This window comes from Candidatus Margulisiibacteriota bacterium (assembly GCA_041658645.1).
Lineage (GTDB): Bacteria > Margulisbacteria > WOR-1 > O2-12-FULL-45-9 > XYB2-FULL-48-7 > JBAZZV01.
The window spans coordinates 285,917-343,587 of record JBAZZV010000001.1 but is presented as its reverse complement, the minus strand read 5'-3'; the positions used below and the strand labels follow the sequence as shown (position 1 = coordinate 343,587).

The 57,671-nt window shown below is 52.3% G+C and carries 33 protein-coding genes and 1 other RNA gene (2 of these 34 running past the window's edge); 32 read left to right on the top strand and 2 right to left on the bottom strand.

The genetic code is table 11. The features are described from left to right. The 19 genes from WC903_01570 to WC903_01480 all read left to right on the top strand — a co-directional run. Positions 1-1,014 carry the 3' end of a hypothetical protein gene (locus WC903_01570; GenBank protein MFA5892646.1) on the top strand. It extends 1,113 nt beyond the left edge of the window, so the window shows 1,014 of its 2,127 coding nt (coding positions 1,114-2,127); its start codon lies off the left edge, out of view; it ends in the stop codon at positions 1,012-1,014. Then, complete coding sequence (locus WC903_01565; protein MFA5892645.1) at positions 1,002-2,828, top strand: protein kinase; 1,827 nt, start codon at positions 1,002-1,004, stop codon at positions 2,826-2,828. The genes WC903_01570 and WC903_01565 overlap by 13 nt, the downstream gene beginning before the upstream one ends. Positions 2,829-2,892: 64 nt before the next feature. Beyond that, the gene (locus tag WC903_01560; protein ID MFA5892644.1) at positions 2,893-4,149 is read left to right on the top strand and encodes a glutamate-5-semialdehyde dehydrogenase; all 1,257 of its coding nucleotides are present in this window, start codon (positions 2,893-2,895) and stop codon (positions 4,147-4,149) included. Beyond that, entirely contained in the window at positions 4,146-4,667 is a 522-nt protein-coding gene (gene nadD, locus WC903_01555) for a nicotinate-nucleotide adenylyltransferase (protein MFA5892643.1), read from the top strand. The genes WC903_01560 and nadD overlap by 4 nt, the downstream gene beginning before the upstream one ends. Before the next feature lie 133 nt (positions 4,668-4,800). Beyond that, on the top strand, positions 4,801-6,063 hold the full coding sequence (locus WC903_01550; GenBank protein MFA5892642.1) for a pitrilysin family protein: 1,263 nt from the start codon (positions 4,801-4,803) through the stop codon (positions 6,061-6,063). A gap of 126 nt (positions 6,064-6,189) precedes the next feature. Next, positions 6,190-6,642, top strand: a complete 453-nt coding sequence (gene dut, locus WC903_01545) for a dUTP diphosphatase (protein ID MFA5892641.1) — start codon at positions 6,190-6,192, stop codon at positions 6,640-6,642. Beyond that, the gene (gene dapB, locus WC903_01540; protein MFA5892640.1) at positions 6,639-7,295 is read left to right on the top strand and encodes a 4-hydroxy-tetrahydrodipicolinate reductase; all 657 of its coding nucleotides are present in this window, start codon (positions 6,639-6,641) and stop codon (positions 7,293-7,295) included. The genes dut and dapB overlap by 4 nt, the downstream gene beginning before the upstream one ends. A 173-nt stretch (positions 7,296-7,468) precedes the next feature. After that, positions 7,469-7,948 (top strand): SsrA-binding protein SmpB, encoded by a 480-nt coding sequence (smpB, locus tag WC903_01535; protein ID MFA5892639.1) that lies wholly within the window; start codon positions 7,469-7,471, stop codon positions 7,946-7,948. Continuing rightward, positions 7,929-8,111 (top strand): hypothetical protein, encoded by a 183-nt coding sequence (locus WC903_01530; GenBank protein MFA5892638.1) that lies wholly within the window; start codon positions 7,929-7,931, stop codon positions 8,109-8,111. The genes smpB and WC903_01530 overlap by 20 nt, the downstream gene beginning before the upstream one ends. Then, positions 8,108-8,569: a hypothetical protein gene (locus WC903_01525; protein MFA5892637.1), complete on the top strand. Its 462-nt coding sequence runs from the start codon at positions 8,108-8,110 to the stop codon at positions 8,567-8,569. Before WC903_01530 ends, WC903_01525 begins: the two co-directional genes overlap by 4 nt. A 161-nt stretch (positions 8,570-8,730) precedes the next feature. Continuing rightward, positions 8,731-9,157, top strand: a transfer-messenger RNA (tmRNA) gene (gene ssrA / locus WC903_01520). A gap of 172 nt (positions 9,158-9,329) precedes the next feature. Continuing rightward, on the top strand, positions 9,330-11,441 hold the full coding sequence (locus WC903_01515; GenBank protein ID MFA5892636.1) for a hypothetical protein: 2,112 nt from the start codon (positions 9,330-9,332) through the stop codon (positions 11,439-11,441). Positions 11,442-11,517: 76 nt separating this feature from the next. Next, the gene (locus tag WC903_01510; GenBank protein ID MFA5892635.1) at positions 11,518-13,563 is read left to right on the top strand and encodes a hypothetical protein; all 2,046 of its coding nucleotides are present in this window, start codon (positions 11,518-11,520) and stop codon (positions 13,561-13,563) included. 114 nt (positions 13,564-13,677) lie between these two features. Next, positions 13,678-15,945 carry a response regulator gene (locus WC903_01505; GenBank protein ID MFA5892634.1) on the top strand — a complete coding sequence of 756 codons (2,268 nt, stop codon included), beginning with the start codon at positions 13,678-13,680 and terminating at the stop codon, positions 15,943-15,945. Between the two features lies 1 nt (position 15,946). Further along, positions 15,947-16,498: a response regulator gene (locus tag WC903_01500; GenBank protein MFA5892633.1), complete on the top strand. Its 552-nt coding sequence runs from the start codon at positions 15,947-15,949 to the stop codon at positions 16,496-16,498. 62 nt (positions 16,499-16,560) lie between these two features. Then, entirely contained in the window at positions 16,561-18,501 is a 1,941-nt protein-coding gene (locus WC903_01495) for a HAMP domain-containing sensor histidine kinase (protein MFA5892632.1), read from the top strand. 324 nt (positions 18,502-18,825) lie between these two features. Continuing rightward, entirely contained in the window at positions 18,826-20,901 is a 2,076-nt protein-coding gene (locus tag WC903_01490) for a sugar phosphate nucleotidyltransferase (protein ID MFA5892631.1), read from the top strand. A 29-nt stretch (positions 20,902-20,930) separates the two neighbouring features. Continuing rightward, positions 20,931-23,033 (top strand): HAMP domain-containing sensor histidine kinase, encoded by a 2,103-nt coding sequence (locus WC903_01485; GenBank protein ID MFA5892630.1) that lies wholly within the window; start codon positions 20,931-20,933, stop codon positions 23,031-23,033. 55 nt (positions 23,034-23,088) lie between these two features. Continuing rightward, positions 23,089-24,384 (top strand): HD domain-containing protein, encoded by a 1,296-nt coding sequence (locus WC903_01480; GenBank protein MFA5892629.1) that lies wholly within the window; start codon positions 23,089-23,091, stop codon positions 24,382-24,384. Here WC903_01480 and WC903_01475 read toward each other — a convergent pair. Both WC903_01475 and WC903_01470 read right to left on the bottom strand, forming a co-directional pair. Further along, positions 24,364-25,668, bottom strand: coding sequence for an NDP-sugar synthase (locus tag WC903_01475; GenBank protein ID MFA5892628.1), 1,305 nt, complete (start codon positions 25,666-25,668; stop codon positions 24,364-24,366). The two genes, WC903_01480 and WC903_01475, sit on opposite strands and share 21 nt — an antisense overlap. Beyond that, on the bottom strand, positions 25,665-25,985 hold the full coding sequence (locus tag WC903_01470) for a hypothetical protein (protein MFA5892627.1): 321 nt from the start codon (positions 25,983-25,985) through the stop codon (positions 25,665-25,667). Before WC903_01470 ends, WC903_01475 begins: the two co-directional genes overlap by 4 nt. 43 nt (positions 25,986-26,028) lie before the next feature. Here WC903_01470 and WC903_01465 point away from each other — a divergent pair, with 43 nt between their 5' ends. From WC903_01465 to WC903_01405, 13 genes are all read left to right on the top strand, one after another. After that, positions 26,029-29,727 (top strand): hypothetical protein, encoded by a 3,699-nt coding sequence (locus WC903_01465; protein ID MFA5892626.1) that lies wholly within the window; start codon positions 26,029-26,031, stop codon positions 29,725-29,727. Between the two features lie 31 nt (positions 29,728-29,758). After that, positions 29,759-33,679, top strand: coding sequence for a hypothetical protein (locus WC903_01460; GenBank protein ID MFA5892625.1), 3,921 nt, complete (start codon positions 29,759-29,761; stop codon positions 33,677-33,679). Beyond that, a complete protein-coding gene (locus WC903_01455; GenBank protein MFA5892624.1) occupies positions 33,676-35,139 on the top strand; it encodes a hypothetical protein in 1,464 nt (487 codons plus the stop codon). Before WC903_01460 ends, WC903_01455 begins: the two co-directional genes overlap by 4 nt. A 45-nt stretch (positions 35,140-35,184) precedes the next feature. Then, a complete protein-coding gene (locus tag WC903_01450) occupies positions 35,185-38,898 on the top strand; it encodes a glycosyl hydrolase (protein ID MFA5892623.1) in 3,714 nt (1,237 codons plus the stop codon). Positions 38,899-39,038: 140 nt separating this feature from the next. Continuing rightward, complete coding sequence (locus tag WC903_01445; protein MFA5892622.1) at positions 39,039-39,737, top strand: hypothetical protein; 699 nt, start codon at positions 39,039-39,041, stop codon at positions 39,735-39,737. A 122-nt stretch (positions 39,738-39,859) separates the two neighbouring features. Beyond that, a complete protein-coding gene (locus tag WC903_01440) occupies positions 39,860-46,120 on the top strand; it encodes a glycosyl hydrolase family 8 (protein ID MFA5892621.1) in 6,261 nt (2,086 codons plus the stop codon). An 89-nt stretch (positions 46,121-46,209) separates the two neighbouring features. Then, entirely contained in the window at positions 46,210-47,208 is a 999-nt protein-coding gene (locus WC903_01435; protein MFA5892620.1) for a hypothetical protein, read from the top strand. A gap of 238 nt (positions 47,209-47,446) precedes the next feature. Next, the gene (locus WC903_01430) at positions 47,447-50,173 is read left to right on the top strand and encodes a hypothetical protein (GenBank protein ID MFA5892619.1); all 2,727 of its coding nucleotides are present in this window, start codon (positions 47,447-47,449) and stop codon (positions 50,171-50,173) included. A gap of 41 nt (positions 50,174-50,214) precedes the next feature. After that, complete coding sequence (locus tag WC903_01425; protein MFA5892618.1) at positions 50,215-51,180, top strand: hypothetical protein; 966 nt, start codon at positions 50,215-50,217, stop codon at positions 51,178-51,180. 57 nt (positions 51,181-51,237) lie between these two features. Then, positions 51,238-53,523 carry a protein kinase gene (locus WC903_01420; GenBank protein MFA5892617.1) on the top strand — a complete coding sequence of 762 codons (2,286 nt, stop codon included), beginning with the start codon at positions 51,238-51,240 and terminating at the stop codon, positions 53,521-53,523. Further along, positions 53,523-55,496 carry a protein phosphatase 2C domain-containing protein gene (locus WC903_01415; protein ID MFA5892616.1) on the top strand — a complete coding sequence of 658 codons (1,974 nt, stop codon included), beginning with the start codon at positions 53,523-53,525 and terminating at the stop codon, positions 55,494-55,496. Before WC903_01420 ends, WC903_01415 begins: the two co-directional genes overlap by 1 nt. A 3-nt stretch (positions 55,497-55,499) precedes the next feature. After that, positions 55,500-57,374, top strand: coding sequence for a protein phosphatase 2C domain-containing protein (locus tag WC903_01410; GenBank protein MFA5892615.1), 1,875 nt, complete (start codon positions 55,500-55,502; stop codon positions 57,372-57,374). A 14-nt stretch (positions 57,375-57,388) separates the two neighbouring features. Beyond that, positions 57,389-57,671, top strand: the beginning of a protein-coding gene (locus WC903_01405; protein ID MFA5892614.1) for a hypothetical protein. It continues 1,115 nt past the right edge of the window; 283 of the gene's 1,398 nt are visible here — the first part of the coding sequence; its start codon is at positions 57,389-57,391; the stop codon falls past the right edge of the window.

The window sequence follows — 57,671 nt, the reverse complement described above, 5'->3', positions numbered from 1 at the left end:
TTTCGCGCTTTGATTGGTGCCAAAAGATTAGAAGAGGAGGCCAGGGCTGCGCTTAGTTTCCTCGAAGTAAGCAGCGCGAGATTACCGTCACCAGCGACTCAGATGGCTTCTCAATCTCCCCTCCCATCCGCACCGGAACCATCCAAGCCTCGCTTTGACCTGAAAGTTCCGGAGACTGCAGACGAAGCTGTAAATTTACTACATAACGCTGTCTGGGCGTTGTGGTATAGAGCTCCTTCTGCCGAAGAAAAAGAAAAATTAAGAAATTGGGTTGTGGAAATATGTAAAAGATTCATGCCCGACGAGTACTTACCGGCAGACCACGATTCCACCTCGCCCCCTCCACAAGTAAAGAGTGCTCTTTCCGCCGAAAAAAAAGAACTATTAAGTAATTGGGTTGTGGAAATAATTACAAGATTAGCCATACCGGCAGACCGCGATTCCGCTCCACCCCCTCCACCAGTAGCTGGAACTCCCGCCCCGGTAGCGTCTAGTCATCCGCCTGCCGGCTTGGCCGTTATTCCCAAACATGAACTGAGACAGATCAGAGTGCTGGAAAACCCCGGGGCCACCCTCAGGCTTAAGCGCGACATTTTAAGAGGCATTGTCAACACTAACCCTAACGAACAAATTGTTTTCGGTGACGACGCCAAGCCGCTCCTTATCAAGGCCATTCTTCCTTTGGTTGCCGTCAAAGAATTAGAAGAAGATGCCCAAACTGCGCTCAAATTCCTGGGGGTGGACAGAGCAAAATCACTGCCACCGGCGGCTCAGGTAGTATCTCAGCCTCGCTTTGCCCTGAAAGTGCCGGAAACTGCAGTCGAAGCTTTGAATTTATTGCAAGCGGCTGTCGGGGAGCTGCGGCGTGGCGCCCCTTCTGCCGAAGAAAAAGAAGAATTAAGTAATTGGATTTCAAATATGTTAGATAAAGAAGCTATCAACAATGATCGCGCTGTCGCCGATGCAGCCGCTTTCTTAGCTCAAAAATTAAGGAATAATAAATGGCTAAAATAAGCGCCGCCAATATAACGCCCGAAATTATGCGCCGGTTCTTCGAAAAAAGGTTGCCGAAGGTCTCCTGCCAAAGAACCACGCGGAATTTGGATAAATATTTCCTGCGGCCGATCATGGACGGGAAAACTGATTGCGAACCAAAAGTTGTGAATTTGGCAACTCAAGCACTGTTAAGAATTGATATTCTCGAGCCAACAAAGCCGCTGGAAAGTACTGCCCGGACCGCACGAGTGTTAGAGACAGTCCGCCTAGATCTCATTGCCAACAGGGAAAACAGATATGAAATAGGCTCGAGAAAAAGGGCGCTTCTTCAGTTGGCAGAAGAAAAAGTTTACCAAAATCCGAAAGCTATCTGGGCTGCCCTGGAGCCCCTCAAGGAACACCCGGAGCTGGGATTACTCGCAAAAGCAGTTTTGGCTAAACTCAACCCATCATCAATAAGAGTGAAATCCGAATCAACTTTAGCGCCAACTGTTATTATGCCGATGCCAGAACAATCGGCGCGATCAACGCCAACCTCTTCTCAAGGCCCACTAAAAGAAGTATTCTCACCTCTTCCGGCTCCAAGCCTTGGAACCGGCACGGAAATTATGCCGGCAGCTTCTCTCCCACCGGAGGTGCTTTATCCACCGGAGGCAAATAAGCAAATTGTTGACTTACAAACCGCATTAGAACAAACGCAACGTGATCTGCAAGAAACGGGTGTTCAATTAAAAAAAATACAGTCACTGGCAACCAATTTTTACTTTGCCAATCAAGACCTCGCCACCCAGCTCCAGGGTTTGGAAGCTGAATCAATTTCATCTAATCAACATCTGCTTACCCAGATTAGTGAATTGGAAACCACTCTCTTACAACTATCTAAGCTAATAATCAAACCTGACGTTAGGCCGTCTTCTTTAACGCAACGGTATGTTTTTCTTAAAGAACTTGGCAGAGGCGGGATGGCGGTTGCTTCAGTCGTTTTTGATGTTGTGGACAAAAGGTTAGCGGTCCTCAAGGCTCCCCTTCCGGCTCATTTAGAAGAAGAAGGGATTATAAGGCGTTTTGAAGAGAGAGAAATACAAGCTATGGCAAATCTTTCTCCGTTAAGAGGGGTGGTGCATTTTATCGAAGCCCTCAATCTCGAGCATGTGCCTTATGAGAAAATGATCGGGACTCCTCTGGGAGAAAAAATCAAAGTCAAGATGCCTACTATCCCTTGCATATCGATGGAATATGTCTCATATCCTACTTTAGGAGAAGTGCTTAAGGATAACGGCAATAAACTTCCTACCGATCGCGCTTTAAAAATTGCCTTGGCCCTAGTTAAAATCCTTGAAGTGGTTCATAAAAATGGCATAATCCACCGAGACCTGAAGCCGGATAATATTTTTATTGTGCCTGATGAAAAAAAACCAGGAGAAGAAACAGTTAAGATAGCCGACTTTGGAATAGTCCAACTAACTGGAGTCAGTGGACCAAAGATAACCCAAGAGGGTTGGTCGATAGGCACTCCCGCCTATATGCCGCCTGAACAATGGAAAGGAGAAAAAGATATAGACGGAAGGGCCGATCAATATGCTGTAGGCGCAATCTTATATGAAATGCTTGCAGGAAAGCCTCCTTTTAGTGAGTGTGCAAACGAAAACTTCGCAATTTATGGTGCAAAGGTCTTAGCAGCTACAAGTGTAGAGGATATAAGAATGAAGGTAAATGTGTCGGACCAATTGGCAACCGTCTTAAACCATATGCTGGCAAAAGACAGAAATATGAGATATCCAACCTGTCAGGCATGTATTGCTGCGCTTGAAACACTTTTACCGCCCGCCTAAAACATAATTTATTCCGATCTTTCCCAAGCTGACAACCCCCGATCCATGGTGTTATAATAACCCCATCGTGAACAGTTCAGAAGTCGCCCAAAAAGGGAAACTCGCCAAAGCCGCCTCACGCCAACTGGCCATCACTCCGACCAAGGTTAAAAACTACGCTCTCGAGCGAATGGCCGAAGCGCTGGAGAAGAACGCCGCCGCCATCCTCGCCGCGAACTCGATCGACCTCGAAGCCGGAGAAAAGAAAGAGCTCTCGAGATCCCTCCTCGACCGCCTCTCGCTTGACGGCCAACGGATCCAAGGAATGATCGAGGGGCTGAACGCGGTCAAAGCGCTCCCCGACCCGATCGGCGAAATAATATCGGAATGGGCCCGGCCGAACGGCCTCAAGATCAGAAAGGTCCGCGTCCCCTTAGGCGTTATCGGCATTATTTATGAAGCGCGGCCGAACGTGACAGTCGATTCAGCGGCCCTGTGCTTGAAAGCCGGGAACGCTGTGATCCTGCGCGGCGGATCGGACGCCATCCGCTCGAACGTCGAGATCACCCGGGTCATCGTGGAGGCGGCGAGCGCCGCCGGCTTGCCGGAAGGTTGTCTCCAATTAATTGCCGACACTTCGCGTGCCAGCGCCCAGGAGCTGATGCGCGCCCGGGAATTTGTTGACGTCCTGATCCCGCGCGGCGGCCAGGGGTTGATCCGGACGGTCATCAAAGAATCGAGCATCCCGGTGATCGAGACCGGCGAAGGGAACTGCCACGCCTATGTAGAGAAGAGCGCCGATCTGAAGATGGCGACGGAGATAGTCGCCAACGCCAAGTGCGGCCGGCCTTCGGTCTGTAACGCCATTGAGACCGTGCTGATCGACCAAGAAATAGCGGCGGCATTTATACCGCCATTATTTAAAAAGCTGCGGCAGGCCGGTGTTGAATTGCGCGGCGACGCCGCGGTCAGAAAGATCGACGCGACAGTTAAATTGGCGGCCGAAGAAGATTGGTCGACCGAGTTCCTCTCGCTCATTCTGGCCGTTAAGGTCGTGGCCGGGACCGCTGACGCGATCGCCCACATCAACAAATACGGGACGAAACATTCGGAGACGATCGTGACTAAAGATAAAAAAGCGGCCGCGAAGTTCCAGTCTGAAGTTGACGCGGCGGCGGTCTACGTCAACGCCTCGACCCGCTTCACCGACGGCTTTGAGTTCGGCTTTGGCGCCGAGATCGGCATCTCCACCCAAAAGCTCCACGCCCGCGGGCCAATGGGATTAGCCGAGCTGACGTCTTATAAATATCTGGTCGACGGCAACGGCCAAGTCCGCGTATGAAACGGATCGGGATAATGGGCGGGACGTTTAATCCGATCCACAAGGGGCATTTAGCTTTGGCTAAAGCGGCCCAAAAAGAGTTCGCCCTCGATGAGATCATCTTCATCCCCTCCGGTAACCCGCCGCATAAAGCGGCCGCCGGTGTCATCGACAAAGAGCTCCGGCTGGAGATGGTCAAACTGGCGATCTGGGGAAAGAGGAAATATTCGGTCTCCCGGATCGAGCTCGATCGCCCCGGCTTTTCTTACGCCGTCGACACCTTCCGCGCGTTAAAGAAGAAGTACGGCTCCCGGGCGAAGTTATTTTTCATCATGGGGCTCGATTCGATCAACGAGCTCCTCGACTGGAAAAAACCGCTCGAGCTCTTTAAGCTGTGCAGTTTTATCGTCTTCCCCCGGCAGAAAGAAGATATTTCGTCGTCGCAGATCAGGACCAAGATCCGGGCCGGGCGACCAGTCGGCAGGGTCGTCCCGAAAAGAGTCGAAGCGTTCATTAAACAAAAGGGGCTATACAAATGAACTTCAAACCTCCAACCTCAAACATCCAAACAAACGGCAATCTCCAAATAATAAATACCAAAATAATTGGATTTTGTCTTTTATTTATTGCTATTTGTTTTGAAGTTGGAAGTTTGAGGTTGGAGGTTACCCCATGAACACCCTGCCTGATGTTAAGAAGGTCGTTTTGCCGAACGGCCTCCGGATCCTGACCGAAGAGATACCGACGATGCGCTCGGTCGCCATGGGGATCATGGTCGGCACCGGTTCGGGGAACGAGACCCACGGGGAAGCCGGCATCTCCCACTACATCGAGCACATGATGTTCAAGGGGACCAAAAAACGGTCGGCCTTCCAGATCGCCCACGCCCTCGACGCCGTCGGCGGCAAGATGAACGCCTACACCAGCAAAGAAGTGACCGTCTATTACGCCGTCGTCCTCGACCGCCACATCGACACCCAGATCGACGTCCTCTCCGACATGGTCTTGAACTCCCTCTTCGACCCCAAAGAAATGGAGACCGAAAAAGGGGTCATCCTCGAAGAGATCAAGATGTACGAGGATTCGCCCGACGAGCTGATCCACGACCTCTTCACCGAACAGATACTCCACGGCCACCCGCTCGGCCAGCCGACGATCGGCCTGGCGGAAACGGTCCGGGCGATCAAGCGGGACGACATCATTAAATATCTGGAACGCCGCTATTCGCCGCGCAACATGATCATTTCGCTGGCCGGAGATATCCCGAAAGACCTGATCGAACGCCTGACCCCGTATTTCGGGGAGGCCAAAGGGGAAGACATCCCCCAGACCCAACCCCAGCCGGTGGTCAAAGGGAGCCTGGCGTTGAAATATAAAAAGACCGAACAGACCCATCTCTGCCTCGGCACGCTCGGTCCCTCGCAGGTCGATGACGACCGTTACGCCTTTGCCATTTTGGAGAACATCCTCGGCGGGAGCATGAGCTCGCGCCTCTTCCAGGAGGTCCGGGAGAAACGGGGCCTCGCCTACGCCATCTATTCCACCTCCTCACCCTTCCGCGATCTCGGGCTGGCCTACGCCTACGCCGGCACCAGCAAAGAGAATATGGTCCAGGTGATCGACCTGATCATCGAGCAACTCGTCAATATCAAGCGGGAAGGCCTGACGGCCGGGGAAATCGAGCGGGGGAAAGAATTCTTGAAAGGGACGACGGTCCTTGGCCTGGAATCGACCGCTTCCCGGATGAGCTACATCGCCCGGAGCGAATTTTATCACGGCCGGAGCGTTTCGATCGACGAGATGTTCGAGAAAGTAGACCGGGTAACGAATGACGATATCGTCCGCCTGGCCAATAAGTATTTCCGGAGCGAGGACCTTACCCTGACCGTCATCGGCGACCTGGAAGAACTCCCGGTCAAAGAACTGCGCTGTTAAGGCTACTTCTCCGTCAACGACCCCTAACCCCTCTTCTCCCCTTCCCCCTTAATAAGGGGGAAGGGGATGGGGGATAGGGGTAAAGACACTAAGGGCACTAAGTTCACTAAGTGCTATAATATACCCATGGAACTGATCGTTAAGCTTAAAAGGCTCCCGCACGGCCAAGATCTACCTCAACCGGCCTATATGAGCCCGCACGCCGCCGGAATGGACCTCTATGCCGCCGTCAGCGGCCAGATAGTTATTCCGCCAGGCGGGTGGCAACTGGTCCCGACCGGCCTGGCGCTCGCCCTGCCAGAGGGCTACGAAGCCCAGGTCAGGCCGCGATCCGGTTTGGCCTTGAAGCAAGGCGTGTCGGTACTCAACACACCCGGTACAGTTGATGCCGACTATCGCGGCGAGGTCGGCGTAATTTTAATGAATCACAGTAAAGCAGAGCTGACAATCAAGCGCGGCGACCGGATCGCCCAGATGATCATCAATAAAATTGAACGGATCGAATTCGAGGAAGTGGCCGAGCTGCCGGAGACCGAGCGCGGCGCCGGCGGTTTCGGTTCAACAGGAGGTAAGTCATGATCAAAGTCATCGTCAATGGAGCTAAAGGAAAAATGGGGCTGGAGACGGTCAAGGCAGTTAAGGCCGAGGCTGACTTCGAGTTGGTGGCCGAATTAGACCTGGGCGATGACCTGGCCAAGACGATCAAAGAAAAAAAAGCTTCGGTCGTGGTCGACTTTACCCGCCCGCAAGTGGTCATGGAAAATATCCGGGCGATCCTCGCCGCCGGAGCGCACGGGGTCATCGGCACGACCGGCCTGACCGACGCCAATCTCCACGAGATCAAAATGCTCTGCGAAAAGTATAAAGTTAATTGCCTGGTCGCCCCGAACTTCGCCATCGGCGCGGTCTTGATGATGCGCTTCGCCAAAGAAGCGGTTAAATATATGCCAAAAGCCGAGATCATCGAGTACCATCATGAAAGCAAAGTCGACAAACCGTCCGGTACCGCCATCAAGACCGGACACCTCATGGGGAAAGAGGTCCCGATCCACTCGGTCCGCCTCCCCGGCCTCGTCGCCCACCAGGAAGTTATCTTCGGGGGGCTGGGGCAGACGCTCACTATCCGCCACGATTCCATCTCCCGCGACTCGTTCATGCCGGGGGTCGTCATGGCGATCCGCCAGATCAAAGACCTTCAGGGATTGGTCTACGGGCTTGAAAATCTGCTCTAAACTCACCCGATTATTACAGCCCTCACCCGCTAACGTTGAGGACTCTCACCCTCTCCCAGAGGGAGAGGGTACTGCGCTTAGCTGCTTTGCGAAACACCTTCTCCCCCTGGGAGAAGGTGCTAAAGCTTTGCTAGTCGGATGAGGGCTGTAATAACCTACAGTGGTGAGGGCTGATGTCTAGCACCTATTATAAAGTTGCCGCCGAGAACCGGAAAGCCCGCTTCGATTACACCATAATCGATGTCTATAAAGCCGGCCTGGTGCTGACCGGCAACGAGGTCAAGTCGATCCGCCGGGGGAACCTGAACCTCGCGGACAGTTTCGGCCGGGTCGAGCACAACGAGATCTGGCTCTACAATGTCCACGTCTCCCCTTACTCCTCCGCCGATCAGCGGCAGATCGATCCGCTCCGTCCCCGTAAGGTCTTGTTAGAAAAGTCAGTTTTGGTGAAATTGGTCGGTAAAGTGGCCGAAAAAGGATTGACACTCGTACCTCTTAAGGTATACTTTGATGGTAATTGGGCCAAGGTCGATCTGGCCTTAGCCAAAGCCAAAAAGAAGTACGAAAAACGTGATACCCTTAGACGTCGAACAGCTGAAAGAGAAATTGAGGAAGCTTTTAAAGGAAAAGGGCATGACCGAAAGAACAAATAAAACATACACCGCGGGTGACCTTTACAGCGAGGCGGCCAAACTGGTGCGCGGCGAAATGGCCGGGCTGAAGCAGAGGCCGCTCACCGAGGTTGAAGAGCAAAAATCTAAAGATCTCGCCAGGCTCATCTCCAAGCTGGTCTTGAAAGAGATGAAAATATCATGAGTATAAAAGGGCCGGGCGAGCGGCCGTTCATCCCGCAGATCACCCCCAAGGAGATCAAGCCGGAAAAGGGACCGGAAGAGAAGCTCACCCCCCAGCCGGCGGTCAAGGCGCCGGTCCAGCCGGGGATCGGCCGCGGACCGGAACTCGATGCCCACTCGATCGCTACCCGGATAGCCCTCCTCGCCACCGAAGCGAAAGAAAAAGAGCTGAAGTTCGAGGATATCATCGACCGGGTCATCGCCGAGACCGGGATGACCAACCCGCAGGGAGCCATGGAAGAGGCCAACCGCAAGGCCCAGAAAGCAATCGAGGATGAGATCATCGCCATCAAAGAGAACAAGGAATTGATGGAAGAGGCCGAGTCGTGGCAGGAGTTCGCCAAACTTTTAACCAACATGTCCGGGGAACAAATTGAAGGGTTCTTGGGGCTGATCAAGGAAACTATAAAAAGTTTCTAAAAACTTCAAACATCCAACTTCAAACTTCAAAACAAATGGCAAATACTAATTGATAAACACCAAATGTTTTGGTAATTGTTATTTATTCATTGCCTTTTGTTTGGATGTTTGAGGTTTGAAGTTGGAAGTTACTCATTCCGACGCCCCGTCGGAATGAGTTTGGGGCTGTAAGGGTTTTGACGGGGAGTTGTGGCCGCGCGAATTGCGAGCCGAGGGTGCTATAAGCCTCGTTAAACACGGTAGCCAACGTCACAAATGCAGACGTAAAACAAGCTTTGCAAGGCGTCAATTGGCTGGTTTCAAGAACAAGTTTCTTGGCCGCTAATGACAACGCTTTTGCACTCGCCTCTTAATTAAATAAGTGGCGCGTCTTCCGGATTTGCCGTTAGGTCCGGGTCAAGACGTTATTATGACGGATACTCGTCCGGCTCCTCCGGTTGGCCGGTCGGGGAAACAATAAAGCGGATAGCTTAGGAAATTCCTCGTTTCGGGTCAAATCTTAAGCGAACTAAATAATTGAAGCTACGCTCGTAGCGATTCTCGCGACTGCCTTTCCGGACGGGGGTTCGACTCCCCCCAGCTCCACCATTTTATTTCTCCCCCTACTCCCTCTCCGGTTGCCCCCGGCAACTTTTTATCCCCCGCTCATTAAACTATCTTTACAAAAAGTGAAATTATTTGTATTTACTGCTGATAACATATCGAACGGATTATATTTTGCCCCTATTACCATCGAGTAAGATTTAGAAAGGAAGATAATATGGTTAAAAGAATTTCCCTTAGGCCTGCGCCCTCGACCTCGTCAGCCCGAGCGCTCGATTTTGTTGATAGCTGGGTCAAGCAACAGCGGGGCCTCAAAAAAAATGACCCGGCCCATCGCGTTGGCATCGACGTCGGAATGGAGAGCGTCCGCGGAATTCATCCAGTCGAAATATTAAAACAACTTCATGGCGAAGAAGCGGCAACTACCCTGGAAGGGATGAGCCAGCTCGATCTTAACGGGGTTGTCCAAATCCTTGCCCGGGAAGATGAAAAACCGATCGGCGGCGCCGGCGGGCTCGGCATCATCGAAGAAACTATCGGTTGGACCGCGGCCAGGCACGGGCATCGGGATAAATACGGGCTCGTCAGTGTCGCCCCCTTACATATTGTAAGAAGAAGGCAATCCTTCGAGGGGAATAGGCAAGTCTCCGCGCAATACCGGGTCTCGCCAGAAAAGGACAGCAATTATCAATTGCTGGGAGAGCTCAGCACCGTTACCCTCAATGACAAAGAAGTCCCCGTCCAAACCTGGCTTTACACCGGTTTCAGGAACGGCGGAGAAGCCGCGCTCTCTTTGCGTCTCAGCGTCCCGGGCGTCACCGATATGCTCTATCCACCGTTTTATTCTCCCGAGAATCTGGCCCAGATGCAGGTTTTGGGCCAGGGGGGATTCCGCCTTTGCCAAAAACTGGGGTTGCTCGGGGTTGACAAGCCGATAGCCGATCTGGTGATCGGGCACGACGGCCATACCGCCTTCTTTAAGTTCAACCTCTTTTTGTATTTTCTCGAAAAATACGGCTCGAAAGAAACGGCTTTGAGAGCCACCAGAATGCTCTGCGCCGCCACTATCCACGCGCCGCAAAATGGCACCGTTCCCAGGACCACCGGCAACATGGTCATCAAACATTATTCAAAAGAACAGGAAGCTCTTTACGGGGCCTTTGGCTCACAGCCATTCAAACCGACGAACGGGATGTTCGCCGAAATTAATTTAAGCGGAGAGGTCGGGGTCGTCTCTCCTATTCATCTGATGGTAACTCAAGCCGAAGAAAAGGCAGCCAGGCGGGCGTTTGCCGGCTCCGCTCTGGCGCTCCTGCCTGAAGGGGTAAACGCCTCTGATCTGACCGAATTCCCGGATACGCTTGACGTCGAAAGTTGGCTGGGGATGGGGACCGCGCTGGTCCTTGATGAATTCGCTCCCGGCTGGCGCAGCAACCCGACCATGCTCGGTTCCAGAGAAATGATCGATGACCTCTGCTGCAATCTCGGTTTCCGGGAACAGTTGGTCCGCGCCTATGATCTACAGGAAGGGCATCTTCTTGGCTTGCTCAACGGGCGTTTTGAGCGGAAATTCGGCGTGGCCATTCCGGAGAACGCCCTAATTTTCGCTTCCCTGCGGCGCGCCACCGCTTATAAGATCGGCCTTATCTCCGCTTTCCTGAACCAGCACGAAACCATCGACCACATCGCGCAGAAACTTGGCCGTCCCGTTTTCTGGCTCTTTGGCGGGTTGGCCCATCAGGATGACACGCCATCGATCGACGCCCTGCAGAACCTGCTTTCTCAAATGGAAAGGATCAATGCCGCCGACCAAATGTTTAAAACCGATTTTCTAGTCGGCTACGGCTATGACCGGGCTCGCTTTATTTTCCCCGGCCTCTCCAGAAGAGGCTGCTGGGTCGGGACGACTAACCCGATCGAAAGCCGCTCCCAAGGCACGGAGGCTTTCGGGCCCAGTTATCTGAAAGCCGCCATGAACGGTGTTCATATCATGGGAACTTATGACGGCGGAGCCGGTTGTTTACGCGCTTATCCGACCGTCTTCAACTACGGCCCGGTCGCTTTTGCCGGCGACGTCAGTTTTCACAATGATATGTGGAACAATGAAAAAATCCGTGAACTGTCGCGTTTCCTGCTGGCCAATGGGTTTGTTGGCGCCTTTGAAAAAGTTGCCTCCCGCTTGGGCGAAGACATGGCGAGGTTTGAAGCCGGCCACGGGGTCCACGCCCCCGGCCTCGGCTCGAGGATCGAGTCAATGCTTAGGGCGATCGCCGGCTATAACGGCCGCGTCCTAATGAATAAATATCTTGAACAGACGGCTAGAAGTTGATCCGGCTCCAGCTCCACCCAAAAATCACTGAAATTTCCCCGGGATCTTGGCGATAAACTTATGGGGAAAGAAAAAAATGCCTACTGGAGAAATAAGGATTCCCGGCGGGGGAACGCACGAACTATACCGCAAAAAGATTTTAAAGGCCATCCAGCAGAAGTTGGGCGGCTATGCCTCGACTGAAACGGTCGCCAGAGAAATCGGACGCATTAACCGATATCCCGGATTAGATAATGAAAAACTAAACCGAACTCCCCAGATCAAACCCTACCGAACCGCCGCTCGAATGGTTCAAAACGAAGGCCGGGTCAAGGCAACAGAATACAAAGTTGCCAATGGGGAAGTCATGCTGGTGCATGCAGTCGGCGGCCTGGCGACGCGGCTGGGCATGGGGCCAAAATATTTGATCACACCGGAGGACTTGATCGAGAAAGAAGCCAGCGCCCACGGCAACTTCAAGGCCCTGCTTCGGCTATCACTCGGGGAAAGACATTTGCTGGCCCAGATGTTTGCCCTCTATCAGCTTGCAGTCAAACTAAAAATGAATCCTCTCACGGTTTTTGACAATCAGGTTGCGGCTGTCATCCCAAACGTTCATGACGAAGCGGATATTATTGAATCATTCAAGAAATTTAGCAATTTCGGCCTCGGCAAAGTCATCCTTTCTTCTTCTCATTTCTACCCCGGCATCGTCATTAATGATGGGAAGGCCGCCGAAAATCCGGATATTTTAGACCTCCATAATCACGGCGTGGTTTTAACCCAGTTAACCATGGAAAAAGAACTTTATGAACTTAACGCGAACGGGAAGAAGTCGCCCTTAAGTTCGCAGGCCTATCGTGAAGTGCTCGGCCGCCTGGCCGACCAGGTTGTCTGCAATATCGAAGATCTGGACTACCTCTCCACCCCTTTCGATTACTCCGGGATCGCCATCGCGCTTTCTGCCGCCGAAGAAGGCTATCAGATGATGATGGAGCTTGTGCGCCAGCGGCCCGATGATCCTCAACCGGGAGGCGTGGCAGTCACCGATCCCAATATTTCAAATTTGCTAAAGCCTCTCAATGGTAGAGACGTAGTGATCGAGAGTTTACAGCTTAATCTTCCAAAAAATTTCGGTGAAGTTATGAGCACATTCGCCTGGCTGAATCGCAGTGCCAACAATTTTATGAACCCGCTGGTCGCTCATGAAATGGTCAGAGATTACGGCTTGCCCTTCATCCCGGGAGTAAAAAAAGCGGCTGACGGCTCCCCCTATCTGGTGAATAATACACCTTTTGGTGACGCCAACAAATATTTACCTACATTTTATATTGGCCGGGAAGAGCCTATCTCCAACCTCAAAAAACCGGAACACATCATGGATGCCCTGCGGACCTTCAACCATCAAGATTCCTGGGAATTCAGGCAGTTTATCGCCCGTTACTTCGAAGCAACCGGTGTTGTTCTCCCGGACATGTCATTTGGCGCCGTTAGCAATCTGGCCCCCGGAACACCCATAACAATTGATGCCGTTATCCTCGGTCATCCCTGGTTCATGAGCCGAAACGAACGCCGGATCAAACAGGGCGATAAAACCGCGGCCAGAAACAAAGAAACCCTGGCGGCTCTGGGCAAAGTTTTTGTCACCGACGGCTCGCTGGTCTATCACGCCGAAGTAAAAGGCGACGCAGTTTATGTCGAACCTGTAAAAGAAACCAAGGCCGGAACCGCTCTCGAATATATCTCGAGGGCGGAAAACGGGCCGGTCATCGCGACCGATTTCAAAAAATCGGTCTTTCTGGAAGGCCGGGTCTGGACAAATTTTCGGCATGAAGGCGGTTTTCACTGCGTGCAGATCGCCAATCGCCTCAACGGCGAGCAGAAAGGCGAAATTCTCCTCTTAGTCGGACATTATGATGAAGAAGCGCCGTATGATAAAGCGGAACTGCTTAAACCAAAATTCGATCGGGCCCTTCAGCAAGTTTGCAATCTGGCCGAAGAGACCGGGGCCGAAGCACCCGAAGCCCAATTGGTGCTGGAGGAATTCAAAAAATTATCCTGGTCCTTTTTGTTTGAACACAGCGCTTCCCTGATCGCCGAGCGGATCATGGCCTCTATTAATTTTAATAAAGTCCCGGCCTAACGACCAAGGATGAATTTTCTTCTTCTTTTTCCGCCACAGTGAATCCTACGAATTTTTCAATAAAAGTGAAATTTCCCAAAATAGCCCACGAAAAGAGAGACAGGAGGAAACCATATGACTAAAGCCTGCGCCGCCCGCCCGCCAATGTTAGTCGGCCTGCTCGGTGGAGAAGCCACCCGGTGTCGTCCCGTGACCGCCGGCCGGCAAGACATAACACCCGAAAGCCAAAAGAAACCTGGCATAAGACTTGGAGGACAGACCTATAGCGGAAACCCAATCCCAAAACAACTTTTCCCCCTCGCGGGAACGGCACTCTGTTATCCCCTCTTTAGCCGGGTAATTACCGATTGCGGTGTTAGCGAAATCGCGCTGGCCGTTAAATATCGGGTCGGTGATATAAGACGATACTTCGACTCCAAAATAAATGGGATAAAATATTGGGACCACCAAAATATATCGGGAGAAAACCTGAACACCGCCGGTTGCGTTGTCAAAGGCTGGCAGGAAAGCTGCAAACCCCGCAACGACGCGCCTGACACTTTCCTCATCTTGTCCGGCGACATCCGGTCAGGCGCCAATGTCGCTCGTATGCTGGAACTTCACCGGGAACAGAATGCTCTCGTATCAATCGTTCTGGCTCCGGTTCCCTGGAACAAACTGGATCGGTTCGGCGTTTGTTTCAAGCAAGGCGCTTCTTTTAATGAAACGAAAGTCGGCAAACATGTGTTAAAGCGACAGGACCCCAATTCCGGCGGAAAATACGCCCCGATCACGCTTTTTGTGGAAAAAGCCCAACAAGAAAGTCTTCTTCCGTATCAAAGCAATCTGAATAACGCCTCAATCTATATTGTTTCCGCTAGATTGTTGAGCTTGATCGAAGACGATGTCGAAGTAGCAAAAAATATGAACCAATTGGATCCCGAACTTTTTAAAGGGAAAACCATTGCGACTGAAATGAAGAAATATAATCCCTACGGCCTGCACATCCCCAATCTTGAAGATGAGAATATCCCCTTCGATAAAAAACGCGGTAACTATGTAAATGATTATACTGATCCTTCCGGCAAACACTGGCGGCTGGGTGTTTTCTCAACCAGACTTCTAAAAGAGATAAAAGGAAAAGAGATAGGAGAAAAAGCCCGGCGCGCCGACGAGGCCAATGTAAAATTCCAGGACTGGGGCGGGCATATTTTCCCGGAAGTCGCCCAGCATCATCCGGAAATTTATAAAAGGACGGAGAAAACCGACCCGGCCGGCTTCTTTGGTTATGTGAGCAATCAGCTCTGGGCGGACGACGGCACCCGCCGGGCACTACTTGATGCCAACGGCGAGTTTTTGAAAGAGGCGGGAGGTTTTGACGGCCACCGCTTTGATTTTTGGCCGAGACCGGCATTTCGCCATGATGCTAACGGGAACAAGATCTGGTATGAAGAAGGTGTCACTGTCGAGGACGATCAATCGATCGTCGGCCCCGCCTATCTTGGCAGAGGAGTCGTTGTGAAAAGAGGGGCCAGAGTTGAAGGGTCCGTGGTTGGCGCCGGCTGGACCCTCCCCACCGGCACCGAAGTAATAGACTCCTGTTTAGCGCCGGACCGAACTTTGTTAGGGCTGGAACCGGAACAAATCGGCCTGCATTACGCGCTCTTAGGCGGCATGCGACTGGGACAGTCCCTGGTCGGCGGCGGGTTTGTCATGCGCGACGGCGCCTTGCACCTGATCGAAGACCACCATGGGAAATATGAGGATCAGGAATTATTTCGAGCGGGCGGCGGAGTTCGGAGCTTTATCGGTAAAATACTGGTTTCAAATGAAGAAGGGACATTCGTCGTACCGCTCGATCCCCCGGGAGAGCCAAAAAATAAGACAGCGATTCCCGAGTCAACCGAAGCAGTGCTGGCTAAATTGAGGGCCTTTTTGCAGGTTGAAGATAGAATTGCCGCGGGCCTCAAAGTCTCGAGCAATATCTTGATCGTTGACGATAATACAATTTTTCTTGATCTTATTAAAAGCGCCCTGGAAGAAGATGGGTGGCGGCAGATTGACACCGCTAAGAACGCAATCGAAGCAACAGAAAAATTAAAAACCCGCCGCTATGATTACGTTATTTTGGATTCGATCCTTTCCGCCAGAAATGGAAGAGACGCAACCGGCGGGATTAAATTGCTGAAATCCTTGATCACGAATCCTGACTCCCCGACAAATTTCGGCACTCCGGCCCTGCTCTGGAGCAGTCAAGCCAGCCTTGAAGCCTCGCGAGGGCTCACCCTCTTCGATGCCCCTCGCCTAGAAGACAGGAACATTCAAGTTAGGAAAAAAGAAGAGCTGCGCGAGACCGCCGCGCTCTCCCGCCTAATAATCGACGGCATCATAAAGAGCAAATAATATGTCAAAGCTATTTATCCCTGGCCAGCACAAACCTTTTAATGTTAGAGGAGGCCAGACAACTCGCAAGCCTGTTCCTGGCTCGCGAATCGCCAAACAATTAACAACAAAAATCATGAGAAATGCCTGGCTACTAATTGTTGATGACGATATATCTTTTCTTAACGCTATTAAAGAAAAATTAAGCCGTGAGGGTTGGAAGCAGATCGATACTGCCTCGGACGAAACTGAAGCAACAGATAAATTAAAAACCCACCGCTATGATTATGTTGTTTTGGATTCAGTCCTTTCCAAAAGAAATAAAGAGGACACAACAGGCGGGATTAAATTGTTGAAATCCTTAATTACGAATCCTGATTCCCCGACAAATTTCGGCACTCCGGCCCTGCTTTGGAGCAGCCAGCAAAGCACCGAGGCCGAACGGGGCTTGACAATTTTTGACGCTGCCAAGCTTAAAGAAGAATCTGTCCAGATCAGGAAGAAAGAAGAGCTGTGCGATGCTGCTGAACTCTCTCATTTGATCATTGACGGCATTTCAAGTAAAAAGACATGAGCTCTTCAAACCCGCCGCTAATGTCTCGCCCTCATCCGGGACGCAATACCCTGAGAGATATTTTGAGCCATTTGCCGATCGGGGCCGCCGCTATCAGACGCGGCGAGGTGTTTTATGCCAATCACGCTTTCCGCGCGATCTTTGGCCCGGCCAGGTTCATGGCCGAAACTCCCCTTGCCCAGGAAGTTGTTGCCTGCCCCACAAATTCCTCCACCTCAGGCACTATCCCCTTCCAAAGGGAAGAAAGAACAATTCACCTCAGCTACCTGATCCAGGGAATTGCCGAAGGCCTGAGTTTTTGCTTCGTCAGGGACACCACGCAGGAAGTCGATGAAATGGACCTCCTAAAAAGACAGATCTCTTTTCTGCTGCACGATCTGAAAAATCCCACGCTCAACCTGGAGTTGCTGGCCGGACAAGTCCAAAGAGGAAATTATGATTTCGGCCGGATATCGGAATATCTTACGGAAATTCATCGGGGCATCAATGACAGCTTAAAAGAAGCGCCGGAGGTACTCGGGCTAAGGACGCGGAGAGAATTTGACGTCGGAGAAATTAATCTCACCACCTTGCTGGAGAAAATCAGAACTTCCTTTGAACTGCGGCTAAATGAGGCCGGCGTTCGTCTGGAAATCGAGGGTACCTGTCCGCCAATTGAAGGGATGGCCGACGCGCTGGAAAGGGTTTTTACCTGCCTCATCGGCAATGCCGTTGACGCCGTCAAAACTGCCGGCCGGGAAGATGGCTTGATTTCCATTGGTCTTGAGGAAAACCCTGAACACATGGGAGTCAACATCTCCGTTAAAGACAACGGCTGCGGCATTCCTGCCAACAAAACCCATCTGGTCGGTCGCTACGGCTACACCTCCAAAGAAGATGGGAAAGGCTTCGGGCTGGCCAGCGCTCTCGACCGAATAGCCCGACATGGAGGCAAGCTCACTTTTGCGTCCCGAGAAGCGGAAGGGACAACCTTTTCCGTCTTTCTGCCGATAAAACAACCAAGATTTTCAGAAAGAGCTCCAAAGCCGGAAAAGATCCAGTTGGCCCGCGACCGGATCAGCGACCTGAAAAACACCGATCCGAAGCTCTATACTAAAATGGAGCCCGCGCTTGTGGAAGAATGCATCAAGGGCATGTCGGACAAACACATTGAGAAAAACACTGAGAAGGAATTGTTTGACGAAATTGTCTGGCAGATATTGCGGCTTTTTGAATTTATCGAAAATGGCGCGCCGCATGTGTCAGTTGCAAATTTCCAGGCCCGCGGCACCGAAATTGTTATCGCCGGCGATCGGGATTCCACCGGTGAGCAGCACTGCACCAAATTGATCAAACACGTTTTGGGAAAAATGGGGCATAAAAGAGCTGAAGTACAGGCAACCCGTAAAATAGAAAAAAATAACGCCGTCTGCGTTGTCTTTGAGATCAAACTGATCAACGGTAAAGTACCTGACGATCAAATAACCAGCCTGGAAAGCACAGTAGCCGCCGGCCTGACACAGCTCCCTTCGGCCGAAGAAACAAAAAGCCAAGCTCTCTTCCTGGACGCGGCCCAGCAAATCCTGCGTGAATTACATCAGCCGGGCAGTGTCTTTAGCTTCATTTTCAAACAGGCGCCGGGCAGAAGGACACCGCAACTGAGCGGTTTCAAAACGCGATTTTACGGCTCCTCGCTGCCGATTGATGAAGATCTGGTCCGGGGATATCTCTTTGAGTATTTAAAACCGATGGGGATCATTGCCGAATTTATCAACCGGTTGGGCCAAAGCCCCGAATTTTTCATCGTCCGGGAGGCAATCGATAATAACTTTCTCCAGGAACTCAATGCCGGCCACATGACTTTGGGGATCAAATACTTTCTCAATATCAATTCCGCCCTGGTCTATGCTTTCCGCGCACCCAGGACACTCGTTATTAACATCTTAGGGACATCTTCCTCGACACTTCCAGAACCGGCAAAAAATGAATTTCAGGCCGCGAATCGGACCTGGAGAAATCTATAACATCGCCGCGGCTGATTTTACGCGATTTTTTATACCAAATTTTCCTACAAGTTTTCTAATAATAGTGAAATTTCCCGGAATAGCCATCGATATAAAGATGGAGAAAAAATAGAAAGGAGAAAACTTTAAATGTCACCTATGAGAAAAGTTTCAGAAAGACCGATGTTGATTGGACTGGTTGGAGGTTTTGGTTCGCGTCTCTATCCGCTGACCGCGCCCCCCGAGACAACCCCAGAACAATTAGGGAAAGTAAAGCTGGGCCCACAAAGTAAGAGCCATAACCCTTTTTTGAAACCACTTACGGTGTTGGGCGGAATCCCACTCATGCATCCCTTATTTAAAAAAGCGATTACCGATTGCAATGTCCAGGATATTGCCATGGCCTTGATGGTTATGCCGAAAGATGTCAGAGATTATTATGGTCCAAATATGAGCCGCCTGCGCAACGGCACCGGCAGCAGCTTTTACTGGCAGCATCAGAGTGACACAGTTAACCTGAATACAGCCGGTTGTGTTGTCAGAGGTTGGCAGGCGGATATTAAAGGGAAGAGACGTTCCGATACTTTCATAATCTTGTCCGCGGATATCCGCTCGAATGCCAATATCGGCAAGATGATGGAAATGCATAAAAGAAAGAATGCTCTTATCACTATCGCCCTGGCTCCCGTCCCCTGGAAAGAAGTAGAAGCGGAACGCTTCGGCGTGGTCTTTCTGGAAGGAACATCCTTTGACGAAAAAGGGAGACAGCTCGCCGGTTCCGCCGGTGAATTCGCCAGGATTGTCCGTTTTCAAGAAAAAGATAAGCACGCTAAAAGCAATTTAAATAATGCATCCATTTACATCGTCAGCGAACGGCTTATGCGCTTGATCGAAGGCGATATCGAAGTAACTGGAAACAGGAACCAGCTTGACCCAAAAGCAAAAGCACGCTACGTTGAGTTGCGGGGAAAAAAGCACCGGGGAAAGGATTTCTCCAAAGAGGAACAAAAGGACTGGGATAGGATAAATCCTTATGAACTGCCGATCCCGGGAATCGATGGCGACGATAAACCCTTTGATCTTCAGAGAGGGAACTACGCGAATGACTGGACCGAAGGGGCCAGACATTTCCGGCTGGGTGTTTTTTCAAAAATTTTAACAGGTAAGGGGCTTCTGCCGGAGGAACAGGCCAACAAGAATTATCAGGATTGGGGGGGACATATCTTCCCCGAAGTCGCTTCCCATCACCCCGAAATCTACGAAAGCAAACGGCTTGGAGAACCAAGCGGCTTTTACGGTTACTTAACCCGCAGTCTCTGGGCAGATGACGGCACAAGAAGCGCTATTCTGCAGGCCAATATGGAGATGCTGGTACAGGAGGGCGGCCTGGTCGAGCGCGGCGCGCAGAAATTTGATTTTTCCTGGTGGCCAAAGCCGGAAAGAATTTCCCATGACTCAAACGGCAGACCTATCTGGCTGGGAGACAATGTAACCATCGAAGAAGGAGCGCAAATCTTTGGTCCGGCGTTTATCGGCAGCGGGGCTGTCATCAAAAGAGGTTCCGTCGTTGCGAATGCCATCGTTGGCGCCAAATGGGTAATTGATGGCGGACGTGTTTTCAGCTCTGTTCTGTGGCCGGACCGCTCCACTTTGGGCCTGGACGTTATAGACCCAAATCTGGAATATACCTTGAGAGGCATAAATCTTGAAAACTCGATGGTTGGCGGCGGCTTTCATCGCAACGGGCCTAGAAATGTGCTCTGTTTCGACACTAACGGCCGTTACGACGTACAGGTCGCTCTCGACAGTCATCGGGGGCTGATCACGCTAAAAAATCGGGTAGTAGTTCCGAATCCCCTCGGCACCATCGTCACCAAATTGGATCTTTCTGCCAAGGAGCCCGACATCAGCGTCCGGACCCCCGAGATAGAACAGCTTTCAACGGAAGCGATCAGGGAAAAAGCTATTTCCGCCATCAAAACCGGCGGTCATATTTTAGTCGTCGACGACGATTCTGATTTCCTGACACTCACTGTGGAAGAGTTAAAAAAGGCCGGCTGGCAAAATATTCACACGGCTGCTTCTCCGGCGGAAGCCGAAGCCACACTAAGCTCGAGAAGATTCGATTTTATTTTGCTGGATTCCATTCTCCGCCCCGAACTGCAGATCAATAATATTGAAGAAACGGATGGAGTGGCTCTCCTGAAAAAACAAAAGCAGGATCCGGGGAAAGCCCCAAATTATCAAACCCCGATCCTGATGTGGAGCAGTTTCGAAAGCATTGTAGCCTTAAAAGGGCTTAACACCTCCGAAGCCCTCAAATTCGGCGGACGCGAAGTTGATTGGAGAGAGAAAGAAGATAAAACAATAAAGGAACTTGGCTTGTCCGAATTTATTCTTCAGACAATCTTGAAAAGCTGATGCCAACTTACAATTCATGAGAGGAGAAAATGGTTGAACCTGCCGGCTTAAAAAAATCTACGCCACCGCCCAAACCGCTGAAAATCCGCGGCCGGGCGGGAGACCATCTTTCCGCCGGAATTGCTTTTTTAAGCTCTCAAGGCAGGGTCAAAAGCAGTAATTCCGCTTTCAGACAGCTTTTCGGCCCAAATCTTTCCCTGTGCCGCAACCAAAAATTTCTTGATATGCTCCAATTATCCGAAGCCGAATTGCTTCAGCTTCTCGCTTCAGCGACCCTAAAAAGAATTACGAAACGATCGTTGATCTCCGATCGCAGCGGGAATCCCGTTAATGTGGAATATAAACTGATTAGGGAACAAAAGGATCATATTTTCTTCGAAATAAGCATTATTTCTCAACCGCCTGAAAAGCTGTCCCTTACGGGCGAACAGCAGAGATTGATACGGGCGGGAGAAGGCGCCCTTCAGCTTACCCATGCTTTAAAAGGGACCAGCAACAGCTTTTCCCGGGCACTCTCGCTTCTGGGCGATCAACCGGACCCGGAAATGTTTGCCAAACTTTTTCCTGTCCTGCAGCGAACCAGCCAGCGATTGTCCACCATCATTAATGATTTACTTAGAATCGGCCGCAGCGGAGAAGTTGAGTTCAAAGAAATCAATCTGCTCCCTTTACTTGAGCAAATCAGAAGTTTTGAGGATATCGATCCAAGGCTCAAAAGGTTCGGTGTCGAACTTGAGATTTCGGGCAGCTGTTCGCCGATTGAAGGTGTGGGGATAGAATTGACGGAAGCGTTCGTCTGTTTGATTGATAATGCCATAGATGCGATCTTGGAAACTCATAGGCCGGACGGTAAAATTTCAATTGAGTTAAAAAACGAAGAGGCAGAAGCGGGAGAAGTAACGGTTGCTGTTCACGACAACGGTGTCGGTATTCTCCCCGAAAAATTGGCGGACATTTTTCGTCTGTTCTTTACCACCAAAAGGGAGGGCTCGGGCTTAGGATTATCCTTTGCGCAAAAGACCGTCGAAGAAACTCACGGCGGCAGGATCGACGTCGTTTCCCAAATCGGCCACGGGACAACTTTTGTCGTTCACCTCAAACAACAGCCGCCCAAAGATCGCTTAACGGGAAGATCTTCAGGGATGGCAGTCAAGATACGCGAAGTTCGTCAGCAGATTACAAAAGAAATCGGGGCTGATCCCGGGCTTGTCACTGAATGCTTGGATTCCATGAGCGATGAACACAAGCTGGAAAGTCCTGTGGAAAAGCTGGTAACGCAAATCGAATGGCAGATCAAACGGCTACAGGAATTTATTATGACCAATCTGCCCCATGTCTCGGTCAATAACTTTGCACGCCGGACCGAAATCGTCCTGGCCACAGAGAGCGTTTCAGCTATTAAGACACGCTGGATAGAATTGATTAATCACGAGCTGGCCAATCTCGGCATCGCGGCCCACTGCAATGTAGCCGCGACCCGAAAAATCAAAATGGGCGCCGCCGTCTGCCGTATCTTTGAGATTAGAAAACACCAATCGGAAAATTTAACTGAAGGGGAGAAAGACGCGCTCGAAGCAGCCCTCAAAGACAAACTCACCCCGCTTCCCACTTATGAGGAAATAAGCGAACAAAGCAAATTTTTTCCATCCGTTTTCAATACTCTGCTTAAACTGGATCATCAGGGGAATAAAGAAGGCAGTCTCGTCAGTTTGATCTTTACGCTTTCGGTAAACAGTAAAACCCCGCGACTGGTCGGAACAAAAGTGAAATTTCACCCATCCGATCCTGATATAGAAGGATTACTTTCAAGAAAATACGGCAAAAAATTACCGCCCGCACCCGAAATACTGGCTGGTTTCATGAGACAATTGAAAGGGCCCGAAGATATTTTCTCGAGAAATGAGCAGGTAACCTCCGAGCTTCTCGACGCTTTAGGTGCCGATCCACATATCAGAAAGCTTATCGGGCTGTACAATATTAATAGCGCTTTGATCTGCGCTTTCCAAACCGTTCAGGAGCATTATGTAATAAATATTCTGGGCTCTATTTTCCCGGGCACGATCCCCGGGGATATTGAAAAAGAATTTCTGGCCGCTAACCTGGCCTGGAAAACTGCTATCCATAAAAAATAGCCAGGTCTTCCGCATAAACCCTGAAATCCATCCATTTTTTTCTCGATAATAAGACATGAAACCGCTCGGCGCGCCACCGTGCACCTTAACCATCCAAAAAGATCATTTCCCGGTCAGGGCCGGCTATGACCTTGAGTCCCGCTTACCTGGGCTGCGTGAGGTTTGCCGACTGTTCCCGCCCGGGATATTGAACCGGCTCTGTTCCGCGCCGATCTCGACTTTTATCTGGCAGATCACCGACCGTTTCCCGAACCGCACGACGGTCCCCTTGTTCGAGGCACTGGAAGCTTATGTCGGGCCGATCGCCGGCGATAAGACTTTTTCCCGTCGGATGGACGCCGTCAGCCATACGCTCTGGCTGCTTCACTCATTGGACCGCCTCGCCGGATGCAAGACACTAGACGATGCCGTTCTTCTGTTCGGTGGTCGCGGCCTTAATGGCCTGGCGGACGCCTGCCCGGCGATCGTCGAGCTCGCAAGACTGTATAATTCGTTGAACAATAACGATAAAAGGCTCCTGGTGATCGCCACCCTGCTCCACGACATCGGCAAGGCGACCGGCAATCGGGAGCGCCATCCTCATGTCGGCCTCGAATTATTCCGACGCAGTCCGGCCCTGAAAGCAGCGGTCGCGGCAACTTTCTCTTCTTGCCAGATAACTAATAAAGAATCTCTCCTCCTGATCGATGCGGCCATCGGCGAACATGATCTGATCGGCGGCCTGGCGATCACCCGGGACCGGAATATTTATGAGTGCGCCGGCGCGATCCGGAACGCCACGGACCGCTCTGATCTTCGCGAAAAGTTGCTAGCCTTTCTCACTTTGGTCAACTTTGCCGATATTGACGCCCAGAGCGAACGCGGAATTTTCAACGGAGAGAAACTGGCTGCCTTCCGTGAAGCTTTCGTCAAGCTGCGGGGCTTTTTGCGGTCGCCGGGAGAAAAAAACGATCACATCTGGTGGGGCAAAGAAAGGTTCCTCGCCTGGACGGGTGGGGACACCCCCGGAGTTTCTCTTAAAGAAAAAGAGGAGTTGCTCGCAAAACTCTGCCCCGATGAGCCGGAGCGGGAACACCTCCTGTCGACCCTGGGAAAAATCAGTTTATTTGACGGCATGTACAATTTCGCCACGACTATCCACCACCCGGCTTCAACGGCTCACTTTCTCCGCTGGATCGCCGGCTTACAACCACAAACAGTGATCGTCGATGTCGCCTTGTTGACCGACCCGGAGATCGCGGCCAGGGTCGCAACCGCCGCCCAAGATGGTTCATTCGAGAAGGTTTTTAATGTCCTGACCGTTGAAACAGCAGGCCAAAAAACGATCAGGCTAAATCGGCTGGCGTATTAAGATCTGATTATCTGCCGCGAAAACGACCTGATCGCTAAGTTCACTCCCCGCTTCGATCTTACCGCCGGCCACAAGGCAATTATCCAGGACAACATTCGCGCCTACCACTACGCCTTGCCCGGCTTCACGGTCTTCGGGGAATAAAATTGAATTGCGTATCTTCGCTCCTTGTTCAACCCGCCCGCCATTCCCGATCACGACCTGCGGACCGATCTCTACCCCTGCCGCCAAACTTACATTGTTGCCGATGACCACCGGCGGTCGGATATTTTCCAGCGTGGAGGCAGAGATATTCACTCCCGCACCCAGCCAAACTCCCGGCCGCACCTCTTCTCCGGGCAGGTCGAGGTTCCCCTGGCCGGCCAGCGCCTCAAAATTGACCTCTCTTAAGTCACGCGGCGTGCCGATGTCCCGCCAAAAAAATTCCGGCGGGGCGATAAACGCCTTGAGCGGGTGGCGGTCCGGCAGCAGTCCCTTCTGGAAAAGATCGCGCGCAAAATCGGCAAAATGACAGTCAAAAGCCCGCGCGTAATGATCGAAGACTTTTGCCTTGAGGCCGAAGATCCCCACATTAGCCAGGTTGCCGATATGCGCCACGTAATCGTCGGCAGACGGTCTTTCAATAAAACCGGAGATCGGAAAAGCGCGCCAGTGCAGCTCGTGCAGCCTTTTACGATAAATCTCGACATATCGCTGACGCGTGCGGGTCAACGCCACCGCCTCTCCCGCGGCTCGATGGCATTCATAAACATAGCGCCCATAGGCCTGGATCAGCACCGGGTCGTTGATCTGCATCGTCCCGAACCTGTCGAACAATTTCTCCCATGGTGTTTCGCGCGCCACGATCACGCCCCAGGCGGGGGAACGCTTCAGCCACGCGTTAAGAAACGGCTTGATGATCTGTTTGTCCCAAACGATATCACCATTAAGGATCAGCAATCTCTCCTGGCGCCGCCCCAGGCTCCCCTGCTGTTCGAACCAGCGGTAAACCGTGTACGCCGAGCCCCAGCTCTCGATCCCCTGCTCGTCCATGTCAAAATAATCGATCGCCAAGCCGAGAGGCGAGGGGTCGCCGATCGCCCGGCGCACAGACTCGGCCTGATGTTTGACGACGACAGTCACCCGATCGATCCCGGCCGAGCGGAGCGCTTCAAGCTGGCGCCGCACTATCGGTATCCCCGCCACCGGCAAAGCCGGTTTGGCAATAATGGTTGACAATCCCCGCATTCTGGTCGCGTAACCAGCCGCGAGAATAACTGCGTGTATATTACCTGAATTGCTCATCTTCCACCCGTTTGATTATCAGCCAAGTTGGCCCTGAATTTCACTTTTTCCCGGCAAATAATCGGTGAAATTTTCCCCACTTTTTGCCGATATATATGTAGAAAGGAAGCGGTTAGCATGTCGGCAGAAATATACAACCAGAGAATTCTAGATAAAAGAATCAACACGCGGTTGCCGAACTTGGTTCCCATCCATAAAATAACCGCGCGAACGGAAGGGATACTGCCTCCCCGCTTCTCTCCAATAAACCCACGACAAATCACTTTTTGCGATCCGGCAAAGATAAGTAGTTTGGCCTCGATCAGCGAACCGCCCAAAGTTTCTGTGATTAAACCTCCCGTTCTAAAAGAGACTGCTTACGTGAGCCGCGCCAAAAAGATCGCTGTCGGCGTTGCCGCCGGCGCCGCGGCTTTGCTGACCTCAACCATCGCCCTGGCCGGCGGGCCCAATACTCTTTTGTTTTTGGCCCATAAAGATCTTGTCGGCTGGCTGGCGATCGCCGCCGGATTGATCTACACCGGCAGGCTCCTCTGGCGGGAACTGAAACCGGAAAATTATCAATCGCCCCAAAGCCAACTCAATGTCGGCAGTCCCACGCCCAAAAAATTGTTCAAGACCCTGGTCGCTCCTGCTTGGGCTAGTTTAATGGCTGTTGGGACCGCGATGAAATTCGCACCGGTGCTCGATGCTATCGTCACTCCTTTAGCTTCGCAATATCTGGGAATATCTCTGCCGCATATAGCTCTGCCGGTCTTTGGCCTGCCCGTTGCCGTCTCCTGGACGGCCTGCGCGCTGATCATAACCGTGGCTGCCGCCAAAACTACCATCGGGTCGGCGCTTGATCTCTACCGCGCTTACCGGCTTAAATATAAATTTGTCGGACGGGACATTCACCAATCAAAACTGGTCTCCAATCTGCTGACCAATGTCTCCCGCAACGGCGCCTGGGCGGCTTTGACCATTTTCACCGCCCATCTGGCCGAGATCTACGCCACCCAAACCCTGGCGCTGGCCCGCAATTATTTACACAATTTGATCTTCGGCCAGCAGCCGCTCGTCATGCTGGCCTGGGGAGCGGCGTTCGGCGCTTTTGCTCTCGGCCGCTACCTGCTGGTCGGCCGCCGGAAAGCGAATATGGACAGACAACTGCAAACTCTTGACCAAACGCAAATGGCTAAGATCTGGAACACCGTAAAAGTCGTTGGCGCCGCCGCGGCTATCGGCGCTACTGTTTTCCTGGCCGGCCCGGCTTTAACAGCCGGCAATCTGTTCGTTTTTGCCGTGGTGCTTGGTTTCACCCACAACTTTATCCATTCCAACCAGTCGCAGAAAACCGGCCTTCATCAGAAAGACAAAGTCCGGCCGGTCTTTGACTTGAAATCACTCTGGGAAAATGTCCGCAGTGTGGCCGGCGCGGTCAGAACCGTCTTTAAGCCCGGCGTCGACATGGTAGACCCACTTGTCTCTTCGTATATCATGGTTTTATTGACCCAGGGCGCTCACTGGGTGCTTAACGCCGTTTCCGGTTGTTACTCCGCCGCCGATTACAAAAAAGCGGTCCAGATGATCCTCAAACTGCTCAACCCCGAAGCCCAGAGGATGCGCAATATTTTAAAAAGCGGCTACGCTGACCTAAAGAAGGCCACAACCCCTGCAGAAGCCCGCGACGCTTTGGCCGCCGCGCTGGAAGAGACCGCCCGCTTTATGGACAGATCGGCCAACGGCGACCTGAAAAGCCGCTCCGGCCTCGCGTTCCTCAAAGACGGGATGTTCTGCACCGGTCTGCCGATCGATCGAGGTATTTTCCAGGGCTTGTTCAATCAGGAAACCGACAACCTCTGGCAGGCTTTGGTCGATGCCCGCTACGTTAACAAAGACCGGGTCCCCCTCGACGGCAAGAAGAAGGGGATTAAATTGACCGACACCATGGTCAAAGCTTTGTTTGAATCACTGACCGAGCTGGAAAAACTCTCCGAGCTGAAACAACCCTCCGATGATGAGAAGAAAATACTGGCCGAAAAAAGAAACGATGAATATCTCATGTCCGTTTTTGAATTTTACAAGACAGCCAAAGGATTAGAAGCCAAGAAAGCCGCTGACAAAAAGACCGATCCGCAGGAGTGGGGAAAAAATATTGCTCTAGCCGGCGTCGAGCTGATCACCAACCGTTTCCAGGCCCGTGGCGACCAGGACCTGCGCGTCCACGGCGAACACATTCGTTTTGCCGCCCGCGAATATGAAGAAACCGCCCGCCTGGTCCGGCGCATGGATGTTTCACGGGTCGATCTGGATTCACTTAAACAGAAATTTGCTCGGCGGCTCAACGCCCTTTATTGCCGGGCTTATACTCATGCCGACACCACCCCGGTCCGGTTTTACACCAACATCCTGCCCGACGGCTATAACGCCAAACAATTCGCCATCGACTTCTGTCAGCAGGTGATGGCTGATTTCGTCGGCGGCTTTGATCTGGCAGTTCTTTCTCCTAACGGGCAGGTCAAACTCTGGCTGGTGCCGATGAAAGTGGTCAAGGACTTTAAAAAAGATTATCGGGAAGTCATGGCGATCGAGAGCCGCGATACTGAGGGGGAAGACCTGCGCTTAGGCTGGTACAAGCGGGATGATCACGATATCGTCAACACCACTTTGAGCGATATTCACCACATTGATAACACCGCCCATTTTGATAAACACGGGCATGACATCAAAAAATATCCGACCGCCGAAGTCCTGACCCCGCCGAAGTTGGAAAATGATGAATTTTACGACGTCGTCTATCGGGACGGTGCACGTTTAAGAATTTTTGGTGACGGCCATCAAGAAGTTGTTGCCGGCAATCTTGATGGGAAGACCCCGCTCCTGATCCTGCCGGGCACCGAGCGGCACCAATATGTTGCCGCCAACACTACCGCGGTGTTTGATGAATCGATGATCGACACCGGGCTTTTGGCTACAATCAAGTCCGGAGATATCCCTCACCCGTGGGGCGGATCGCTGGTTAAAGACGCGGACATCGCTCCCCGCTGGCGCTTCATGTACCCGACCGAATATACCAGCGTCAGCGACGCCGACCAGATGGACATCAATGTCACCAACCTGCGGCTTTTCCACACCCGCGCCCTGCCGCACCTGCGGATCATGTACCGCCGACCGAGAAAAGAAAATGTTCCATATTCAGAAGCTATGGTCGACAGTCCTCACGATTCTCTCTTAGAAGTCGGCGTGGCCAATGTTTGGATGGTGCTGAAGGCCAAATTGACCGGCGGTCGCGAATTATATTTCCCGCTCAATATGAACAAAGAGAACGAACGGACGTTCGGCGGCGACCTCTGGAAATATATTGACGAGACCAAACCGCTAGAGATCGTAAAAAAGGCGACGGGTTACTTTCTGAAGATCACCCCCCGGGAGGCAGCCTTTAAGGATCCCGACTTCGTGGCCGCGACGGAAATAGAGATCAACGATCGAGGCACTTATCAGGTTATGAAAAACGGTGAATACAACAAGCGGGACTCTATCCTGGAAGTCCCTCTGCCGCTGGAAATGGTCGACCTGGCCGCCAAGAATATGTTCGAGGCAGGCAGTATCCACATCGATCCGATCCGCTACGGCGACGTCGGCGGGCCGGTGCCGGTGATGGACTATATTTTCCTCCGCCACAACGAAGCGGGCGACGTCACCGATAAGGCCCGAGAGCGGGTCCTGCCGCGGCGCCTGGCACAGTTGATCATCAACGGCACCTACTCTCTCTTGAGTGAGACCGAAATGGAACACGTTGAAACAGTCGACGATGTTCTGAACAGGGAAGACCTCCCCTACACGGACAAAAAAGGGCTCGTGCACCTGGCAATGACCGAAGAAGAATACCAGGCCTTCAAACCCTGGATCACGCCCTATCATGGCCAGCGCGGAGCACAGTGGAACCCCAAAGGCGAAGTCACGATGGAAGCCGCCCATTTCAACGCCATGTGCGAAGCGATCTATGATCAGATCTCCTACCGGCGCTTTATGCCGGATGACAGGTGCCGGACCTTCTGGGATCCGGCCGAGGTTAGCTAAAATGACAACTCATTATGAACCAATACACAGAATGAGCGTTTTTAATCCGCCGACGGTCAAGAACGCGGGAGCCAGACCGCTGCTTTACCACAACGGGGAGATCGCCCAACTCAACGTCATCAACTGGCACGGGCGCAGCTGGGCGTGCGATCCGCGTCAGCTGGGTTATAACGCTGCCACCGGCAATGAAGCTCATCTGCACGTAACCGGGATGGGTACTCCCAATCGCTTTTGGCATTCAATTCATGCCGATAAAAGAGGCGAAGGATGGGTCATGGGCCGGTTTAGCGGCCAGCCGGGCAATTCTAAGGGCAGGATAAAATGGACACCTTTGGAGACCAGCCAGGTTTCACCTCTTTTATGGGGAAAGGTTTCCTCTGCCGCTGCTTATCTTGGCCGGGAAGTCTGCCAGGAAAACATCGTCGCTTGCCGGGCTGACGGGCTGGATGTAGTCACCACCCACATTTCCGGCGATCAGGACCGGCGGCTCATTTCCATCAACCCCAATGACTGGGGAACGAAACATCCTGGTCGAAAAGCCATGATCGAACAACTCGACCAGATCGATCTGACGGAGATCAATTCGACCAGGCTTGAGGGCGATAAACTGATCCTAACTTCAAATATCTGCGGCAGCGACGGACAGCCCCTGACCCACACGATCGATATCAGCTGGGTGCCGACCGATGTCCGCAAGGCCATGTACAATCCAAAAGATCATGATGAAAAATATTCCGTCCGCATCATCGAACCCGATCCCCGGGAAGATTTTGAGTGCCGCGGGCGGGAACAGGTCGCGACTTTCTATAACGAAGTCAACGAACAGCTTGACCACGAGATCGTCCGCGTCACCCGCAGCAATGATTTTATCTTCTCCGTCAAGGTCGAGTTCAAACCCGGCCTGAACGATCCCAATCCTCGTGAGTCAGTCGAGCTGACCGCGGATTCGCCGGAAGCCATTGGCCGTCTGGAAAGCTTTAAAACCCTGCCGGAACACGTTCAAGCCGCGGTGATCAAGGCCTGCTGGAAAACTTTTGAAGTCGCTAACTTTAACTGGTCAAGGGTCGAGAAAGGCGGTTTGCGCCGCCGCCGGTTCATTCAATTCTACGAATACCGCACAAGCCGGGTCAGGGATGCCCTGAAAGGACAGGCACCGTTAAAAGACGGGGAATCGATCGTCGTCATGAAGGTCCGCTCCGCCGCGACGGTCGTTCATCTCGACGACGCCAACGGCCGGAAGAAAGGGGACGAAGAAGTCATCCCTCTGAACTTCGACCCGACCGAAGGCCACCCCGAGCAATATCGGCTGATGAATTTTGATCCGCGCCCCTTTGCCGCTTACAAAACCGGCTTTATGTCGCCGATCGATACCGCCATCGCTCCCCAGCATCTGATCGATCCATATGTTATGGGTAGCGAGATCATGGCGGCGATCTGGCCGAAGGTCGACCAGCTCGGCTTCTTCGGCCCTTTCATGCTGACCGCCATGGCTTTCCCCCATGGGAGCGAATTCACCGATTTCTTTAATAATCCCTGGTACGTCAGGGCTTTCAGCTCGACCTCGCACAGTATCTTTGACGCCAAGCGGGACGCCGGCCGCAGTTACTCGCTCCTCGGTGACCAGCTCTTTATGAAAAAAATGGTCGGCGCCGCCATGGTCACCGGGCCGAACACCGATTCCGCCAGCCCTGTCCGCGAAGGCCGCCTCTTCCCGGTCAGGATGCCGGGCCAGAAAATGTTTTTCATTAAAACCGCCATCCCCGGCTGGAACATCGAGGTCATCGAAGACGCTCTCTCTTCTTACATGTTCATGCGCATGTTCGGTCTGGCGACCGAAACGACCGTTTTAACCTTGAGCGCCGGCGGCGGACTGGACAACTACCAGCTGGCACTGATCGTCCAGCGCGGCCAGCGCTGGAATGCCGGTAAAAATATTTACCTTAAAGACGCCTGGGAAGGGATTTATGAGGACCTGTTCCGCGGACCAAACTTTTATTCGCCTAGCTCAATGTATCATCGTGCCGCCGATCTTGTTTTTCGCCGCAACGGCGCGGGCGAAGGAGCCGGCCTCGATACCATTGATGCCAGGAATGGTTTGGCGGCGGTCCGCTCGCAAAAAGCGGCTAAAGTCTCTGCGGCCAGTGGCCAGCAGGCGCCGGCCAAACTATCGATCAAACCGAATCAGCCGCTGGCAAAAATGTTTGAATACAACGAAGCCCGTGAATGGCTTAACGTCGGCACCTGGTATTTTGATTCCGGCGCCAAGCTGATCTCTTTCTCCATGGTGGCGATCTTTGCTTCGCTCATGTTCGCCCCTCTGCCGGTCGCCGGAGCGGTCTTTTTCTTCGCCTGTCTGGCCACCACGGTCTTCAGTTGGCCGTTCTGGGCGGTCCAGATGGCCAAAGTCGGCGTAGCGCCGAGGACCATTCTTTCGATGACGCCCAAACATCTCTTCTGGGGCAACATCTCGATGCACACCACCCTTAAGTCCGGCTGCGACATGGAGCGCCTCGGCGTCGGCCGCTTCCGGATCAGTGACCGCAATCTCGGCAACCGGATCCCGATGCGCGACAAACGGACCGCTTTTCTCGTCGGGATCGTCCTGCCGTCGGCGGCCGGCGCGGCTCTCATCGGCGGCGCTCTCGCGATATCTTTTGGTGTCAGCCTTGTCCCGCTGGCCATGGCCGCCCTGCCGATCCTGGCCGGCTGGCGCCTCTCCCGCTTCCTCGACCGGTGGACAAGCCGGCTCTGGTATAACGGCGACCAGAAGAGTTTCTGGCGAGCGGCGATTCGTTTTGCCGGCCGCAACGCCCCTCTGTTTGGCGGCGCGGCGGTTTCGCTCATCGTCCTGCCGCATTTTGCGGTCTTTGCCATCCCGCTGATCACCGCGGCCATGGCCGGCGGCTGGTCGCTCTTCATGGGTTACAACATTTTCAACGAATTTAGGATTTATCACAAAGAGCAGAAGGAAAATTATAGTCGGCCGGAACCGAATCCGACAGGAATTCCCCGCCATCAGGCCGATACCTGGCGGAATACCTTCAAGGAAATATTCGGCATCAAGCCGCCGCTTTTCGGCAAACAGGAATTCACCAGTAACAATGATATAAACGTCAGCCCCTATCGGCTGCGTGACGCCATTCAAGCCCAATTTCCCAAACTGCTTGATAATGTCCTGGTTAAAGACAGCGCCCTGGCCAAAGATTTTAAGAACAGAGAAACGGCGATCACGGCCGGCCTGCAACAAGCCGGTTATATTGATGCTAATGGTTTTCCGCTGATCGCGCTCGATCAGCCGCTGCCTGTTTTAGTAGATCTTATTATGAAAGATGCCAGACTTAATAGCTTGGTGGATAACAAAGGCAACCGGCTTCTGGCCACCGGCTCGGTCGCCAGAGCAAGTATTCCCGACGCAGATTTCCAATTCCTGCCACACCTATTTAATGACCCGACCGCGCCAACGCTTGTTTTTAAGCAGGCTATTGCCGATGAGGACATCTCCCGCTGTCCCATTTCTGACAAAACAAAAACCGCCTTAAAACAGGCCCACGAAAAAGACAAGAAGGCCATCGCTAAGATAATAAGAGATATCAAACAAAATGGAAAGAACCCCATGGGAATCATTAATTCCCTGATTTGCGGAGAAAAAAACAGAATTATTTATTTATATTCAGAATTTAAGTCCGGGACAAATCAACCGCCACGGCGGCTAAGAGGGTTGCTCCGTCGCGCCAAGATCGCCCGCCTGGCCAAGCTGACCGAAAACGAAATTCAGTCAATGCCGCGCGATAGCCGATTGGTCGGCAATCTGGACGCCCTGCAATATGACCGGGTCCAGGAGCTCAATCGGCTGATGATCGAAGAATATTTCCCGCAATTTGCTCCGCGCTGGAAATCAGGGCTCTTATTATTTATCGAAGCATTGGAATCAATAAGGAGGCGATTAGCATGACCGGCAAGATCGGAAGTTTAACTCGATTCGTGAAAAAATGGGCCTGGCCGATCGGTTTGTCCCTGGGCTTTGCCTACGGCGGCTACGCCTACTTTGCGCCGTCCAGCGATAAAAAACCGCCCAAGGAGCTTTGTGCGGAGAAAAATCTGGCGCCTCGCGATTTCCATCTCTGCGTCATCGATGAAAACCTGAAGATACACGAAGCCTTCCGCCAAAAGAGCGTTAGGGAAAATATCGTCAAGACCAATGCCGATCTGGGCCTGGTGGAAACCCCGACTCCCGAAGCCGGAAACGGCCCAGCCGCCACCGCACGGCACGGCCTGATCACCGCCTCCCGCCACGCTAATTCCCAAACCGACAACTGGCTGCTGCTCGAGGCGGCCCGCAAAGGAATTTATCTCTTTTATCTGACGGAAGAAGCCGCCTACCTGAAACAGGCGGAAACTCTCCTGAACGCCGCTCTGGCCAACAGGGATACCTCGGTCGGTTTTGACACTAACCCGGGCGCCTTTAAAAACCTTGGGGCCGAAACTATCTTCCCGGTCGAAGGTTATTTTGAGCTCAAACTAACCCGTCTGCAGATCCTCAATATCCTCGATCCGGGAGCGGCCGTCCTGCTGAGCCGGGAAATAGAAAAAGAACTCGCCGATCCCCGGGTGGTCGATGCCCAGCGTTCCAATTCGATCTCCGCCCAGGGTTATGTCAACCGGTTGCGACTGCTGAAAAGCGATCTGGCCTATTTCCAGCCCAATGCCGATCTCGATGCCGGCATCCGCGCCGCCGATGAGAGCCGCCTCTGGGCGGAGTCCGAAGGCGATCGACCGGTCCAATACCTTTTAGCTTATGGTTTAAACCGCAAAGACCTGCGCCACGATGCCCTGCAATCCGAGATCTTTGCCGCCCGCTTGCTGGTACTGAAAGAGTTGAAAAAACCGGCCGAAGCCCGCGATTTTAGCCCGGCGGTCAATAAATTCAGAGCTGTGATGGATTCAGCCGAAGCCACTCAAAAAAACGGCGGTTTCCTTGATCTCGGCCTCGATGCCTTTGTCAATCTGCTCCACATCGCGATAGTCGCTTCTCACTCACGCGCGGAAGCGGCCGCCAACTTCGATAAATTTGTCGACTGGAATAAGGTCAACGCCCTGCCTGATTTTAAAGAGTCGCTTGGTCTGTTGGTCAGGGATGAAAGTTTTTGCTCCAAATTATCCAATCGGACCGGTGAAACCTGCCCCGAACCAAAAGAAGTTATCAGCAATGTTTTCTTGTACTTTGGCTGGTCCGGCTTAGCGCTAAAAGACACCAAGCCGGTCGTCACCGAGATCAACCTGCTTGATCCGGCCATCAGCGATCCGGAAACAAGATTAGGCATCATTATCAAATGCCTGCAGTCGTCCGACGTCGATAAAAAGAAGCTTAACGATATCCAGGCCTGGTGGCTGGCGCCGGCAACTTCCCGGTGAAACTAATGATGATTTTTGACGATAGATATATGGAGGAAGGGTATCATGGTTGAATGCGGACCGATAAGACCAAACGGCATTTATCCGGGAGTTTTCCTGGGGGATAACGTCACTGTCTCCAGCTACACCCTCGGCGACTTCGCCCAAACTTCGGGGGCCAAAGTCAAGATCGATGCCAAATTCTCTGCCTTCGGGCAGGGTCTCAAATTCCCCATGGACGAGGCACTCAGCGCCGCTCGCAGCGGCACCGCCCTGTTCATCAAGCTTGAACCGTGGAACCCGGCAGAACCAAAGAATAATCCTTACAGCCTGCGCGATATCGCCGACAGAAAATATGACGCGCTGCTCACCGGTTTTGCCCGGCAGGTCAAGGCCTTCGGCCAGCCGATCCTCATTACTTTCGCCCACGAAATGAATCTAGTTGCTTATCCATGGGGCAAGGCCAATCCCGCCGAATATAAAGCCGCTTTCCACCATGTGCACGAACTCTTCCGGCAGGCCGGCGCCTGCAACGTCACCTGGGTCTTCAACCCCGATGCGCAAAGCAACGCCGAGGCCTATTATCCCGGCGATGACGTCGTCGATTGGATCGCGGTCGACGGCTACAGCGACATCGGCAAAAGACAGTCCTGTTCCGAGATCTTTGACCAGCGATTCACCGAGTATAAAAATAAACACCCGGACAAGACCCTGATGATCGGGGAATTCGGCTACAACAGTTATGCCCCGGACGAAAATCAGCGGAAGATCGAAGAAAAAGTCAATAAGCCGGCCTGGTTGAAAGAGTGCATCGATTATGTCGCCGACGGCGGCAAGATCAAAGCCTTTGTCTATTTCAACACGGACAAGATGGAGAACGGTCAAACAAAAAAATGGGCGGTCAAATCACCCGAAGCCAGGCATGCTTATCGCGAGGCAATGAAAGAGGCCGAAAGAAAGCACGAAGATATTTTCCGCGGCCGGATACTGACCCCCGCGCCGCTTGAAGAAACCAGGCGATCGTCTTCGGGCGCGGCCGATTTCGCCCTGGGCCGTTACGCGTCGGAGATGCGGCCCGTGTTCGACGAAAAAAAGATAAAAGCCGCGTTCCAGACGGGGGAACTTGATCTCCCTGCGGTCGAAGCCGCGCTCGCCGCGGTCATCGACCAGCTGGAGCGGGCGCCGGATGAAAAATTTAATCCGCTGACCGGAGATAGGAACGCTTTTGCCAGCCGCTTCCGGGACCTCGAAAGGATCGCCGACATCGATCGCAGCCAGAAGCATGAGCTGGTCCAATATTTCCGGCATCCCCGCGAATATTGGAACAATGCCATCGCCTTGCTCTCCGCTTACACGCAGGAAATAATGGAAACCGGCCAGACCTTTAAATTGTCGACGGTGCTGGAATGGTCGGCGCTCATCCTAGCCGAACTCGAAAACCTGGAAAGGCAGAATAAAACCGTCCCTAAAGCCATCTTAAACGAGAGCAGTGAAAGGGTCCTGCCGTCGGATTTCAACTGGGCGATGCTTTATTTTATCGAAGCCGAGACCCTCTCCCAATTGAAGAATCAAACCCCGGCGGATTATCAGCAAGGGATCGATTTAACCTTGACGGGACTTAAGAAAATATTCGAGTTTTCGGGCAAGAACCTCTATCCTTCCATGCCCGACTTTTTTATCGTTTCGAAGGGGGTCCTGGTCCTGGGCGACCTTTATTCCAAGCTGGCGAACCTCACCAAAAAAGAAGAATATTATGCCGCTGCTTTCCAGCTTTACCGGAGTGTTTCCAATATTGATGAAAAGCGGGGAATGAACCTGGAGATCGATCTGCCAGCCGGCCTCGACAGCCGCACCGCGACGAAAGTCGAGCCGTTCAAGGACAGAAAAGAAGATATTTTATTTGATCTCACCGGCCGGCACCTCAAGATCAGTACCAGTGCGGCGGGAGTTGAGCGGGCGCTGGAATTCAACATCGAGCGGGATTATATCGAAAGAGAAAAAAAAGAACAGGCAATATCCGGCTTTTACAATTATCAGAAAGGGATCGCCCTGCTCAAACAGGCGGGACTGGTCGTCGCCTGGCCGAGGATTAAAACTATCGAAGAAGCCGTCGAGCAGATCGGAAACGTCGAGATCGCGAAAAAAGAACTCACCACTGCCAATGAGAGGACCGGCAAGAACAAAAATGACCGGGAATTGATCTCCACCCTTAGCCAAAAATTCGACGCCACACTTAATTCGTGGGTCCCAGCCTACGGCTTCCCCCTGCCCGAATCTCTGTTCCTGCGCGCGTATAACGAAGCCTCGGTCAAGACGGACCGGATCAATTCTTCCTTTTTTCTGGAACTGGCCAAGCTGACCGAGGGGGAATTGATCCTTATGCTCGCCGACCAGATCAGCTCCCATCAGGAAAAAGAGGCGGACAGAAAGAAAAACGCCGAAATGGTCGATAAACTAAAACAACTGCCGGAAGTCAACGGCCGTTTTGAGGCCGCTCTCAAGGGCCTTGATTCGGACGAGACCAATAAGCAGCTAAGAAAATCAGAAGCCTTGATCAACACCGCCCGCGATCACTACTTTACCGGGATCAACCCTCGCTTCAAGTATCTCTATGTCTGGTCACAGGCCAAACTGGGCGAGATCGCGCTCCGGACCGCCGACTTCGTCTATATAGCGGACCAATATGGAGCAGTTCTGCCTACCCGACAGCATCTGCCCGAATCAACGCACATCACCGATGCGGCCCGACTGCTGGCCTGGTCGGATCGGATCGACAATATGTTTCCGGACAGCGGCATCCAAAAATCGGAATACATCGGCGTCAATTTCGATTATTGCCGCACCACCTTCATGCTGGCCGGCAAAGCGATGAAGAGCGCTAACGGCCGGTATAAAACCGTGGTTGAGCTAAACGATCTTGACCCCAATAAAACTATCAAGCTGGTCGATGAAATCATCGCCAATAATCTCGATGAGCTCTCCGACAGCGACCGGCAGTACTTTACTCTGCTCTTGAACCAGAAAAAAGCCGGCGCGCTGATCCAGCTGAAAGATAAAAAAGACGGAAAAATAAAGGTTAAACAAGCGCTGGAAATTTTGAGAACCAACGAACTGTTGATCGCGCCGCCCATCCCGCCACATATTTACGACAAGCTGGTTGACATCCACAAAGTCCTGGCCGGTCAAAAAGTGGAGCACTACGATAAAAATGAAAAAACGTTTAAAGAAAAAACCATGTCCTTCGCAGACATGCTGACGATCATCCAGCCGCTCAAGGTCTTTGTTGACAGATATACTACCGTCACAGCTAACGAAGACATAGTCAAGCTTGCTCCCTCGCTCAAGGCCGAGTTTGCTCCCTTGCTCAAGAACCGGCCGGCCGAGATGAAAGAGCTAAGTAAAAAGCTTGATGAATTAACAAAACTGATCAAGCAGAAAGACAAGACCGCCGCCGCCCAAGCCAAAGTGATCCTTGACCTAGTTGAAAAGATCGACGTCTCCCGCCGGTTCGAAAGCGAGATCAAACAAAAACAGATCTGGGATTTCCATTCCACGCGGGCCGAGCTGTATCATTTTCTGGCGGTGGCGAGAAGCATCAGCTCTGAAGTACTCCCGAAAGACCATGTGCTTTACGAATATGTCCAGAGTGCCTACCACCAATCACGGCGTTCCACCACTTCTTATGACCGCCTGATTCGCCCCTACTACATCTACGCGGATTTTGGCGACTTCACTGAAGACGAAGAATACACCATCCCCCCGCAATTAAATAATAAATAATAAATTGCCTGAAATTTCTCAAAATCAGAGCGGATATAGTTCCGGGTGAAATTGCCGCCCCCGGAGGTGAAGATTAAAAGATTCTTTCATAAAGAGCCAAGGCAAGTGTCAGCAAATTCATATTAAAAAGGAGAAACAAAATGGGATTACGATTAGAAGCTGTTAGATTTTCCAGATTCGCTAAAGCCGCGGGTTTTATCGGCTTGACCGCCTTGTCGGCCTGCAAAAAAGCCACCAGTGAAAGGACCGTGCAATCCGCCAGTCCAAGTGTTCCAACGGTCGCGGCGCCTCTGACCGCCTCCGCGGCACCGCTTGAAACGGCCGCCCCCGTTGCGACAGCCACAGCTCCCTCGGTGGGGGTGGCGGGCGTCAATATCAGCGAGGCGATAGTGAAAGCCGGCTCAAAACCGACCGGTTATAAAGGAGCCGAGGGCAAGGTCGTCATCGAAAATGGCGCGATCAAGACTACCGCCGATATCGAAGGCACCGATGCCGGCTTTTTTGTCTCGTTTCCGGCGGTCGACATCAAGGGGGCACAAAACCTCGAACTGTACACCAAGGCAAATATCTTTCAAAAACAGGGCTGGGACCATTATAGCTCGATCCAGCTCAAGGATGAGAATGGCAAGCGGTATATAGTTTTGGAACTCTGCCGTGAAGGCCAGTACGGCAATTGTGCCGGAAAACCGGTCACAAGCTCGGGCAGTGTCCGGCAGGGAACGACCCTGAAGATCAAACTCCCGGAAGGGCTCGACACTCTGGAGAGATTTGAAGTGGTGTTCATCGGCGACACGAAAGTCGCCGCCGGCGCCGTCTTCGAAAAGATCCTAGTTAAGTAAAAAGAAAGAAAGCGACCTAAATAAATGAGGGCCCTTTGTCTTGATTTGACGAGGGGCCCTTATTATTTCTGCCTGAAATTATCGCCAAAATCTGTCGATATATATACGGGAGAAATAATAGAATGACACCACCTGTCAATCCGACGAATATTAATAGGATCACGCTGGCGCCGCCTCCCGCCCCCAATGCGCCAGCCGCCGCCACAAATCAGCAGTTGGATGACCTCATCGCGCAAACCTGGGCTTACCTCAACGCGACCATGGTCGACAAAGAGACCGGCCGCCCGCTGGCCGAAATTGACGGCAAAGAAGATATTGACGGCGACAAGAACAAGCGCGAACGCTATACCTACTCCGAAACCGTCGGTTATGTCATGCTCGAGGCCGTGGCCGTGGGGGACGAAAAACGGCTCGAGAGAACCTGGCAGTGGGCCAAGACCAATCTCCAGCGCAACGGCAATTTAAAAGTTTTTGACTGGCAGGCCCAGCAATGGAAAACCTCCGCCGCCAACGATAATCTCTTCGCCTGGCGCGCCCTGCCGATCACCGCCAAAAAAGAGTCCGGTTGGGTCATTCTTGACTCCACCAGCCAGCGCAACGGCCTCGACGCCGCCCCGGACGCCGATGAGGATATCGCCGCCGCCCTGGTCTTTGCCTACAAAAGATGGGGCAAACAAGAATATCTGGACGCCGCCCTGCCGATCATCTACAGCATCTGGGACAAATACGTCAAAGAGATCAATGGGGAGCCGATCATTTTCGCCGGTGAAAAATTCAAACAGGTCAATGAGACCAACCCCAGTTATTTCCGTCCCTATTTTTACGAAAAGGTTTTCAGCGACGACGAAGTGGTCAATGCCCTCAACAATAACGCCCAGAAACCCAACTGGAAAGCCAACTGGAAAACGCGCTGGAGCGACCTGGCCAGATCGTCCCGGCGGATCATGCGGGACGCGGGCGACGCGAAACTGCGCGGCTATAACGGCGTCAAATTATATGACGGCACAAAAAACCTCCTGCCCGACTGGATCTCGCTCGACAACAAAGGGCAGATCGTGGACGGCCGCTGGCACCGCGATCGCGGCGGCCAGCAGTCCGGCTGGGAAGTTTCGCGCGGCTATTTGCACGCCGCGCAGGACTACCGCTGGACAGGCAACCAGGCCGCGGAAAAATACCTCAAAGATAACACCTGTAGTTCGGCGGACTTTGGCCCCCATTGCTTTTATCGAAAAGAACTTATTGAGGAAGGCGCGATCCAGGGCGGCTACAATCACGACGGATCGGAAATCGACCCGCTCAATCCCAGGATCCGCGAAGCCCGCAACCTTGACCGGGAGCAGTACTCGCTCTACGGGGCGCTGCTGCCCTACTTTTACTTCGGCGGCGATCAGGACGCCGCCCAGAAAGTCCTCGACCGCATCCTTAAATATTATAAAAAAGAAGGTTATTATCAGTATCCCCGCGATTATTACGGCAGTCACCTTGTCCTGCAGGGGCTGATCGCCGTCCGGGGGCTGTTGAAGATCCAGGGGAAAAACGAGCAACTGCCCGTCCTGCCCGGGCCAAAGATCAAAATTACCTTCGGCTCTAACGTCATTAACCCTTTCTCGCGCTCGGATGAATCACCCGACGACCTGGCCCAGCAAAACGAAGGGGCGATCGATTTCTTCCACGATCTGGCCAGCGGGCCGAACGGCCTCGGCATAATCAATCGCGTCGCTACGGTCAGGGCCAAGATCGGGGTCAGGCCAAGCGATAACGTTAAGGCCGCCCGGGCCGCCGACACCGTCTTTACTGGCTTCTTTAACGCTTGGCTCAAGCAGTCCGAGCTGGGCTATGTCTCGACCGTGCCCAGAAGCAAAGTGATCGAATACGCCCCCGAGATCAAAGACCGGCTGGGTGATTTTTTCAAAAACCCGAAGGACAGCGAACTGGAGTTCAAGCCCGACATCAGGGGCAAGATCGCCGGCGAAGTCAAGAACCTGAAACAGCGCCGGGCCCTCCTCGACATGCTCGGCCAGACCAACGAAGACATCGAAAAAGCGCTGTCGTTTATCGGCGCCGCCGCCCCGCAATATAAGGCCCAATTCGCTTTTATCCTGGCCTCCAATCCCCTGAAGTATGAAAAATATCTCCGGCTGATCGGAAAAAGCATGCAGGCCGACGTTAGCTCCGCTTTTGCCGGCGCGTTCCAGAAATATCAGAGCCACAAAAATCAAAAAGAATTGAGGTTCCAACTTTACCAGGTCGTCTCTAAATATTACGAGGACAAAAGCAAACCCACTCTTTATCACGCTCCCGATCCCCGCTTTGAGGGCGAAATGCTGCTCCAGCTCGGCATCAATTCAACGAACAAAAAAAATGCCCTGCGCTATTATGATCGGGCGATCAAAAAATTCGATCTGGTCCTGGCGAACCAGATAACCGATGACGCTAAATTAAAGAACTCGCTGGAGCTGAAAGGCAAGACTTACCGCAATTTGATCGAGAGCCAGCACCCCTATGACACCGACGAAATGTACGGCTTCTCCCAGGGGTTGTCCTACGCGCTCAAGGCCCAGGCCATCTTACTGCGGGCCGGGGAAGAAACCGATCCGCAAAAGATCACGCACGAGCTCGGCGAGGCCTTTGGTCTTATCACCCGGGCGGCCAACTTCATGGACATTGCCGGCAATCACAGCATCAGCGGCCTCTTTTTTCTCCAGCTCAAGCAGTTTGCCGCCGAAAGCCTCCTGCGCCATGCCTTTACCCTCAAGGACCTGGCAATGAAAAATACGAGCTTCGCGATCGCCGGCGCCAAAAACCAGGACTTTAAGACCCTGATCGGTTACGCGAACGGCCTGCTCGAAGACATCCTGACGTGGAACGAAAACTTTCACACTTCTGTTCTGTCTCAAAACCGGACCGTGGTGCTGGACAAAGACGCGCCGGTCTGGCTGCGCCAGATCAAGGCCTTTGCCGCCGTCTGGCGGTCCAAGTCCGAAATGTTCGAATCGGGCGAGATGCGCGAAGGCAAACGCCGCGATTATTCCTTCAGCCAGCTTAAAATGCTAAAAACCGCCGAGGTTCGCCTGCTCGAAGTGCTGCGTGAGAACGAAGCATACAAGAAGTCCCATAACGGCGCGGAGATCATCGATCTCGAGACCGTGGCCGACATTCGGGCGACGCTGGCGCAGAATCGGACCCGCCAGGCCTATATCTCAATGGATTTCAAGGCGGAAAAAACCATCAGCGTAACCCACGCCGGCGAAAAAGTCGAGCTCATCGGTTATCGAATCTTGCTGACCAAGGCGCAGGAAGAGATCGACAAGGTGCTTGAACCGCAAAGCCGCGCCAAACCCGAGATCCTGGCCGAAGCCCACGTCTGGGCCGCCAAGATCCGCCTGGCCGAGGCCGACAAGATCCTCAACCGCCAGAAAAGAGAAGAAGTGCTGGCCGGCGCCCAGAGAGAGATCAGCCAGGCCTTCGGCATTGAGGACGGCAAACCGTATTTAAGAGGCGCCTCTCTCTCCGCCGGCCTGCAGACCCTGGGCGACGCGCTGGCGGCGCAGAAGAAATTCAAGGACGCCGAAGCCGTCTATCGTCTCGCTCTGGGCGAAAAAGCCGACGCCCCGGCCGCCTGTTCATTCCTCCAGCCGCTGCTGCCGGTCCTGGACGAGCAGATGAAGACGGACTTGAAAAAGATCTTTGAAAAAAATTACTTCGCCCGCGCCGCGCTGGGCGATATCCTCAACTGGCAAGGCAGGTACGAAGAGGCGTTAAAAGAATACGATCCCCAAAAGATCCCGGCCAATGCCATCACTGCCAAGCAGGCCCAGCTCGGTACGATCGAATGCAAAATGCGCCTGAATGAGAGTTACACTCCCAAACAGATCGCCGATCTGGAGAAGAAAGTCACGGAGATAGTCGATGCGGAACCCCTCGCCTCTTCCCTGACCCTGCGCTCCATCGGGAGCTTGTTCGAGGCCTACCGAACCGATGAGGACCTGCAGGAAAAGATCATCTATATCGGCAACCGCCTGCTCGGCCTCTCAACGGCCACCGACCTCCCCGAAGCGGAACAGCTGCGGTTGAGGGCCATGTTCATTCCGTTAAGCAACGAGCGGAACGGGATGGAAGACAGGGCCAAAACCGAGATCTATCTCCGGGTCGGTGAAGTTTTGCTCTGGCAGCAGCGTTTCGAGGAAGCCCTCTCCTTTGTTGATATCGACAATTATAAAAAGCTCGAAGACAAACCGGAGCTAAAAACCGCTTTAAAAGACGTCCTGGCCAACAAAGCCGACCTGCGCGTCCTGCGCGGCCTGATCGAAGCCGAGGCCCGCATGCGCAATAGCCGAGCCGCCGGGCCTTTTCTCGATTTTGCCGAGGCGGAGAAACCGCTCCAGGTCGCGCTCGAGGAAAAAGATCCCGATCTGGCCGCCCGCATCGTCGGCGACAAGATCGAGGCCTATATGCTGGAGAAGAGCTGGCAGAAGGCGATTGAGGCCGCAACACCAAAAAATTGGGGCGTCTTGAAGGAACAATTCAACGCCATGTTTGAAAGTCGCACTCTTGGCTATCAAAAAACCATGTTCGAGCTCAACTTCAAATTAGTTGAAGCGCTTATCGGTGCTAAAGATTTTAACCGAGCCGTAAAAGAAATAATTAGGAAGGGAGATACTACTGAGGCTGGTGACGAACTTGGCATCATCAGCAAAACCGAAGAAATGAGAGTAAAATACCCCCATCTTTTTTCTCTCGCCGACCGTTTTTTAGCTCAAGCGAATATTTATCTTGGCAAGGCCTATTCTTACCGCTGGTCGGAGCAGGATTTTGAAAAATCTAATGACAGCTATAAGAATTCTCTCGATCTTGTTAAAAATGATCTTTCGAAAGCGGGAAGACTGCTCCTGGCCGAAACTCATCTCGGATTAGGAGAGATACACCGCTTTGGTCAGAGCATAAAAAACGGCCATAACGACTACGAAGCATCAAAAACCAATTATCGGCTGGCCCTGCAAATTCTTGCCGGCTCAATTCAACCTTCGTCCCTTGGCGCCGGGGTCTGGGGTACGCTGGTGGACGCAAAATATATAGATAATGACGGCATCGTTCAGCCCAAATCCGAAAATGGCGGCGAATCGCTTGGCCTCGATCTTTCGCTGAACGCCCCCGAAAGAAGCCGGGTTATTGGCCTCATTCGGCAGAGTAGGACCGTCCCCCGGAAATCGATCAAACGCCGAGAATTGATCACGGATGTTTATCATGGGTTTTCCCTGCTTGAACAAGCGGAGACCCATCCCGTTCCCGCTTATCAATATCTATTGAATGCCAGATATTATATGGGGCAGATATTGGTTCCTCCGGACGAAACAAAGGCGGCGGTCCCACGCACGTCAAACACGATTTTGACTCCAAATTTTACCGCTTCTTATGAGCATTTTGGCTTTGGAGTAGGATCAAATGGCTATGGTTCCAGCGGCACGGAAAACCGTTTCAGCGTTACCGGCCAACTCCCGGTTTACAAAGAACAATTAATTTTCTCATTCACCAACAATACAGATACCAGGAAAGATCGCTTCGGTGAATCGAGAACAAATGCATCGCGCATCGGGATATACTACAGGCCTGAATGGCTGGACAAGCTGGTCACAGTGGGGATTGACGCTAAAGCCCCCGGAATGAATAGAGAGTTATTTCAAACCGCACGCTCTCTCCCGGTAAATTTTCAAAATCCAAACATGATCTTCAGCGGTTCAGTTGCAACCAAGTGGTTGACCGCCTTTGGCGCGTACAATTGGAACTGGGAAAATCCTCTCCTTACTTCCCACTATGAAAAATTAATGTGGAACTTGGCTTCTTACCACATTTCGTGGCTCCAGGCGCAGGTGGGATTCGAAGGCGGTCAATATAATTTCACTGTTCTCGGCACTCCCCGGGAAAGAGCAAACATTGGCCTGGTGCTAAACTGGGACTATGATCTCGCCGAAGTAAAACCGCTCGGCGAAGGAGCTGAATTAAGGCATGGCACTTTCAAAGTTGGAGGAACGTTAGGCATCGGTCTCTGGCAAAGGGAATTTATTCCCGGAGCCACCTGCGAAGAAAAAGCGCACAATCCGGGCTTGACCGAAGCACAAACAGTTAACCGGTCAATTTTTAATATGTTTAATTCCAGCTCGAGCTGCAGCGCGGCCAAAGATCCTTATTACAACAAATACTCGACAAACGGCCCTGCCTGGGGCTCGATTCCTTTGTACCTAATGGGCCGGGTGGAATATAACGCTGGTCGAATCGGCGTCGTCCAGCTGTATGGGGGATTAAATTACCAGCAAACTCCCGAGTTTACCTACCAGGATTGGCGAGCAGGCGTGAATTTTAACCTGGCACAGTTCCTGGGCCTTTAACTCCAATTTTGAGTGAAATTTATTAAGGGGATTAACGACAATATAATGGCGATATGATTTTCTGATTTAACTAATTTTTAGGGGGGCTTATGATCGAACCGATAATAATAAACAATACTCCGTTAAAGTTCCGACCTTACTTAGAACATGCCGACAAAAACAATAATGGGTCAAATAGGTCGAACGGGAAAATTGATGCTGAAGAGGAAATTAATTCTGCAATATCGGAATATTGTTCAGACAATCCAAATAGTTGTAAAGAAATTGTTGAATTTTTTTCAAAAGAATCTAACTATCCGAGCCAATCTTTTGAGTCAAAACCCAAACAGTACCCAGCACAATTTAGATTGTCTCTTGCCCCTGTTATCGGGCTTGGTTTTCAACACTTTAATTACGCCTCTTTAGGGAGCACCCTGCATGTTCCTCCTCATCAAGATGATAAAGGGGCTGTAACAAACCCAATTGAAGTTGGCAGTAAAAACAATGGCATGCTCAAATTTGGTTTTGAGCTCACTTTAGACTTTTGGCAAATTGTTTTTCTCAATTATCAACTTGCCCTAGCAGAAGATAATCTTGGTGATTATGAAGAAGATGTAAAAGCTGGGCCGTACAACTATTATGGGGGTTATCCGCCTAAAAATCGTCAAAGGTACGCTTCGGGTGAAAATGCCTATACATTTATTTCGACGACGTCCAACAAAAACACTACTAAAGCTCATTACTTAACTCTTGGTTTTTACCCATTCTCGAATAGTCTGATCAAATTAAAACGGCCTAATTTCTCCCCCGATCTTGGAGGGTGGAGAGACGAATCAGGAGACTCACATTTATCAATCGATGCTGGGATTGCAATTAAACAAGTGCATGTTGTAAGAGGCTGGGATCGCTACGCTGCAGTAGAAATAATGGAAGATAAAAATGTCACCATATTTGGAGGAACCGTTGGCTTGCATTATCAAGGCTACTCAAGACAAGGATCTGGTCCAATTCAGCTAGGCGGAAAACTGGGCATTAGAGGAGCTTATTACCCAGGCGGAAGTTTTAATGTCGTTGCTGAACTTGGTTTTCCATTTGGCTTAACATTTTAAAAGATCTCTTGCAATAACCTATCCTCGCCTAGCAAAGCCATAACCTCGCTGATGCCTTTTTCTAACTCTTCCCCTCCAAACAATTTCTGGAAAGGGTGAAATTTATCATGAAATCTAACGATAATAACATGGAAGGGCTAAAAGAAAGAAAGGGTGAAAAATCATGAGAATTGAAGGAACATACAGTTATCCAGAATATAATCGGTGCGCGGATCCGGCCCAGGATCCTATTTGCCGGTTGCCTGAAAGGGAAGAACCCACCCCGGAACCCAAACCAGCAACTTTACCCAAGGAAAACATATTTGCCGGCAGCTTTTTAATCGGCTGTGCGCCGGTTTATGACAAATGTCTTAATGCCGATCAGGCAATTAAGCCATTACGTTTTGATTCCTCCGCGTTGAACGATAACGGGACTATTACGGCAGGAACGGATGTAACTTTTTTTATCGACATTGATCCCTGCCAGGACCCGAATAAACTTACCGCTACTCTTAATATTTCACCGGACAAACCAATGGCGGTTGGGGACGGGAAATTAACTCTTACCCTAAAAGCCGATCAGAGCTGGGGAAATAGCGTAACAGCTTCGATAATAGACGATCAAGGCAATAAGTTTATTCGGACAGTCTCCCTCCCATACATTGCGGCCCCCGGCTCAAGCACGACTTCCCAGGTTTCCATCAATATCGAATACAGCAACGACGGCGCTATTGCCTACCGTCCCGTTACCCTTTCCCCCAACTGGGGAAAAGGGATAGAGGCACCGAAAGGTGTTGAATATAAATGGACGGTCACCGGTCCGGACGGCGTGCATAATTCTGTCGGCCAAACCTTTACTTTCACGCCGCAGGCCAAAGGCAATTATACGGCTGTCCTGACCGTTAGTTCCAATGACGCGGAGGCAAGCCCGATCGTAACGCAGGCCAACCTGACGATCGGTTCGTTTGATCCCCCCTTTATCGAGATACTGAACCTACCCGGCGGCGGTTATGTTGACGAGGGCACGACTCTGCCGATCCCGATCTCCATTCAAAAAAACAACTGGCCGGGCGCCAGAAACCTTGGTAAGGAAGACCAATCTCCCCTCGCTTCCTGTCACGTCACGATCACCGGCACGACTGTCGGTGAAACGCCGATCTTTGACCAGGACGGCTTGGACTGCAACAATGTTTCGGCCAAACTCCCCACCCTGCCGCCGGGAACGACCGAAAAATCATACCTGATCAACGCCTCGATCAACTCGCCCCAATATGAACAGCCGGGAATCGCGGCGGCCAAACCGCTCTACATCAAGCCGGCCGCCGTCTCTTCCGCCTGTCAGCAAGATCCCAAACCGAAAATATTCGTCATCGAAGGGCCGACGCCGGGGACCGATTACGATATCGGATCGAACGTCCCCCTGCAATGGAAGCTCCACACCAAAAATTGCGACAACACCCTGTCCGGCCTCTCCGCTCTCTGCGACTTCAACCCGCTGGGCGCCGTCTCCGCCCAGAGCGACAATGACGGCATTATCACCATCGATAAAGCCCTCACCCAAAAGTTGAGCGGCAGTTTTCTCTGCACCGTTACCGGCAGCAATAACGAGACCGATTACGCGGTTATTTATCCGCCGTACTACAAATCCAGCCAGGCGTCGGAATGCCAGCAGGTCGGCGACAAACCTTTCGTCGGCGCCTTGAGCATCGATCCTTCTTCTCTCAACCCGATGGGACAGCTTGAATTCGGCCAGCCGGCAACGTTCAATTTGCCGAACACTACCGACTGCGACGCCGAGCCCTCAAACCTTGAAGTTACTTTATTCGCCGGGACGTCGCAGGTCAAGATGAATAAGATCGGGAACGTCTACACCGTCACGCTACCGGCCGATTACTGGGGCTCGCCCATCTACGCCGTCGTCAAGGACCTGGACAGGCAGACGGAAAGCGTCAGCCAGCTCTGGAATGTCCCGCCGGTGGTTAAAACCCTCTCCGCCTGCCAGAAGGATCACAAACCAAAGGTTTCCGTAGTTATTGGCCCGACCCCGGGCGTCGACTATGATATTAATTCAAATATTCCGGTGCAGTGGAGCCTCTATTCCAAGAATTGCGATGACACTTATAACAATATTTTGGCCATGTGCGATTTTGGTCCCCTCGGCATTGCGAACGGCAATTCCGACGCCAACGGCAGCGTTAATATCAGCAAAGTGCTTAATCAAAAGCTGGGCGGCAGTTTTGCCTGCACCGTCACCGGCAGTAACAGCGAAACGACAAACGTTACCATCTATCCGCCGTATTACGCCAATCCGATCGTTGCGCCGACCCAGTGCGCCCAGCAATACAACAAACCGACGGTCGGCTCGCTTAGCCTCAATCCTTCGAGCCTTAATCCAAAGGGACAGCTCGTTGCCGGCTCAACGGCGACGTTTGATCTGCCCAACACGACCGATTGCAACGGCGAACCCTCCAACCTGCAAACCACTTTATATGTCGGGCCATCGATCCTGACCATGGTGAAAAACGGCACTCTGTATTCGGCTTCCCTCCCCGTCGCCTACTGGGGAACACCGGTCTACGCCGAGGTGCTCGATTTAGATCGGTCCACCTCCGCCGTCAGCCAGCTCTGGTCACTGCCGCCGATCGTCGCGCCGGCGCTCACGGCCTGCGGCGCTGATCCTCTGCCAATCGTCTCTATTATCGAGGGACCCACCCCGGCCAGTAATTATGATATTTCTGGCGTATTGCCTGCCGTGTGGAAGCTCCATTCAAAAAATTGCGACGGCACTTTTTCCTCGCTTTCAGCGGTCGCCGACTTTAACCCCTTAACCCCCGCAACCGGGGTCTTGGACCCAACTACCGGCATAATCACTATTTCTAAAGTTCTAACTCAAAAATTGTCCGGCTACTTCCCGGTCACCGTCACCGGCAGCAACAACCAATCGCGCAGTGACATAAAAATCTATCCGCCGTATTACAAACCTTAAATAAAAAGTGAAATTTTTCAAAGGAGTGACAGATATACATTATGATGAAACTCGCTGAAGTCAATAAAAAATACGGGCCCGTCGGGCTCTACCGCGCCGCGCGCGAAGTCTATGGCGACGTCAAAAAAACCTTCATTGAAGGTAAGGCCGCCTATCGCCAATCGATCAAGCCCCGCCCGGCCGTTAATGCGCCGGTCCCGCGGCCACGCATAGAATCGACAAATGTGGAGGAACTGCTTCGTTCTTCTTCGTATCAGATGGCCTCTACCGGCGCCCCCGGCAGCCAGCCGGCCCAGAGCATGACATTCATTGCGCGGAATTCGATTGTTGGCGGGAAATTTGAAAACCTTCTAAAACGCCTTGACTCAAATTTTTTGAGCAAAATAAACCTTGCCGGCCTGGGCGCGGCGTTAGCGGCCCCCTTGCTTGCGCTTTACACCTACACGGTACCACTGCATTCGCTGGCGTCATTTTCCTGGTTGCTGCCGGCAACTTTAGTTACCGCGGGTGTTCCTCTTATTCTAAACCTGCTCCCTTTGGCCGCGGTCGCCATCTGGCGGGGCATAGCCGCGGCTAAAAAAAACTCCGCCGCCAAGGACCTCGTTAAAGCCGCGACCGACAACAACAACGCCGGTATATCGTCACTGGCGGTCCGCTTGCACGAGCTGGCTGGCAGTGACGCCGAAAGTAAGATCCGAGATTTTATGCGCCGGCGCCTGGACACGCACGCCGACTACCAATTGACCGAATTTTTGCAGAATTTAAATGACGCCGAAGCTTATATGGGCTCACCGGAGTGGGAGAAACCGCTTAGCGATGCCAATGCGCGCCGGGGGCAAAAAGATAAGATCAATGGATTTTTAGCCTCAATCCCTAACTTTGGCAAGACCTTTGAGGCGCTCAAAACGCGTCGAGCAGAGATCGATCGTTATGAAGAAGATTTAAAGGCCAGAGCAGCCGCGCAAAAACTGCAGGAAGAAGAAGATTTTCTCAAACAATTTATTTAAAGTTTAGATGAAATTTCTCAAAAAAATCTCCGAGGTACTATTACGATGGCAATAACTATGAAAAGCGCTAATGAGATCTATAGAAATTGGGCTCCGGGCAAGTTCTATCGCGCCCTGCAGGCCAACGGTGCCGGCGGCGGCCAGGACCTTAAGGCAAAAACCGCGGCCGAACTTGCTGTATTATTGACTGATGTTGAAAGGCGCAGAGCGAACGCCACCCCTGCCAACCTCGCCAAATTTGACGCGGTTAAAGCGCAAATTGTGCAGGCCCAAAAATTTGTCGTGGCCAGGAATTTTTACCAGGAAAAACAGAATATTAATTTTACGGACTTGTCCGAGTCCGACTATGTGAATAACCATCAGAGGTTCGACAGGCTTATCTCCGAGCATATTAATAATGTAGAAGCCGGCGAGCTGAAAACCAATCTCCAAAAACTCCAGGCCGGGGCAAAACAACAGGTGGAGGCCAGGCAATTTTATGACGAGTTTAAGGAACATTCCCACGATGACTTTGCGGCGCTCACCAATCCGGCGGCTTTCAGGACCAGGGCCGATTTGCAGATCGGCAAGGCTAAGGGCAATTTAAGGACCGAGATCGAACGGCTCAAGGCCAAAGCCGAAACCGCCAGGGCGGCCAAGGCATTCATTGACCAGTATAAAGGGTATTCCTACGATGACTTTGCCAAGCTTTCCGATCCGGCGGCTTTCAGGACCAAAGCGGAATCGCAGATCGGCAAAGTTGAGGGCAATTTAAAAACAGAGATCGAACGGCTCAAGGCCAAAGCCGAAACTGCCGATGCGGCCAAAGATTTCCACAAAAAATATCGCGGCGCTGATTTTGGCAAGCTCGACCTAGCCGGTTATTCCGAGTTCATAACCAATATTGACGAACAGATCGATAAAGTCGGCGGCAGCAACCTCGGGACCGACCTGACGGCCCTTAAAGCTAAAGCGGAAAAAGACAGAGCGGAAGCGGCCAAAAAGACGGTCGAAGCCAAGCGGCCGCCCAATGGCGGCCGGCGCCGGGCAGACCGGGGCTCCGATTCGCGGATCGACTTGAAAGACGAAGATATCGATGCTAGCGAGCCGGATATATATGTAGGCACCAGCAAAAAATACCATCGACAGGCCACCCCTTTAGGCGAGGGCGGCATCGGCAAGGTCTACGCGGCCGAAGAGCTTAGCTCTCGAGATATGGTCGCGATAAAGGAATTGCATTTCGGAAGCGACGCGGCCCTCACCGCCAGGTTGTTCAGGGAATTTGAAGCCACCAACCGGATCGAAAGCGAACATATAGTCAGAGGGCTGGATTCGGGAAAACGCCCCGACGGTGCGCCTTTTATTGTCATGGAACTCCTCACCGGCCGAGACCTGTCCGAAATAATCAAGGAGAAGGCGGCTCATAAGGTCTGCATGCTGGTCGATGAGCTGGTCCCGTATCTATTAGGCGTTATTGATGGGCTAAAAGCCGCGGCCGTCGAGGGGATTACTCATCGCGATATAAAACCCCAAAATATTTATATCGAAGAGAAATTTGACCGGCGGGCGCCTGCCAATAAAAGAGCGGTTATCCTTGATTTTGGCCTGGCCAAGATCATTGAAGACGGCAGTCGGGCCGAAGCAGGCAAAGATAAAGGTGGAACAAAAACCGGACAATTGATGGGGACCCTCGAATATATGGCTCCCGAGATTCCGATCCTCACGGGGCCAGAAAAGAACAAAATGCTGCCGGATGAGTTGTTACGTCGATATATTCTGGTGGATATCTATGCTTTAGGCATCCTTGCCTACAAATGCCTGATGAACAAGGTCCCTTTTTCGATAACTTCTCCAATTGAATATGGAAGTTTCGCCGGCGGGTTTATGAGCCATGACTTCCCGGCAATGGGCGACAATGTCCCGCCAATTTTTCAAAAAATAGCCGCAAAAATGATCGCTTTCGATCCCAAGGACCGCTACCAGGACTATGACGAACTGGAGCTCGACATTAACTATGCGATGTTTAAATTGAGACATGCAAAGTTTCAGTCTCGCGGGGTCCAGAGCCGAACCATTTTTTCTTCGATCGAAGAAATGGCTGCCCAGCCCCCCGTTACCGTCAGGCATCAGCCCGCCCCGGGTTTTAACCTGATTGATCCGATCGTGCCGACATCGGCGGACCAGGCCATAGAACTATTACAGGGGGCCGTCCGGACCGTCCGCGGCACCAGCCCAACTGACGAGCAAAAGACGAAATTAAATCAATGGATCTTAAATATATTGGAAAATGAATCTTTGGCTGCTGATGATGATATCACTCGCATGGCCAATATACTGATCAACAAATTAAAAGGGAGCAAATAATGGCAAAGATCGGCCAAACAAATATCACCCCTGAGATCATGCGTCGTTTTGTAACGGACAAGAGAGCAAAACTTCTCAACGCATCAAACCGGACAACGCTCGATCGTCTGGCGAAAAATTTTCTTCAGCCGATCGCCGATGAAAAAACCGATTGCGGCCGGGAAGTCGTCAAGCTGGCGACCAGAGCACTTGTAAAAATAAACTTGCTCGAACCGAATCTGCCGGCCGAAAATCCCAACCAGCTCAAATGGCAGATCGTAACCGGCCCGAAAAACGCGTTTGCGGAGATCGCCCGTTTCACCGATCGCGGCGTTTACAGCGCCTCCGATATCGGCCAAAGGGATAAACAGGATGACTCTTTTGCCGCCGTCATTTTACCCGACGGCCGGATTCGCCTCACGGGCGCCGACGGCATGGGCGGCCACGCCGACGGTTACGTTGCCTCGCGCCTGGCGGTTTTAGCCGTTGACGGCAAAAAAGATATCCAAACAGCCGTAGTCAAAGCGCATGAAGAGATCGATCGGTCCGCCGGTCAAGCAACCGGGGAGCGGAAAATGGGGACAACCATCGCCGTGGTGGAGATCGATCCGCGAACCGGAAAAGTGAATGGCGCTTATATCGGCGACAGCCGGGTTTACTTGTTAAGAGGAAATGGCGGCTTCTTCCTGCTGACCATGCCCCACACCAGGATACTTGACCGGGAAACATTGACCCCCATCCTGGCTGACACTAAATATTATTTTTTCCACACCCTTTATCCCGAATTGAAAGGGAACAAAGAAAAGACAGAAGAAAAGGCGCGCGAACTAAGGGGTTTGCTGGCCGCCGTTCAGCCGCTGTCTGAAAGGGAAATAATTTTGATCGATGAATTGACCGGACGGGCGCAAAAAAACGCCCCCGGCTTGAACTGTCATCATCCTAAATATATTTTAGGCCACACTCTGCCCGACGGCGATCTGGTCCCGGGGTTTGCGGCGCAGTTAGAAAAAGACGACGTCCTTTTAGTCGTTTCCGACGGGATGAGCCTTTCTCCCGAAGAGGTAAGAAAAGAATTTGAGCCTGGCCGCGCTCTGCCCGAAACCGTCAAAGCCCTGATCGAAGCGAGTAAAAATAAGAACGGCGAAGGCTCCGACAATGTTACCGTTCTGGCTTTTAAGCAGCCCGCGCCGGTTGAAGTAAAAGCCGCCTCCGTTTACGAAGAACTGGAGCCGGAAAGCATCAACCTTTCCGATCTAGCCCTTTTGAAGACCATGGATAAGGACACGAAAACCAGAGGGGCTATCCTGACCGCCCTGCTGGCCAATGACCTGGCCAAAAATGAGCTGGTCGGGGCCATTGCCGATTCCAGCGTCATACTCGACGATCTCCCGCTCAACGCGATCATTGCCGCTTACAATACTATTCTTAATGCCAGAGAAACCCCCGTCCGCAATCAGGCCCTGATCAACTTAAAGGTCACTTATTACACCAGGGTGCCCGACCAGTTCGAGATAGTCCTTGATAATATCATCAGCGGAGATCAGGCCGCCTGCACCGAATATTTTGAAGGCGATGACCGGAAAATAATCATGGCCTTTGCGGGTGACGCCGGGCATCCCCTGCAGCCAAAAGCGCTAGACGCTCTTGATATATTGAACGCCTTCGCCCTGCATGAACGAAAAACTATGATATATGAAAGAAAGCCGCTGCCGCATTTTGAACTGGAGGAAGAGGAATCGGAGGGGTCCGGCCGGCCGGCTACGCTTCCCCCGGCGCCGCAACCGCTCCCACCAGCGAAAGCGGTTTCAGAGCTCCAAGCCGTTGAAGATCGGCTGGACGAAGGAACGCCATTAAGTCTCGCTGATCTGCTGGCCCTCAATGATCGCCTCGACCGCGCTTTAAGCCAGGCCGCCGGAGACGAGCGAGTCGGGCTTAAAGCCGCTTTTCTGTTCAACATCGTCGGCATTCGGCTAAAGGAACAATTAGGGGAATGATCGATGACTGAACCGATAAAAAAACCATTAACTTCGGCGCAACGATTTAGCCGTTTATGCCAGTCGGTCCCCAAAGTTCACAGTCAAAGAGCCCTGGCCCATCTTAGTGGCACAGTCGTGCGGATGCTTGAGCGCATGACCGGGACAAGCCTATCGGTGTTGGAACAAAATAAAGACCACCTGATAAACGGCAAAAAAGATTTATTTGATATTTGGCAAACGGTTAGAGGCCAGATTGAAAAAGCCGCGCTGGACCTGCTTCCCGAGAACCCCTCGATCCTCGGTAACAGCACCCTGGCCAAAGGAGAGATCAGGCGGTTTGCCGCTCATGGCGTCTTTGGCGTGATCGATCAAGCGGTGAGACCCGCGCAAGAAGATGTCATCGGCACAGCCTTTACCAAAGACGGCAGTCTCCTGCTCGTCGGCGCCGATGGTATCGGCGGCCAGCCTGACGGCGCGCGCGCCGCGCGCCTGGCCGTGGAAGCGGTGCTGGACAAGGACTATCAAGACCTGTCCCTGGGGGACCAGATCGCCGCCGCCCGGGACAAGCTAAACATAGCCAACGCCGGAAAAAAGCCGGAAGATATGATGGGCACGACCCTGGCCGCAGCCAGGATCAACCCGGCGAGGGACCAGGTCGCCGTTTCCCATGTTGGCGACAGCCGGGTTTACATTGTCAGGGCGGAAGGCACGATTCTGCTTCTCACCCTGCCGCGGATCAACCTTTTATCGGCCGAAAAGCTAATGGCCCTGGCTAAACAAAAACACAATTTAGAACTGATCTACAAAGACCTGAACCCCAGCGAAATAAAAAGGAGAAAAGATCAGCTGATCGAGCTTAGCTTTGCCGATTCGCCTTTTAGCGAAGAGCAGGTCCGGTTTATCGACGACCTGATCTCGCGGGTGCAGAATAACATGGGACACCTCAAGCACGATCTTAATCATCTTCAATTTTCTCTGGGGAACCCAGGGCTGGTCCCCGTGCGGGAAGAGTCCTACGATCTGCGTCCGGGAGATACGGTCCTGATAGCGACCGACGGGATGACCCTCTCCCCGGCTGAGATCAGAGCTATCTTTGGTTTAGGTCTTTCGCTTGAGGCAACGATCAAACAATTGGTGGCTGACAGCGCGGGGGGAGATAACACCTCCGTGCTTGGTTATCGGCGCCCGGCCTTGCCGCTTAAAGAACTTGAAGAAAGGCTCTCATTGGCAGTTAAAAAAGAACTTTCATTGGAAATTCCGGTAGACATTGAAGAACCGGCTCCGGCAATCCCGAAAGAAGAAGAGCCGGCACCGGCAGTTCCGAAACCAGACGGCCGGAGTTCTTTTGTCGATCAAGCCAATCTGGCCGAAGATGTCGACACTATCTTTTTCCTGCAATCCCGTGACGTCGACCCTCGACAGAGAGGCGAGAACCTACTGTACGTTTTGGGCTATGGAGGAGAAGAAGAACAGGCGGATGTGATCGAAGCGCTTAGCGAAAAAGGCATTCTGCTTTCCGACCTCCCGTCGGAATTGATCGGACAAACGATCTTGATGGTCCACAGTTCGACCGTTGGGGCTCCCGAACAGCGCGCTGCCGCCAGCCGGAACCTGGAAGCCGTTTTAGACGCCAGAGAGCTAGAAAAAACTACCCGGGTAGTGGAAAAACCGGAGCCGGCAACGCTCTCTTTTCAGGAGGCCAAGGCCCAATTGAGAGCGATTGAAGCTGAAATTTTCGAAAACACGACGGCCGAAAAATTAGCCGAGCTGAACGATCGGATCGACGCGATCAGGGACCGGTCCGGCAACGATAATCGGCTTGAGCAAAAAGCCGGGCATCTGCTCAACATCATCGGCATTAAATTAAATCGAATCCTGGATTCTGATCAAAAATAAAGGGGGAAATAAAAATGGTAAGAGTAGGAGTAGAAGGACCGAATGGAATAAAGAGGTTTCCAAAAATAATTCGCAGCGAGGAAGGGTTGATCAAAACATTGCGTAAAGTATTCGATCGGTCGGCCAGCCGGGCGGACTTGAACCGCTTGAGCCAGGTACTGGCGCCGATCGCCAAAGCCGACCAAAGCGTCCCTCCCGCGGTTTTAAAAGAAGTTAATTCCTTACAAGCCGCCAGGAACAGGGCGCTGGTTTCACTGCCAAAATTACGGTATCCCACCGCCCCCGTCCTCGGGTCAG

What these genes read in the sequence shown, in the direction of transcription:
- WC903_01450 (MFA5892623.1), top strand. Translation starts at nt 35,185, where the DNA reads ATGGTTGAATGCGGACCGATAAGACCAAACGGCATTTATCCGGGAGTT.
- WC903_01510 (MFA5892635.1), top strand. Translation starts at nt 11,518, where the DNA reads ATGCCTACTGGAGAAATAAGGATTCCCGGCGGGGGAACGCACGAACTA.
- WC903_01460 (MFA5892625.1), top strand. Translation starts at nt 29,759, where the DNA reads ATGAGCGTTTTTAATCCGCCGACGGTCAAGAACGCGGGAGCCAGACCG.
- WC903_01440 (MFA5892621.1), top strand. Translation starts at nt 39,860, where the DNA reads ATGACACCACCTGTCAATCCGACGAATATTAATAGGATCACGCTGGCG.
- WC903_01490 (MFA5892631.1), top strand. Translation starts at nt 18,826, where the DNA reads ATGCATCCCTTATTTAAAAAAGCGATTACCGATTGCAATGTCCAGGAT.
- WC903_01445 (MFA5892622.1), top strand. Translation starts at nt 39,039, where the DNA reads ATGGGATTACGATTAGAAGCTGTTAGATTTTCCAGATTCGCTAAAGCC.
- WC903_01480 (MFA5892629.1), top strand. Translation starts at nt 23,089, where the DNA reads ATGAAACCGCTCGGCGCGCCACCGTGCACCTTAACCATCCAAAAAGAT.
- dapB (MFA5892640.1), top strand. Translation starts at nt 6,639, where the DNA reads ATGATCAAAGTCATCGTCAATGGAGCTAAAGGAAAAATGGGGCTGGAG.
- WC903_01425 (MFA5892618.1), top strand. Translation starts at nt 50,215, where the DNA reads ATGATGAAACTCGCTGAAGTCAATAAAAAATACGGGCCCGTCGGGCTC.
- WC903_01505 (MFA5892634.1), top strand. Translation starts at nt 13,678, where the DNA reads ATGACTAAAGCCTGCGCCGCCCGCCCGCCAATGTTAGTCGGCCTGCTC.
- WC903_01455 (MFA5892624.1), top strand. Translation starts at nt 33,676, where the DNA reads ATGACCGGCAAGATCGGAAGTTTAACTCGATTCGTGAAAAAATGGGCC.
- WC903_01500 (MFA5892633.1), top strand. Translation starts at nt 15,947, where the DNA reads ATGTCAAAGCTATTTATCCCTGGCCAGCACAAACCTTTTAATGTTAGA.
- smpB (MFA5892639.1), top strand. Translation starts at nt 7,469, where the DNA reads ATGTCTAGCACCTATTATAAAGTTGCCGCCGAGAACCGGAAAGCCCGC.
- nadD (MFA5892643.1), top strand. Translation starts at nt 4,146, where the DNA reads ATGAAACGGATCGGGATAATGGGCGGGACGTTTAATCCGATCCACAAG.
- dut (MFA5892641.1), top strand. Translation starts at nt 6,190, where the DNA reads ATGGAACTGATCGTTAAGCTTAAAAGGCTCCCGCACGGCCAAGATCTA.
- WC903_01530 (MFA5892638.1), top strand. Translation starts at nt 7,929, where the DNA reads ATGACCGAAAGAACAAATAAAACATACACCGCGGGTGACCTTTACAGC.
- WC903_01565 (MFA5892645.1), top strand. Translation starts at nt 1,002, where the DNA reads ATGGCTAAAATAAGCGCCGCCAATATAACGCCCGAAATTATGCGCCGG.
- WC903_01415 (MFA5892616.1), top strand. Translation starts at nt 53,523, where the DNA reads ATGGCAAAGATCGGCCAAACAAATATCACCCCTGAGATCATGCGTCGT.
- WC903_01550 (MFA5892642.1), top strand. Translation starts at nt 4,801, where the DNA reads ATGAACACCCTGCCTGATGTTAAGAAGGTCGTTTTGCCGAACGGCCTC.
- WC903_01515 (MFA5892636.1), top strand. Translation starts at nt 9,330, where the DNA reads ATGGTTAAAAGAATTTCCCTTAGGCCTGCGCCCTCGACCTCGTCAGCC.
- WC903_01525 (MFA5892637.1), top strand. Translation starts at nt 8,108, where the DNA reads ATGAGTATAAAAGGGCCGGGCGAGCGGCCGTTCATCCCGCAGATCACC.
- WC903_01475 (MFA5892628.1), bottom strand. Translation starts at nt 25,668, where the DNA reads ATGAGCAATTCAGGTAATATACACGCAGTTATTCTCGCGGCTGGTTAC.
- WC903_01485 (MFA5892630.1), top strand. Translation starts at nt 20,931, where the DNA reads ATGGTTGAACCTGCCGGCTTAAAAAAATCTACGCCACCGCCCAAACCG.
- WC903_01410 (MFA5892615.1), top strand. Translation starts at nt 55,500, where the DNA reads ATGACTGAACCGATAAAAAAACCATTAACTTCGGCGCAACGATTTAGC.
- WC903_01420 (MFA5892617.1), top strand. Translation starts at nt 51,238, where the DNA reads ATGAAAAGCGCTAATGAGATCTATAGAAATTGGGCTCCGGGCAAGTTC.
- WC903_01435 (MFA5892620.1), top strand. Translation starts at nt 46,210, where the DNA reads ATGATCGAACCGATAATAATAAACAATACTCCGTTAAAGTTCCGACCT.